Genomic DNA, 56,906 nt, shown 5'->3' on the forward strand with positions numbered 1-56,906 from the left:
AGGGGCCATCGGGGAATCCGCCAGAAAAAAGACCCCAGGGAGAACAGAGCCCTTGGGAGAGAAAAAACCGCCCCCTTCTCCCCCGGGCCCGTGGGGGGAACCCCCCCACACAGGGCCCCGCGGCGTGCCACGGGGCTCTTAGGCTGGAGGGACAGGACGGCCCGGGTGATCAGGGGAGTGGACAGAGTGAGCGAGCAGGAACAGAGCCGGCAGGGGCGGGTCCGGCAGGAGCAGGGCGAGCAGCCGTCGGCGGACCAGCAGCCGGCGACCCGGCGGGCGGCCGCGGCCAAGGCCCGGCTGGTCTTCCGGGACCCGTTGGACCAGCAGTCCCGGGACGACACCGACTCCGGCTGGGGCGAGCGCCCCGGGGCGGGGGAGAGCGGTGGGCGGGGGCTGGACTGGTACCTGAGTCAGCGTCCGCCGCACCACGGGGACTGAGGCCTGTCTGACAATTCCCGCCGGGCGCTCATTGTCGGACACGGCCTAGCGCGCCGTGACCAGCGCGTCGCGGATCTCGGTCAGCAGTTGGACCTCCGTGGCCTCGGCCTCCGCCGCCACCTCGACGGCGGACTTGCGCCTGGCCGCCATCCTGTTCATCGGCGCGATCAGAACGAAGTAGACGACGGCCGCAGTGATCAGGAACTGCAGGGCGGCGCTGAGCACCGACCCCCACATGATGAGGATTCCGGACGTGACCTCACCGGTGGCGCTCACCTCGCAAGGACCCTTGAGGCAGGAGCTGTAGGACGTCAGGTCCTTCGTCCCGAACACGCCGACGATCGGATTGATCACGCCCTTGACGAAGGCGTTGACGATGTTGGTGAAAGCCGCGCCGATGACCACGGCGACGGCGAGTTCGACGACATTTCCACGCAGCAGGAATTCCTTGAAGCCTTTCATGCCGCCTCGAACGACGAAGTCGTTCCGGGGTTACGGGTGATCCTCCGCAGGCCCGGATTGACAACCCGGACGGCCCACCGCACCCCCTGAGGGCGGCGGTAGCCCCGCCCGCGCGGGCCCGAGCGCCAGCGCCGCCGCCACCGCGAGCAGCACCAGCGCGGGCACCCCCGCCCGCCGCCGGACGGCCCGGCGCCAGCGGTGCCACCCGCCGCAGCCGCGCCGGATCGGGGGGAAGCTCGGTACCTCCCGCCGGGGCGGCACGGTGGGCGCGGGCAGCGGGACGGACAGGCTCGTGGTCGTCATCGACGTGACCTCCGGACTCGATCGATCGGTCTCTGGTGACCCACACGATGCGCGCCCCGGGTGCTACCGGAAAGCCCTGTCCCCAAACCTGTGGATAAACCCGCCCCTGTGGACAACTTCGTACACTCGCGCGAGTGAGACCGACCTCCGCAAGCTGACGAAACCCCGCGCCGGACGGCGAACAGGGCAAGCGGAAAGGCCCGCCGCCCCCGCGTGAGCGGGGCCGACGGGCCTTTCGCGAAGCTTCCGAGCACTCGCCGGATGCCGATCCGGCGCCGAGCGCCCAGCGCCGGGCGCCGGGCGCCGAGGTCAGCTCGCGGCCGGAGCCGGGCTGCTGGACGAACTCGACGAGCTGGACGAGGACGACGAGCTCGAGCCCGTCGAGGACGTCGCGGACGACGACGTCGAGGAGCCGGAGGACGAACCCGCGCCCACCGAGCTGCTGGAGGACGAGCGGCTGTCGGTCCGGTAGAAGCCCGAGCCCTTGAACACGACGCCCACGGCCGAGAAGACCTTGCGGAGCCGTCCCTGGCAGTCGGGGCACGTGGTCAGCGCCTCGTCGGTGAACTTCTGCACCGCCTCCAGGCCGTTGCCGCACTCGGTGCACTGGTACTGGTACGTGGGCACTTGTCTTCCTCCTGGCACTCTCGCCTGATGAGTGCTAACGATGGTCAATGATGCGGTATTCCGTTGGATCAGTCCAGCGAATCCGGTGTGAGATGAGCCGGTACCGGGCCGCGTCCGACCGCCCGGTCAGCCCTTGACCGCACCGACCAGCTGCGCCGCACCGCCGCGCTCGGCGGATCCCGCCACCACGCGGCCCGCCCCGCTCGGCGCGACCAGCAGGTGCCGCAGCGACACCAGTGCGGCCAGCCCCAGCCCGGTACCGGCGAGCGGCACCAGGAACCCGGTGGACGGCCCGTGGCTGTCGATCAGTCGCCCGGCCACCATCGAGCCGACCGCCAGGCCCAGGCCGATGGCGCCGGTCAGCCAGGTGAACGCCTCGGTCTTGGCCCCGTCCTCGACCAGCGTCTCGACCAGGGTGTAGCCGCTGATCAGGGTCGGCGCGATGGCCAGGCCGCAGACCAGCCCGGCGATCGAGAGCGTGACCAGGTTGGGCATCGCCCACAGCGTCGAGCAGCCCACCACCAGCAGTGCGTAGCTGATGATCATCCGGTGCTGGACGGCCCGGCGCCAGGCGATGACGCCGTAGAGCACGCCCGCCACCATCGAGCCGCCGGCGAAGATCCCGTACACCGTGCCGGCGGCACCGTGCTGGCCGACCGAGTCGGCGAAGGCGTTCACCGAGACCTGCATGCCGCCGAACACGGCCCCCACCCCGAGGATCACGCCGGCCAGCAGTCGGACGCCGGGCGAGGCCAGCGCGGAGGCGCGCCGCGCGCCGGGCTGCGGCGTGATCCGAGCCGGGGCGGTGCGGCGCTGGGCGGCGAAGGCCAGGCCGCCGACGAAGGTCAGCGCGGCCTCCGTGATCAGGGCGGTGGCGGGGCTGACCGAGGTGGCGATCTTGGCGGCCAGGATCGGACCGACCACGAAGGTGAACTCGTCCGTCACGGACTCGAAGGCGAACGCGGTGCTCACCTTGGCCGCGGAGGAGGCGGAGGCGCCGTCGGCGCCGATCGTGGCCACCCAGCGGGCCCGGACCATCGCGCCGATCTGCGGAACGCTCGCGCCGGCCGGCACGGCGGCCAGGAACAGGCTCCAGGCGGGCGCGTGGCCGAGCGCGAGGGCGATCAGCAGAGCGACCGAGGCCGCGTGCACCACGACGGTCGGGACGAGGACGGCGGCCTGGCCGTACCGGTCGGCGAGCCGCCCGGTCTGCGGGCCGATCAGGGCCTGGGCGACGGCGGCGATCGCCGTGACGGTGCCGGCGGTGCCGTACGAGCCGTGGGTGTCCTTGACGAGCAGCAGGATGCCCATGCTGAGCATCGCGTAGGGCAGTCGCGCGATGAGGGCGGGGACCAGGAACGTCCACGCGCCGGGCGTGCGCAGCAGTGCGCCGTACCCGACCTTGGCGGGCGCCGCCGCGATGGGGTCGGCGGGGTGCGCGGTGGTGTCCGCGGTGGTCTCCGCGGCGATGTCGACCGTTCGGCGGGCCGTCACGGTCGGTCCTTCCTGCTGCCTGGTAGCGCGGCAGGGCATGGGGTGGCCCCGACGGCGCCGAGAGTCGTCCTCTCGCGCGTCGACCGGGGTAGATACCGGGTCGGCCGGGCCTGGTGGGCCGGGGCCTAACCGCGGCCGCCGAGCGGTCGCGCCAACTCTGCGTCAGGCAGATGCTGGGGGTGGTCTAGCGGTAGTTATACGGCGTAGTCGAACCAGCATACAGTTACGCGCGTAGATTCCGCCAGGCCACCCGATCCCGCCAGGCCACCCGATCCTGCCAGGTCACCCCCGGCGGCGGGGCTCAGCGCCCGTTCAGCCAGTCCGCCAGCTTTCCGCCCTTGTCCACGGCCCGCAGCCGCCGCTCCGCGGCCTCGCCGACCTCGTCCGTGGTGACCACCAGCAGCTCGTCCCCGCCGCGCAGCACCGTCGCCTTGTCCGGCACGAAGGAGCTGCCCTCGCGCACGACCAGGGTGACCGCTGCCCCCTTGGGCAGCCGCAGCTCACCGACCTCCACACCGGACATCCGCGAGGTCGGCGAGAGCGTGACCGACAGCAGGTGCCCGTGCAGCTTCTCCAGCGGCGCGGACTCGATGTCGAGGTCCTGGCCCATCGCGCCCTCGCCGATCCGCAGCCGCTTGGCCATCCAGGGCAGCGTCGGCCCCTGGAGCAGGGTGAAGACGACGACCAGGATGAAGACGATGTTGAACACGTCCGCGGCCTGGTGCGCGCCGGAGACCACCGGGATGGTGGCCAGCACGATGGGCACCGCCCCGCGCAGTCCGGCCCAGCTCAGCAGCGCCTGCTCGCGGCCGGGCACCTTGAACGGGGTCAGCGTGAGCACCACGGAGAGCGGCCGGGCCAGGAAGACCAGCACCCCGCCGATCACCAGTGCCGGCACCACCGCGTCGCCCATGCTCTCGGGCGCGGCGAGCAGTCCGAGCAGCACGAACATGCCGATCTGCCCGATCCATGCCAGCCCGTCGGCGAACCCGCGCACGGCCGGTCCGTGCGGCAGCTTGGAGTTCCCGAGGATCACCGCGCTGATGTAGACGGCGAGGAAGCCGGAGCCGTGCAGCAGCGCACCGCCGGCGTAGGCGAGCACGGTCAGCGCCACCACGGCGATCGGGTACAGGCCCGAGGAGGGCAGCGCGACGTGCTTGACCGCGAACGCGCCCAGCTTGCCGACGGCCAGGCCGACCGCCGCGCCGATCGCCAGCTCGGCGACGATCGTGCCGAGCAGGACGTACCAGGAGTCCGGCTCGCCGACGGAGGCGAAGGCGACGACCAGGATGACCACGGGCGCGTCGTTGAAGCCGGACTCGGCCTCCAGCAGGCCGGTGAGCCGGTGCGGAAGCGGGACCGTCCGCAGCACCGAGAAGACGGCGGCGGCGTCGGTGGAGGAGACGATCGCGCCGAGCAGCAGCGAGGTCCGCCAGTCCAGGCCGACCAGCCAGTGCGCGCCAGCCGCGGTGACGAAGACGCTGATCCCGACGCCGACGGTGGCCAGCACGGTGGCCGCCGGCATCGCCGGCTTGACCTCGCGCCAGCTGGTCTTGAGGCCGCCCTCGGCCAGGATCATCACGAGCGCCGCGTAGCCGAGCACCTGGGTCAGCTCGGCATCGTTGAAGGTGACGCCGATTCCGTTCTGGCCCAGTGCGACGCCGATCCCGAGGTAGATCAGCAGACTGGGCAGCCCTGATCGGGTCGAGAACCGCACGGCGACCACCGCGACAAGGAGGACTACGGAGGCTTCGAGCAGGAGCTGGTTCAGGTGGGCGACGTTCACGCAGTGGCACCTCGGGCAGGCATGGGCGGGCGGGGTGTCAGGTGGTGCTGGGTCGTGCTGGGGGGGGTCGGAGCCGCTGGGTGGCTCCGAGCATGAGCGGGCGCCGTGGGCGGCGCGCGCGGAGACCCGTTAAGAAAGCGTCAATGCTCCTCTTGCGGATCGTTACTCAGTCTAACATTTTGCCATATCTTTAGTTTGACTGCCTCCGTCGCTGCCCACCCGGCCCGTTCCAGGCCGCTCCTTGACCTCCCGAGATCCCGCCCGGAGCGTCCCCCGTGCACGCCGGTCCGCGGACTCGGCCTAATGTGGTGCCCTGTCACGGCCCCAGGCCCTGGACACGCCCGCCCGCCCCGAAGTCAGGACCGCAAGGACCCAGATGCCCCGCTCGAAGAAGTTCCGGCGCGCCCGTCTGATCGTGATCGTGCTGGTCGTGCTGCTGGTGGCCGGTGTCGGCTACGGCGGCTACCGCGGGGTCACCGCGGTCCGCGCGTCCTTCCCGGAGGTGGACGGCAGCGTCAAGGTGGCGGGCCTGAGCGCGCCGGTCGACGTCAAGCGCGACGCCAACGGCATCCCGCAGCTGTACGCGGACACCCCCGAGGACCTGTTCCGCGCCCAGGGCTACGTCCAGGCGCAGGACCGCTTCTGGGAGATGGACGTCCGCCGCCACATCACGGCCGGCCGGCTGTCCGAGATGTTCGGCGACAGCCAGGTCGACACCGACACCTTCATCCGCACCATGGGTTGGCGGCAGGTGGCGCAGAAGGAGTTCGACACCAAGCTGTCGCCCGAGACCAAGAAGTACCTGCAGGCCTACGCGGACGGCGTGAACGCCTGGCTGGGCGAGCACCCCGGCGGCGAGAAGGCCTCGCTGGAGTACGCCCTGCTCGGCGCCGTCAACAGCGGCTACAAGCCCGAGCAGTGGACCCCGGTCGACTCGGTGGCCTGGCTCAAGGCAATGGCCTGGAACCTCTCCGGGAACCTCCAGGAGGAGATCGACCGCTCGCTGCTGGCACAGGACTTCGGACCGGACAAGATCGCCGAGCTGTACCCGGAGTACCCGTACTCCCGCAACGGCACCATCGTGAAGACCGGCACCGTGAGCGGCGACACCTACAAGCCCGCCGACGGCTCCGCGCAGTCCGGCGCGGCCCCCGGCGCCGCCACCGCCCAGGGCGCGGCCACCACCAAGGCGCTGATGCAGGGCCTCACCGACCGGATCGACGCGATGCCGCAGCTGCTCGGCCGCCCCGGCCAGGGCATCGGTTCCAACTCCTGGGTGGTCGCCGGCTCGCACACCACCACCGGCAAGCCGCTGCTGGCCAACGACCCGCACCTCGGCCCCGGCCTGCCCTCGGTCTGGTACCAGATGGGCCTGCACTGCCGGACGGCCTCGCCGGCCTGCCAGTTCGACGTCTCCGGCTTCACCTTCGCCGGCATGCCCGGCGTGGTGATCGGCCACAACAAGGACATCGCCTGGGGCTTCACCAACCTCGGCGCCGACGTCACCGACCTCTACCTGGAGAAGGTCACCGGCCCGGACACCTACCAGGTGGACGGCAAGGACGTGAAGTTCGACCTCCGCAAGGAGACCATCAAGGTCGCCGGCGGCGAGGACCGCACCATCACCGTCCGCACCACCCAGACCGGCGCCCCGCTCATCTCCGACCAGAGCACCGAACAGCAGAACGTCGGCAAGTACGCCCCCAACGGCACCTCCGCCCCCGACCGCGGCACCGGCGGCTACGGCGTCGCCCTGCAGTGGACGGCGCTCAGCCCCGGCAAGACCTTGGACGCCGTCTTCGAGCTGGACAAGGCGAAGAACTGGGACGACTTCCGCAACGCCGCCAAGGACTTCGCCGTCCCCGCGCAGAACCTGATCTACGCCGACGCCAAGAACATCGGCTACCAGGCCCCGGGCGTCATCCCGGTCCGCGGCAAGGGCGACGGCTCCATGCCCGCCCCCGGCTGGGACGCCTCCTACCAGTGGAAGCCGGACCCGGTCCCCTTCACCGCGCTGCCCTGGAGCCTCAACCCGTCCGTGGGCTACATCGTCACCGCCAACCAGGCCGTGGTGGACCAGAGCTACAAGTACAACCTGACCAAGGACTGGGAGTACGGCACCCGGGCCAAGGAGATCACCGACCAGATCGAGGGCCTGCTCAAGAACAACGGCAAGATCTCACCGGACGACATGCAGAACCTGCAGCTGGACAACACCAGCATCATGGCCAAGACGCTGGTCCCGCTGCTGCTCAAGCAGCAGATCGACGACCCGTACGTGCGCGAGGCCCAGGACCTGCTGAAGGACTGGAACTTCCACCAGGACGCCGACTCGGCGGCCGCCGCCTACTACAACGGCGTCTGGCGCAACCTGCTCAGCCTCGCCTTCGGCCAGAAGTTCCCGGCCGACATCCGGGCCAAGGACAACTGCCTGCTGGTGCGCCAGCAGGACGATCCGACGAAGCCGGACAGCTCCAGCAAGATCGTCACCCAGTGCGGCACCCGCGACCCGGGCAAGGCCCAGCCGGACGGCGGCGACCGCTGGACCGAGGTGGTCCGCGCCCAGCTGGACAAGCCCGACAGCTCGTGGTGGACGTACATCGACTCCCAGCACAAGGAGCAGAAGGGCCTGGACAACCTGCTCAAGGAGGCGATGAAGAACGCCCGGCAGGACCTGACCTCGCTGCTCGGCAAGGACATCTCCACCTGGAGCTGGGGCCGCCTGCACAAGCTGGAGCTGCGCGAGCAGACCATGGGCACCGACAACTCCTCGATCGCCTCCGGCGTCGTCCACAAGCTGCTCAACCGCGGCCCCTACCGCCTCTCCGGCGGCTCGGCGGCGGTCGACGCGGCGGGCTGGAACGCGGCGGCCGGCTACCAGGTGGACTGGATCCCGTCGATGCGCATGGTGGTCGACCTGAACGACCTGGACTCCTCGCGCTGGATCAACGTCGGCGGCGAATCCGGCCACGCCTTCCACGCGAACTACAACGACCAGACCGACCTGTGGCTCAAGGGCAAGCTGCTGACCTGGGCCTTCACCCCGGACGCGGTGGAGAAGGCGACCAAGCACAAGCTGGTGCTCACCACCGGCTGACACCGGTACGACGCGCGGGAGGCCCCGCTCCCTTCCGGAGGGAGCGGGGCCTCCCGCGTCCCGGGGACCGCCCGCGGCTCACCCGAAGGTCCGCACCCCCGACGGCGTGACCGCCAGGTCCACCGGCCGGTCGTGCGACTCGGCCGGCACCCGCTCCAGCAGCTCGTGCTCGTACAGCAGCACCGCCAGCACCGGCCGCGCCCCGGCCCGCTCCAGCCGGGCCAGCACCCGGTCGTAGCTACCGCCGCCCCGGCCCAGCCGCAGCCCGTCGCGGTCCACCGCCAGGCCCGGCAGCAGCACCAGCGAGGCCCCCGTGACGGCCTCCGGCCCGAGCCGCGGCCCGACCGGCTCCAGCAGCCCGCGCCCGGCCGGGGCGAGCGCCCCGGGCCCCGCGTACTCGGCCCAGTCCAGGTCGTTGTCGGCAAGGAGCACCGGCAGCAGGACCCGCACGCCTTCCTCGCGCAGCGCGTCCAGCAGCGGCCTGGTCCCGGGCTCCGCGCCCACCGAGACGTACGCGGCCACCGTGGCGCCCGCCGCGGCCAGCTCCCAGGCGTGTCCGGCCAGCGCGAGCGCCGTCTCCGCGCGCGCCTCGGCCGAAAGTGCGCGGCGCCGCGTCAACAGCCGTGTCCTCAGGTCGCTCTTCTCGTTGTGCACCGGATCCTCCGCGTCCGCCAGACCATCGACGCGCAGAGCCTGACACGCGAAAGGGCGCCCCCGATTGTCCACCCCGCTGCTCGTCCAGGCCCTGGCCGCGCTGAGCGCCCCCGCGCTGGCCGGTGCCACCGTGCTCGGGCTGCGCACGCGCCGGGAGCGGGCCGAGGCCGCCGGGGAGCGGGAACGGCTGCGGGCGCGGGTCGCCGAACTGGAGGAGCGCTGCGCAGAGCTGCAGCGCACCGCCTCCTGCGACCCGCTCACCGGCGTGTGGAACTACCGCCACCTGCAGCTCACCCTGGACCGGGAGATCGAACGGGCCCGCCGCGCCGAGCACACCGACCAGGCCGACGGCCCGCGCCCGCTGGCCGTGCTGCTGCTGGAGATCACCGGGTTCGACGCGGTCATCGCCGAGCACGGCCGCGCCCGCGGCAACGCGATACTGCGCGACCTCGCCCAGCGGCTCGCGATGGAGATCCGCCGCGCCGACACCCTCGGCCGCTACAGCGGCCAGGAGTTCCTGGTGGTGCTGCCGGACACCGGCGCCGAGGGCGCCGCGCAGGTCGCCGAGCGCCTGGTCTGGTCGGTCCGCCGCCATCTGCTGCTCGACTGGTCCTCCGGCACCCGCGCGCCCCGGCCGGCCCACGGCAACGGCCTCACCGCCGCCGCCGGCGTCGCCGTGCTGCCCGAGGACGGCACCCACGCAGCCGTCCTGCTGCGGGCTGCCGACGCGGCGCTGGCCGAGGCCCGGGCGGCCGGCGGCGACTGCTGGCGGGCCGTCCCGCGGCCCGCGCAGCGTCCCACCGGGCGCCGTGAGCAGGCCGCTTCCGTTACGGAAGGGGCGGCGACTGCCGAGGGTGACCGTTCGGGAAAGGCGGGTAGTCTGTCCGCCTGTACCGGAGGGGACCCCCTCTCCCAGCCGGTCGCTTCCCATACGCCTGCCACCGTGGCCGTGCCCCGCGACGCGCTGTCCTAGCCGTCCGACGGCGCTCGGCCGGGCGAAAACGTGCCTGAGTAAGGTAAACGCATGACGACGACCACCTCCCGCATTCCGGTAACCAAGGCCGTGGTACCCGCAGCCGGACTGGGCACCCGCTTCCTCCCGGCGACCAAGGCCACCCCGAAGGAGATGCTGCCCGTCGTCGACAAGCCGGCGATCCAGTACGTCGTGGAGGAGGCCTCCGCGGCCGGCCTGTCCGACATACTGATGGTCACCGGCCGCAACAAGCGCGCGCTGGAGGACCACTTCGACCGCGCCTACGAGCTGGAGGAGCTCCTCGTCCGCAAGGGCGACGAGGACCGCCTGCGCCGGGTCCGTGAGTCCGTCGAGCTGGCCAACATGCACTACGTCCGCCAGGGCGACCCCAAGGGCCTCGGCCACGCCGTCTCGGTCGCCGAGCAGCACGTCGCCGGCCAGCCCTTCGCCGTCCTGCTCGGCGACGACCTGATCGACCCGCGCGACCCGCTGCTCGCCCGCATGATCGAGGTCCAGCAGGAGCTCGGTGGCTCGGTCGTCGCCCTCATGGAGGTCGACCCCTCCCAGATCCACCTGTACGGCTGCGCCGCCGTCAAGGCCAACGGCTTCGGCGAGGACGTCTTCCAGGTGACCGACCTGATCGAGAAGCCCGAGCCCGGCGAGGCCCCGTCCAACTACGCCGTCATCGGCCGCTACGTCCTCGACCCGCTGGTCTTCGACGTGCTGCGCGAGACCCCGCCCGGCCGCGGCGGCGAGATCCAGCTCACCGACGCCCTGCGCGAGCTGACCACCCGCGACGCCGCGGACGGCGGCCAGGTGCACGGCGTGCTCTTCAAGGGCCGCCGCTACGACACCGGCGACCGCGCCGACTACCTGCGCGCTATCGTCCGTCTGGCCGCCGAGCGCGAGGACCTGGGCCCGGAGTTCCGCTCCTGGCTCCGGGAGTTCGTCGGCTCCGAGCTGCAGGACTGACCCCACGACTAGAGAGCGAGCCGCCGATGACCGGGTCCACGGAGCACAGCACCACCCCCGCAGCCTGCTGCGACGGGTCCGCGGACCGGGCACCGGCGGCTCCTCGCTTCTGGACGGTGGACGAGCACCTCGCCGACGTGCTCGCCGCGGTCGGCCCGCTGCCCGCGATCGAGCTCCAGCTGCTCGACGCCCAGGGCTGCCGGCTCGACGAGGACGTGGTCGCCGACGGTGACCTGCCGCCCTTCGACAACAGCTCGATGGACGGCTACGCGGTCCGCACCGCCGACACCGAGGGCGCCACCGACACCTACCCGTCGGTGCTCCAGGTGGTCGGCGACATCGCCGCCGGCACGGGCGAACTGCCCAAGGTCGGCCCCGGCCAGGCCGCCCGGATCATGACCGGCGCCCCCGTGCCGCCCGGCGCCCAGGCCGTCGCCCCGGTCGAGTGGACCGACGGCGGCACCGGCACCGGGGTCGCCGCCGCCGCGATGACCGCGGCGGTCGCCGACGAGGAGGTCCGGGTGCTGCGCCCGGTCGCCGAGGGCGCGCACATCCGCCGCCGCGGCAGCGACGTCGCGGCCGGCGCCACCGTCCTGGAGGCCGGCACCCGGCTCGGCCCCACCCAGCTCGGCCTGCTCGCCGCGATCGGCCGGGCCACCGTGAAGGTCCGCCCGCGCCCCCGGGTGGTGGTGCTCTCCACCGGCAGCGAGCTCGTCCAGCCCGGCGAGCCGGTCGGGCCCGGGCAGATCGCCGACTCCAACAGCTTCACCCTCACCGCGGCCGCCCAGGAGGCCGGCGCCATCGCCTACCGGGTCGGCGCCGTCCCGGACGAGGCCGACCGGCTGCGCGTCGTCCTGGAGGACCAGCTCGGCCGGGCCGACCTGATCGTCACCAGCGGCGGGGTCAGCGTCGGCGCGTACGACGTGGTCAAGGAGGTCTTCGAGTCCTACGGCGGGGTCGACTTCCGGAAGCTGCGGATGCAGCCCGGCAAGCCGCAGGGCTTCGGCCGGATCGGCGGCGCGGCCGGGGTGCCGCTGCTCGCCCTGCCCGGCAACCCGGTGAGCGCCTACATCTCCTTCGAGCTCTTCGTCCGCCCGGTCATCCGCACCATGCTCGGCGCCGTCGACATCCACCGACCGGTGGTGCGCGCGCTCTGCCCGTCCGCGCTGCGCTCCCCGGCCGGCCGCCGGCAGTTCCTGCGCGGCCGCCACTCGGCGGCGGACGGCACCGTCGAGCCGGTGGGCGGCGCCGACTCGCACCTGGTCGGCGCGCTGGCCCGGGCGAACTGCCTGATCACCGTCCCCGAGGACGTCACCGAACTGCCGGCCGGCAGCGAGGTCGACGTGGTGTTGCTGGACTCCTGAGGCCGCCCCGAGCCGAAGGGGCGCGCCGGTGCCGAAAGGGGGAAGCGACCAGCGAGGCACGAGCGCCGGAGCGCCGACCGTCGGCGCCGGGTCAAGAGCGCCCGGAGGCGAGCGGGCGGGCGACAGAGCGGTACGGTAGCGCGGTATTCGACCTGCGCGCCCCTGGAGTTACCCGTGACGACACCGAGCCCCGGCGACCGCCTCACCCATGTCGACGAGCAGGGCGCGGCCCGGATGGTCGACGTCTCCGAGAAGGCCGCCACCGCGCGCACCGCCGTGGCGGCCGGGCGGGTCAGGGTCTCCCCGAAGGTGGTCGAGCTGTTGCGCGGCGAGGGCGTGCCCAAGGGCGACGCCCTCGCGGTGGCCCGGATCGCCGGGATCATGGGCGCCAAGAAGACCCCCGACCTGATCCCGCTCTGCCACCCGATCGCGGTCTCCGGGGTCAAGGTCGACCTCGCCGTCGCGGACGACGCGGTCGAGATCACCGCCACCGTGAAGACCGCCGACCGCACCGGCGTCGAGATGGAGGCGCTGACCTCGGTGACGGTGGCCGCGCTGACCGTGATCGACATGGTCAAGGCGGTGGACAAGGGCGCCAGCATCGAGTCCGTCCGGGTGCTCAGCAAGACCGGCGGCAAGAGCGGCGACTGGTTCGCGCCGGAGGTGTCGGCATGAGCGGGTCGGCCGGGAGGGCTTTGGCCGTCACCGTCTCCAACCGCGCCTCGGCCGGGGTCTACGAGGACAAGGGCGGCCCGCTGCTGGTGGCCGGCCTGACCGCGATGGGCTTCACCGTGGACGGCCCCCGGGTCGTCCCGGACGGCGAGCCGGTGGAGACCGTCCTGCGCGAGGCCGTCGCCGCCGGCTACGACGTGGTGCTGACCACCGGCGGCACCGGCATCTCGCCGATGGACCTCACCCCCGAGATGACCGCCCGGGTGATCGACCGGCAGATCCCCGGGATCGCCGAGGCCGTCCGCGCGTACGGCCGCGACAAGGTGCCGACCGCGGCACTCTCCCGCGGCCTCGCCGGGCTCGCCGGACGTACCCTGATCGTCAACCTGCCGGGCTCGACCGGCGGCGTCAAGGACGGCCTGGCCGTCCTGGAGCCGCTGCTCGCGCACGCAGTCGACCAGCTCGGCGGCGGGGACCACCCCCGGCCCGAGGCCCCGGCTTCCGGGAGAGCGCACTGAACGCCGGCTGGCCGGTGGAGCTCCACGAGGGGGAGGTCACGCTGCGTCCGATCCGGGCGCGTGACCAGCGCGAGTGGCAGGAGGTGAGCCGCCGCAACCGCGACTGGCTGCGGCGCTGGGAGGCCACCGTGCCGCCCGGCCCGGCGGGCCAGGTGGCGGGCCCCCGCCCGACGTACCGGCAGATGGTCCGCTTCCTGCGGCACGAGGCCTCGGCCGGCCGGATGCTGCCCTTCGTGGTGCTCTACAAGGGCCAGCTGGTCGGGCAGTTGACCGTCGGCGGGATCACCTGGGGCTCGATGTGCTCGGCCAATGTCGGGTACTGGATCGACGAGGCGGTGGCCGGTCGGGGCATCATGCCGACCGCCGTGGCGCTTTCGGTGAACTACTGCTTCCGCACGCTCGGACTGCACCGGATGGAGGTCTGCATCCGCCCGGAGAACAGCCCGAGCCGACGGGTGGTGGAAAAACTCGGCTTCCGCTCGGAGGGAATCCGCCCGCGCTATCTCCACATCGACGGCGACTGGCGGGACCACATGGTCTACGCCCTGACCGCCGACGAGGTCCCGGAAGGGATGCTGGAGCGGTGGCGGGCGATCAGTTCCGGGCATGAGGCAGGTAATTGAATATATGTTCGAAAGAAATATCGATATGGCATCGGCACGGCGGCGGACCGCCACAAATACCGGCAAAATAGTCGGAGAATCAGCTTGATCACACGACACGCCGCGTCAAATTGCTGCCAGGCCTTCCCCGGCGCCCGTACGGTGTGAATCGTGAGCAGTAGCGGCCTTATCTACGCCGTCATCGTAGGGGCCTGGGCCGCCTATCTGGTGCCGATGTGGCTCCGCAGGCAGGACGAACTCAACGAGGCGCGCCCGACGGAACGCTTCAGCACCGCCATCCGCCTGCTGGCCGGGCGTTCGGCGCTGGAGCGGCGGGCAGCCCGGGCCCTGGGCGACGAACCGCGTGACGACGAGCAAAGCAACGACGGCCCTCCCGAACGGGACGAGGCCGCCTCCGACGACCCCGCCGGGCGGGAGTCCGAGCCCCCGTCCGAACCCTGTGTCGAGCACCCGGTCGAGCGTCCGGGGCCGGCGGGGGCCGAGCGGCGGGCGCGGCTGCTGGCCCGCCGTCGCCGTATGGTCACCGCCCTCTTCCTCGCCTTCGCGCTCGGCGCCGTGGTCGCGGCGGTGGCCGGACTGGCCTTCCTCTGGGTCCCGGCGATCCCGGCGGCCCTCCTCACCCTCTACATCGGCCACCTGCGCAAGCTGGAGCGCCAGCGGTACGAGGTGAAGCTGGACCGCGCCCGGGCCGCCCAGGCGGCCGAGCGGCTGCGCCGGCGCGAGCAGCAGCGGGCCGAGGCCCCGGCGACCGAGCAGGCCATCGTCGAGGCCCCCGTCGACGCGGAGCCGGCCCCGGCCGCGCCCGCCGAGCACCGGCCCGGCCGCCGTCCGCACCTGCGGCTGGCCGCCGACCCCGAGGAGGCCACCGTCTCGGTGTCCGCCTCTGCGGTGGCCGAGGCGACCGAGCACGAGGAGTGGGTCGACGGCATGCGCGAGCGCGGGGCGGCCGGCCCGGACTCCTGGGAGCCGGTGCCCGTCCCGCTGCCGACCTACGTCACCGCGCCGGTCGCCCCCCGGGTCTCCCGCGGCCTCGACCTGTCGGCCCCCGGCACCTGGACCGCCGGGCGCCCGACCGAGTCCCGCAGCACCCCGCTGTTCGACCAGTACGCCGAGGCCCCCGCTCCGGAGGTCCGCCCGCGCGCCGCCAACGAATGACCGTGGCCACCCTCCGACCAGGGGGGTGGTCACAGACCCCCTCCGAAAGGTGCTAGAGTTTCTTCTCGTTGGGGCTGTGGCGCAGTCCGGTAGCGCACCTCGTTCGCATCGAGGGGGTCAGGGGTTCGAATCCCCTCAGCTCCACCCAACGGATCGACTCCGGTCGGTCCAGCAAATCCCGCCGGGAGTCAACTCCCGGCGGGATTTCGCGTTTTGTGGCTCCGGAGCCGACCGGGGCGCCCGCTGTGGTGGAGGTCACAACCCTCTCGCAGGGCGGATTCTGACGCCGTTTGGGTCTCAGAAGGGTCGGTTATGGTGGGTGGGCCCAGACGCTGACGAGGGAACGATCTGGTCTATCTCAACGGGGTGCCATCGCGGTGCGCGAGTTCGGTCTGAAACGGTGGACGCGACAAGCGGAGCCGGAGGGGCCCGAAGGCGGCCCGGCAACCGGAAGACCGAATTCCTGGACCATCGCGGCGGCCTGCGCGGCGGCGGTGTCGTTGACGGCCTTCGTCCTGGCGCGGCACCTGCACGGGGCGACCATGGTCGACATGCTGGTCTACCGGGCCGAGGGCCAGGCCGTGGTGAACGGCCAGGACCTCTACGCGATGCGGCTGCCCGGCTGGGACCTCCCGGCCACCTACCCGCCGTTCGCCGCGATGCTGTTCGTCCCTAGCACCTGGTTCGACGTGAGCACCCTGCGCGTCCTGGTGATGCTCCTCAACTACGCGCTGCTCGCCGCGGCCGTCCACCTCTCCCTCCGGCTGGCCGGCTGGCCCGAGCGCACCCGCCACGCCGCCGTGATCCTCGCGACCGGCCTCGGCGTCTGGCTGGAGCCGGTGTACACCACCTTCCAGTACGGCCAGGTCAACCTCGGCATCCTCTGCCTGGTGCTGTGGGACCTGACCCGCCCGGACCACAGCCGGTTCAAGGGCGTGGGCATCGGCCTGGCCACCGCCATCAAGATCACCCCGGGCCTGTTCGCCGTCTACCTGTTCCTGACCGGCCGGGTCCGGGCCGGCCTGGTCTCGATCGCCACCTTCCTGGGCGCCGGCCTGATCGGCTGGCTCGCGCTGCCGAACGCCTCGTACGGGTTCTGGAGCACCTACCTCTGGGACCCGAGCCGGGTCGGCGTCACGGTGCTCGTGGACAACCAGTCGCTGCGCGGGGCCGTCTGCCGGCTCCTCGACGTCAACGACCCCGGCCTGGTCGGGCTGATCGCCTCCGCGCTGGTCGGCGCGCTCGGGCTCGGGGTGGCGGTGCTCGCCGGGCGCTCCGCCCGGGTGCTGCGCCGGGCCGACGCCTGGGGCGCCGTCTGCGCCGCCTTCACGGCGCTGCTGGTCTCGCCGATCAGCTGGACCCACCACTGGGTCTGGTGCGTGCCGCTGATCGCCCTGCTGGTGGTGGAGGCGAGGACCAGGGCGCGGCAGGCGCTGCTCGCCGTGACGCTGGTGGTGTTCCTCTCCCACGTGATGTGGACGGTGCCGCACCGTTGGGGCCGCGGCGTCGCCTGGTACTGGCAGCTGCCCGGCTCGATCTACCCGCCGCTCGGCATCGCCGTGCTGGCCGTCGTCGGCCTGCGGCTGTACCGCGCCCGGCGCCAGGCCGTCGACGCCTCGGCCGGCGCCTGGGCGCTGCTGGGCACCAAGCTCGACCATGAGCCCGGCCACGACCCTGAGCACGACCCCGACCGTGACCCCGCCCTGACCAACCGGACCTGACGGATCAGAGTCGACGTGACCACCCAGACCACCACCCCGTCGCCGCCCGGGGCCGCCGTACCGGCACCCCGGCGGGCCGCCGTACCGGCCGCTCGTCGGGCGGCAGCCGCCCTGGGCTCGCCGGCCCGCCGTACCGTGCTGCTCGGTGTGCTGTGCTTCGCGGTGACGTGCGCCGTCGGCCTGCAGGGCTGGACCTCCGTCTCGCTCGGCGGTTTCGACCTCGGCATCTTCGACCAGGGCGTGCGCGGCTACGCCCATTTCGGGCTGCCGGTCTCGACGCTGAAGAGCTACCACCACGAGTTCCCGCCGGGGTTCTCGCTGCTGGGCGACCACTTCTCCCCGGTGCTGGCGCTGCTCGCGCCGCTGTACTGGATCTGGGACGACCCGCGCTCGCTGATCATCGGGCAGGCGCTGCTGTTCGCGCTCGGGGTGCCGCTGATCCGACGGATCGCCGCGCACTGCTTCGCCGCTGCCGAACCGCGCACCGCCCGCCGGGCCGCCGACCTGGCCGGGCTGGTCTACGCGCTCGGCTGGCCGCTGCTGGTCGCCGCCCGGGTCGGCTTCCACGAGGTGGCGTTCGCCGTCCCGCTGACCCTGCTGATGCTGGAGCGCGGCCTGGCCCGCCGGTACACGGCGGTGGTGCTCGCCGCGGTGCTGCTGTGCTGCACCAAGGAGGACCTCGGCCTGATGGTCGGCGCGTACGGCCTGGTGCTGCTGCTGCGCACCCGCCGTACCGGGGACCGCACCGGGCGCTTCACCGGGATCGGGCTGCTGCTGGGCGGGCCGGTCGCCTCGGCGGTGGCGATCAAGTGGCTGATCCCGGCGATGGGCGGGGAGCCGGGCTACTACTGGAACTACACGACGCTCGGCGCCGACGGCGGCGACGCCGTGAAGCACCTGCTGCACAACCCGTTCCTGCTGGTGCAGACCGCCTTCGACCAGCCGCTCAAGCCGCTGCTGCTGCTCTGGCTGTTCGGCACGATGTTCCTGCTGCCGCTGCGCTCGGCCACCGCGCTGTGCGCCCTGCCGCTGCTGGCCGAGCGGATCCTCTCCAGCAACCCCAACCACTGGTCGATCGCCCGGCACTACGACTCGATGCTCTGGCCGATCCTGCTGACCGCCGCGATCGAAGTGCTGGGCCGGCTGAGCGCCGCCGAGCGGCCCGGGCGGACCCGCCGACGGGCCCGGCTGCTGGGCCTGGGCACGGCCGGGGTGGCACTGGTGGCGGCCGTACCGATCGGACTGCTGCAGCTGGCGGTGCCGTCCTCCTGGGAGCCCAAGGCGAGCGAGGCCGCGCTGGTCCGGGCGGCCGCGCTGATCCCGGACGGGGCCTCGGTGGAGGCGGACAACCAGATCGCGCCGAGGCTGACCGCGCGGACGGACGTGGTGCTGGTGGACGGGACGCCGCGCGGGCGCGAGTACGTGCTGACCCGCTCCGACAAGCGGTCGTTCCCGTTCAAGACCGACAAGGAGCAGGCCGACCGGATCCAACTGCTGCTGGCGCACGGCTACCGGCAGCTCTGGGCCGAGGACGGGGTGGTGCTGCTGCACCGGGAGGGCAGTGAGCCGGTGCCCGGCGAGCACGTGCCCGGGCCGGGCAGCAAGCCGGTCCAGGACGAGGTGCCGTCCGACGTGGGGCACAACCTGTTCAAGGGCTGACGGCCGCGCTCAGGGCGCCCGGACGATGACCACCGGGCAGGGCGCGTGGTGCAGGCAGTACTGGGCGACGGTACCGAGCGGGGCGTCCGGCGGTGTGGAGTGGCCGCGGTTGCCGAGGACGAGCAGGGCGGCGCCGGTCGCGGCGGCGACCAGGGCGGGGCCGGGCGGCCCGGCCTTGAGGTGGCGGCGCAGCGGGACGGCGAGGTCGGCGGCCGCAGCGGCGAGGTCGGCCGTCTCGGCGAGGATGGCGGCCGCCCGCCGCTCCGGGTCGAAGCCGTCCAGGACGGGCGGGACGAGGCCGTGCTCGCCGTAGAGGCAGGGGAAGTCCCAGACGGCCACCGCCTCCAGCGGGCCGCCGGTGAGGCCGGCCAGGCGGGCCGCCCAGCGGACGGCCGCACGGGCGGGTGCGGAGCCGTCCACGCCGACCACGATCCGGCCGTGGGGCTGCATGCCTTCATCGTTGCAGACCTGCCGCCCGAGCGGGGGAGCCACCGAGGGCCGGCCGGAACGGTGTCCGGCCGGCCCTCCCGTACCCGGGGTTGCGGCGCTACGGGCGGTCGGCGTAGGAGCCGTGCTGGTGCGAGCCCTGGGGCGGGACGGCGCCGTAGTGGCCGGGGCGCCGGCCGCGCGGGTGCCGGGTCAGCTTGTAGCCGAGGACACCGGCGAGGGCGGCCAGGAAGCCGCCGCCGATGGTCCAGTACCAGCGGCTGTTCCAGCCGGAGAACCAGCCGGTGTACCAGTGCTCCTTCTGGGCCACCGGGGCCGCCGCCTTGGCCGTGCTCGCGCCGCCGCCGACCGGCGGGACCAGCGGGGCCTTGAGCTCGCCGCCCTCCGGCTGGGCGTTGTCGGCGTTGCCCTTGGCGCTGACGTGCAGCTGGGCGCCGGCGGGCAGGCCGAGGTCGGGCTGCGGGGCGTCGGTGACCGAGAGCCGGACGTAGTAGGTGCCGGGCAGCGGGTCGCCGGACCACGGCTCGGCCCAGGTGCGGACCTCGCGCAGGGTGCAGCTGAGCGCCAGGGAGCCGGCACTCTGGTCGCCGGTGGCGTTCTGGGTGCCGGCGGTGCAGGCCTGGCGGCGGCGCAGCCCGTCGAAGACCTCGACGGTCCAGGTCTGCGGGCCGTGCCGGTCGGTCGAGGGGGCCAGGTTGACGGTCAGGTTGACCGTCGGGGTCTGGCCCTCGGAGGCGCCGAACGCCCAGTACAGGTAGTCGCCGGTGGAGGCGGCGACGTTGGCGTCCTGGCCGGGGGAGAGGTTGACCGCGGTCAGGAATGAGGTGCCGGCCTTGGTGGCCGGGGCCGGGGTGCCGCCGGCGCTCGCCGTGGGCGAGGGCGCGGCGGAGGCGGCCGGGGCGCCCAGCGCGAGGGCGGGCAGCAGGGCGAGGGCGGCGAGGGCGCCGCGGATCGTCGTACGCATGGTCAGTTCTCCCGCCAGACGGCGATGCGCCAACGTGCGATCCAGCCGGAGACCAGGCCGAAGACCAGGCCGGACAGGGTGAGGGTGAGCAGCAGGATCCAGCCGCGGCCGAGGCCCATCGCGGCGCCCTCGGGGGCGGGCGAGGAGGAGGCCAGGTCGACGGTCAGCTCCAGCGGCATGCCGGGGTCGGTGTGCACGCCGGCCTGCGGGGCCAGCGAGTTGCTGACGACCAGGCAGACGGTGGTGTCCGGCTTGTCCTTGGCCGAGGAGGTCGGGCTCGCGGTGACGTAGCCCTTGGAGTCGTCGGTGGACCAGCGCAGACCGGTGGAGATCACGTCGGTGCGGGTGCTGCTGGCGTCGGTGCCGCGGACGAGTTCCTGGCCGGTGGCGCTGGTGGCCTGGAGCAGGACGCCGTAGTCGCGGTTCACCGCGCGGTCGAGCCCCACGCTGACCGAGGCGCGCAGCTCCTGGCCGGCCTTGACCGGGACCTTGTAGACGCGGTGCTCGGAGAACTTCTCGCGGTCGCTGTAGACGCCGGGGGTGAGCACCGGGGCGCTCTCGCACTTGTCGGTGCCGGTGGTCTGGACCGGGTTGACGGTGTAGGTGTCGTCGTTGCGGTCGATCAGCTGCTTCACCTTGTCGGTGAGCTGCTGCGGGCTGCGGACGTCGGTGTAGGTGCCGCCGGTCGCGTTGGCGATGCAGAGCAGCTGCTGGCGGGTCTTGTCGTCGTGTGCCAGGCCGAGGGTGTCGACCACCAGGTGGATGCCCTGGGCGGCGAGTTCGCGGGCCACGTCGCACGGGTCCGGCGGGGCGCAGTCGTCCTCGCCGTCGGTGATCAGGACGATCCGGCGGGTGGCCTCGCCCTTGCCGAGGTCCTGGGCCGCGCCGCGCAGGGCCAGGCCGATCGGGGTCCAGCCGGTGGGGCGCAGGGTGGCGACCGCGGTCTTGGCCTCGACCTTGTTGGTCTTGCCGACCGGGAAGAGCTGCTTGGTGTCCTGGCAGCCGATGGTCTTGTCGTTGCCGGGGTAGCTGGCACCGAGGGTGCGGATGCCGAACTCGGCCTCCGGGGGCAGGGCGTCGATCACCTCGTTGAGCGAGTTCTGGGCCACCGAGATGCGACTCTTGCCCTGGATGTCGGCGGTGTTCATGGAACCGCTGACATCCAGGATCAGGTCGACCTTGGGGTTCTCCTTGGGCGCGGATGGGGCGCCGGCTGATGGTTCGTCGGCATGGGCGGGCAGGCCGAGGAGCAGCGAGGCGCCCGTTATCGCCAGGGCGGCCAGCAGGCTGCCGAGCCTGGTCTTCGGTCGTCGTCCGGTAGTCACGCGCCAGATCCTAGGGATCATCAGTTCGTCAAGGCCAAACGGGACCGGACGGTGCACCTGCCCGCCCTGGCGTGAACTCCGGCGCGTGGAGAGCGGATTACCGGGCGCCGCGCTCACGCCGGTCTCATCCGGGACGGGTCGCCCTGCGACAATGGCGGACACACCGCAATGAATAACCAATACATATGGATAGCGCTCGTTAGGGTGACGAATCCGGCCACGGGCGCCGCCGCACCGGCACCCGGACCCGGTCGGCTTGTTCGACTCCCCGCCTCCCCTCAGGACGGTCCGTGGCGACACCCTCCGCCGTGACGAGATCCGCCGCCCGGCCCGCCCGGCCGGTGCCGACCAGGCGCGCCACCGAGCTGTTGCTGGTGCTGACCGCCGTCCTGGCCGCCGTGTTCGGCTACATCGAGGTCGGCGTCAACCTGGACGGCACGGTGCCGGCCGACGCGGCCCAGTACGGCGCCGCGCTGGGCGTGCTGGCGCTGGCGGCGCACGCCGTCGTCCGGTGGCGGGCCCGGTACGCGGACCCGCTGCTGCTGCCGATCGCCGTGCTGCTCAACGGGATCGGGCTGGTGGTGATCTACCGCCTCGACCGGGTCACCCCGGGCCGGGCCGCCGCCTCCACCCAGCTGCTCTGGTCCGGCCTGGGGGTGGCGCTGTTCACCGGCGTGGTGCTGCTGGTGCGCGACCACCGGCGGCTGCAGCGCTACGCCTACCTCGGGGCGCTGGTGGCGCTGGTCCTGATGGTGCTGCCGATCTTCTTCCCGCCGGTGTACGGCTCGCGGATCTGGATCGTGATCGGGCCGCTCTCCTTCCAGCCGGGGGAGTTCGCCAAGATCCTGCTGGCCGTCTTCTTCGCCGCCTACCTGGCGGTGCACCGGGACGCGCTGGCGCTGACCGGCCGCCGGGTCTGGCGCTGGCAGCTGCCGCTCGGGCGGGTGCTCGGGCCGGTGCTGATGATCTGGGCGGTCTTCGTCGGCGTGCTGGTGCTGGAGACCGACCTCGGCACCTCGCTGCTCTTCTTCGGCCTGTTCGTGGTGATGCTCTACGTGGCCACCGCGCGCACCGGCTGGATCGCGATCGGGCTGGGCCTGGCGGCGGTCGGCGCGGTGACGGTGGGCTGGCTCTCGCCGCACGTGCACAGCCGGGTGACGGACTGGCTGGACCCGCTGGGCTCGATCGCGGCGGGCAAGGGCGCCAACCAGATCGCCCAGTCGCTGTTCGCCTTCGCCTGGGGCGGCCAGCTGGGCACCGGGCTGGGCAGAGGGCACTCGGTGCTGATCGGCTTCGCCGCCAAGTCGGACTTCATCCTCGCCACCATCGGCGAGGAGCTCGGCCTGACCGGGCTGATCGCGGTGTTCCTGTTGTACGCGGTGCTGATCTCGCGCGGGTTCCGCACCGGCATCGCGCTGCGCGACCCGTTCGGGCGGCTGCTGGCGATCGGGCTGGCGGCGATCGTCGGGCTGCAGGTGTTCGTGGTGGCGGGCGGGGTGCTGGCGCTGATCCCGCTGACCGGGATGACCATGCCGTTCATCGCCCAGGGCGGCTCCTCGGTGGTGACCAACTGGATCATCGTCGCGCTGCTCGTCCGGATGAGTGACGACGCCCGGCGGCCCGGGCCGGAGGTGGGCCGATGACGCGGATCCGGTTGAAGGGGAACGGTCCGCAGGGGCTGCCCGGGATCTCGGTCACCGGGCGCCGGGCGGCCACCTTCTGCCTGCTGCTGGTCGCGGCGCTGTGCGTGCAGGCCACCCGGGTGCAGGTGTTCGAGGCCAAGGAACTCGACCACAACAGCGCCAACCAGCGCCTCACCATCGAGCGCTACGCCCAGCCGCGCGGGAACATCCTGGTCGGCGCCGAGACCGTCACCGGATCCCGGGCCACCGGCGGCCGCTACGCGTACAAGCGCACCTACACCGACGGCCCGACCTACGCCGCCGTCACCGGCTTCGCCTCCCAGGCGTACGGCACCACCCAGCTGGAGGGCACCGAGGACGACCTGCTGGCCGGCACCGACGGCCGGCTGACCGGCTGGTCGCTCTGGGACGCGATCGCCCGTCGGCAGAACCCCGGCGGGGACGTCTACACCACCATCGACCGGGCCGCCCAGCAGGCCGCGATGCGCGGGCTCGGCCGGCAGAAGGGCGCGGTGGCCGCGATCGAGCCGGCCACCGGGCGGATCCTGGCGCTGGCCAGCACCCCCTCCTACGACCCGGGCGACTTCGCCGGCTCCTCCGGCTCCGACCAGACGGCCTGGAACCGGCTGCAGGCCGACTCCGACCAGCCGATGCTCAACCGGGCGCTGCGCCAGACCTACCCGCCGGGCTCGACCTTCAAGGTGGTCACCGCCGCGGCCGCGCTCGCGAGCGGGGTGGTCACCGACCCGGACACGCCGACCGGGGCGCCGTTCCCGTACGTGCTGCCCGGGACGACCACGCCGCTGGTCAACGACAGCGCGGTCTGCGACCGGCCCGGCCTGTCGCTGGACGCCGCGATGACGGCCAGCTGCAACAGCGTGCTGGGCTACCTCGGGGTGCGGACCGGGTTGGAGACGATGACGGCCACGGCCGAGGGCTTCGGCTTCAACGACCCGAAGCTGGACCTGCCGGTCCGTCCGGCCCGGTCCAACTTCGACACCGCGATGGACCAGTCGCAGCTGGCGCTCTCCTCGATCGGGCAGTTCGACACCGCGGCCACCCCGTTGGTGATGGCGATGGTCGCGGCCGGGGTCGCCAACAACGGGACGGTGATGCGTCCACAGCTTGTGGACAAGCTGACCAGGACCGACGGCACCGTGGTGCAGCTGATGAAGCCGCAGGTGTACAAGCGGGCGCTGACCCCGGGGGTGGCCGGGCAGGTGCAGCGGCTGATGACCGACGTGGTCGAGAACGGCACCGGCGGCAACGCCCGGATCGCCGGGGCGGTGGTCGGCGGCAAGACCGGCACCGCCCAGCACGGCGTGGACAACAGCGGGACGCCGTACGCCTGGTTCATCTCCTGGGCCAAGCCGGCCGGCTCGGACGCGGTGCCGCCGGTCGCGGTGGCCGTGGTCGTCGCGGACAGTGACGCCACGGACGTCACCGGTGGCGCGCTGGCCGCGCCGATCGCCCGGTCGGTGATGCGGGCGGTGCTCGGCCGCTGACCTGGACAGGGCCACTGACCTGCTCTTTTATCTGATGTCCAATAAATCCGCCGCGTGCGAAGTGTCCGGTTTGTGATGTCTGGTGCGCCGATTCGTACAATGCGCTGATCGGTATTGTTTGTTTGCGACACTGGTGCCTTCGCGGGGTACTGTCCGATGTTTGTTCGGTTGGTCCCCGATGGCACCGCCCGGTACCGCGGGTGACCGGCCACTAGGACACCCTCCCCCGCCTAGAAGGACCGCAGTTTTGGCCAGCAACACCCTTGGTGCGCGTCTGCTGCGACGCAAGCCCGTCTCGACCCTGATCGCGGAGAGCGAGGGCCACGGCCTTCCGGCCGGCGCACCCGAGGAGGGCGGACGCTCCGGCATCCACCTGCGCCGCTCCATCGGACTCTGGCAGCTGTCCGCGATCGGCATCGGCGCCACCATCGGCACCGGCATCTTCTTCGTGCTCAACAGCGCGGTGCCGGACGCCGGGCCGGCCGTCATCCTGTCCTTCGTGATCGCCGCGGTCACCGCCGGACTCACCGCGCTCTGCTACGCCGAGATGGCCTCCGCGATCCCGGTCTCCGGCTCCTCGTACTCCTACGCCTACGCCACCCTCGGCGAGGGCGTCGCCTTCGGCGTCGGCATCTGCCTGCTCATGGAGTACGGCGTCTCCGCCTCCGCGATCGCGGTCAGCTGGGCCGAGTACCTGAACAAGTTCCTGGACCTGGCCTTCGGGTTCAAGATCCCCGAGCAGATCTCCGGCGCGCCGGACAGCACCCACTGGTTCAACCTGCCGGCGCTGCTGCTGGTCGCGATGGTCTGCTTCCTGCTGATCCGCGGCGTCAGCGAGTCGGTGAAGGTCAACGCGGCCATGGTCGGGATCAAGATCCTCATCCTGCTGCTCTTCATCGGCGTCGCGCTCACCGGCTTCCACTCCGGCAACCTGACCCCGTTCATGCCGCTCGGCATCGGCGGCGTGCAGGTCGCCGCGTCCAGCATCTTCTTCTCCTTCATCGGCCTGGACGCCGTGTCCACCGCCGGTGAGGAGGTCAAGAACCCGCGCCGCACCATGCCGATGGCGATCATCATCTCGCTGGTCGTGGTGACCCTGCTCTACATCCTGGTAGCGCTGGCCGGCATCGGGGCCCAGCCGTGGCAGCAGTTCAAGGGGCAGGAGGCCGGGCTCGCCCAGATCCTCCAGGACATCACCGGCCAGAGCTGGCCCGCGATGGTCTTCGCGATCGGCGCGATCATCTCGATCTTCAGCATCACCCTCGTGGTGATCTACGGCCAGACCCGCATCCTGTACTCGATGGGCCGCGACGGCATGCTGCCCAAGCGCTTCGCCGAGCTCTCCCCGCGCACCGGCACCCCGGTCTGGAACACCCTCGTGGTCGGCGTCGGCGTCGGCGCGCTGGCGGCCTTCATCCCGCTGAACATCCTGGCCGACATCACCAGCCTCGGGACCCTCATCGCCTTCTCGGTGGTCTCCATCGGCGTGATCGTCCTGCGCCGCACCCAGCCCGACCTGCCGCGCGGCTTCAAGGTGCCCGGCTACCCGGTCGTCCCGCTGCTCAGCGTCGGCTTCTGCATCTACCTGATCACCGGCCTGCACGCCGACACCTTCCGGGCCGGCGCGATCGCCCTCGCCGTCGCCGTGGCGGTCTACTTCGGCTACAGCATCAAGCACTCCAAGCTGGAGCGGACCGGGCAGCAGCCCCTTCCGGTCGACAGCTCGACCGGCTGACCAAGCCGTTATCCAATCGTGAAGGGCCGCCGCTCGGTACGACACCCGGCGGCCCTACGCGCGTAGCGTCCCGACCGGTGCCGACCGCCATGGCGACAGGGCCCGGCTGGCACCCATAACCTTCCACCATGGTGAGCACCCGCACGCCCGGCTTCTCCCGCCCGCGCGGCCGCTTCACCGGCCGCGCCAGAACGCCGGCCCAGACCGTCAGCGCCGAAGGGCCGTCCAGACCCGGACGGCCCCCCAGAGGCTCCTCCGCCCGGCCGGTCCCCCGCCAGCGCGGCGAGAGCACCTTTCCGCCCACGCTGGACCGGTGGAATCCCGCCCGGCTCGCCTCGGTGCCCTCCGTCCAGCTGCTCGGCTGTCTGATCGCGGCCGGCTGGGCCGCCGCCTTCCCGCTCGTCTCCGACCTGCCCAACCAGCGGCTGTGGGGCCTCGTCGCGGCCCCCGCCTACCTCCTGGCCGGGCTGCTCTGCCTCACGCTGCCGCGCCGCTACGCCCCCCAGATGGCCGCCGCGATCGCCCTCGTCGGCGCCGTGTTCGCACCGCTCGGACTGCTCGCCGTCACCGGCCGCCACCAGTCCGAGGTCATGGTGGTCGAACGCTCGGCCCACCTGCTGCTCACCACCGGCGACGCGTACCTGCCGCACCCGGTGATCGTCACCGACTACAACCCGTACCTGCCGGCGATGGCCCTGTTCGGGCTGCCGCGCCAGCTGCTCGGCAACTCCACCGCCTTCGCCCGGGTCGCCGGGGACGCCCGGATCTGGTTCGCCCTCACCTTCGTCGTCTGCCTGCTGGCGGTCTGGCGGTTGCTGCGGCCCTCCCGCCCCTCCGGCGGCGAGCCGCGCGTGCCGCTGCTGCCGCTGGCCGTCCTCACCGCCTCGCCGCTGATAGCGCTCGCCCTGGCCGTCGGCGGGGTCGACCTGCCGCTGATCGGGGTCTGCTGCCTGGCCATGGCTCTCGCCGAGCGCGACCGCACGGTCGGCGCCGGACTGGTGCTCGCCCTCGCCTGCAGCCTCAAATGGACCGCCTGGCCGGCCCTGCCGGTGGCCGTGCTGCTGCTCTGGCGGCTGTACGGGCGCCGGCCCGCCGCCCGCACCGCGCTGATCGGGGTCGGGGTGAGCGCGGCGGTGATCCTGCCGTCCGTCCTGACCCAGCCGGACCAGATGCGCGACCAGGTGGTGCGCTTCCCGCTCGGGATGACCGCGATCCGCACCCCGGCCGGCAGCCCGCTGCCCGGCAAGGTGCTGGCCGGCTTCGGGCCGACCGGGCACTCCATCTCGCTGGCGCTGATGACGATCGCCCTGATCGGGGTGGCGATCTGGCTGCTGGCCCGGCCGCCGGTCTCCGCGATCGCCGCCGCCGACCTGCTGGCCGCAGGGCTCGCGATCGCCTTCGCGCTCGCCCCGGCCGGGCGGTTCGGGTACCTGGCGCTGCCGGTCGTCCTGGTGATCTGGCCCCGGCTGGCGGCCCGGCGCTGGACCAGCCGCCGCCCGGTCCCGCCCCGCCCGCTGGCGGAGCCCGCGCTGCCGCGCCGCTGAGCGCCGGACGCACCGGGCCCGCTCGGCCGTGACGGCCGAGCGGGAGGGTGATTCGCCCGCTCGCCTCCGGGCGCTCGGACCCGGTGGTGGCTACGACGGGATCAGTGGCTGCCCGCCGCCTTGAGCAGCGAGGCGACCGCCGGGCCGGCCGCGTCGACGCCGTGGCCGCCGCCCTGGACCTCGGCGGCGACCGCGAGGTTGCCGCGGAAGGCGGTGAACCAGCTGTTGGTGGTGGAGGCGCCCTGGACCTCGGCGGATCCGGTCTTGGCGCCCGCGTTGTCGGTGATCCCGGCCATCACCTGGCTGGCCGTCCCGCCGACGGCGGTGGCGTTCATCATCGCGCGCAGCTTGGCGGCGACGTCCGGAGAGATCTGGCGGGCCGCGGGCTGCTGCGGCAGACCGGCGACCAGGATGGGCTGCTTGAAGGCGCCGCTCTGGACGGTCGCGGTGATCGAGGCGATGGCCAGCGGGTTCATCTGGACCTTGCCCTGGCCGATGTAGTTCATGGCCTGCTCGTCCTTGCTGCCCGGGGTCGCCGGGATCTTGCCGTCGGCGTTCGGCAGGCCGGTCTTCCACTCCATGCCGATGCCGTACACGTCCTTGGCGGTGCTGGACAGCGTCTCGGGCTTGAGGCTGGTCAGGCCCTGGTTGATGAAGGCCGTGTTGCAGGACACCATGAAGTCCTGCTGGAGGGTGTTGTTCGGGAAGGCGCCCGGGAAGTCGTTCGGGATCGCCACCGGGTTGCTGCTCTTCTCCGGGCAGGCCACCACGGTGTCCGGGTTGACCCCGGCCTCCAGCAGGGCCGTCGAGGTGACGATCTTCATCGTCGAACCGGGTGCGAGCAGGCCGGCGAAGGCCCGGTTCTGGCCGGTGGCCGGCGCGTTGGCGAAGGCCAGCACCTGGCCGGTGCTCGGCTCGATCGCGACGATGGAGCCGGACTTGCCGCCCAGGTCGGTCATCGCCTTCTCGGCGGCGGCCTGGACGGTGTTGTCGATGGTCACCTTGAACGGCTTGCCGGGCTTCGGCTCGACGATGGTGAACAGCTTGTCCGGGGTGGTCTTGCCGGACGGGTCGGTGATCACCACCGCGCTGCCCGCGTCCTGGTCCTTGTTCGGGTCCGGCGGCAGCAGCTTGCGGGCGTTGTCCTGCAGGGTGCTCATCAGCGCCGGGGTGAGCGAGGCGCCCTGCAGCGGCTTGCCGTTGCGGTCCACCACGGTGGACGGCGGGGAGAAGACCTGCTGGGTGGCGATCGTCTCGTTGCCGGACAGGTGCGGGTGGATCACCGAGGGCGCCCAGTGCACGGCCGGGGTGTTGTCGCTCATCTTCACGACACCGAGGAAGCCGTTGTAGTCCCACACCCGGCTGGTGCCTTCGAACTCGGCGCGGGCCTTGAAGCCCATCAGCACGCCGGTGGGCCCGGGGGTGGCGGTGGCGGACGGCGAGTCGGTGGCACCGGGGGTGCCGGTCGCGGACGGGGTCGCCGAGGCCGCGCCGGTGGGCTTGGCCGGGGTGGGGGTGCCGGTGGCCGAGGCGAAGGCCTGCGGGGTGGCCGGACCGGCCGGGGTCAGGGTCAGCGCGCTCGGCTTCACCTGGTCCTTGAAGGCCGTCAGCGCCGTGGTGGCCGCGGCCGGGTCGTCCGTCAGCGAGGCCGCCTTGGCGATGTCGCCGGACGCCCAGGCGGCCAGGAAGTCCTTCGCGCCGTTCGCCGCCTGATCGGCCGAGGGGGGGTCGGCCACCACCGTACGGGGCTTCTTGCCGTCGGAGGACCCGGAGTCCGAGCCGCCCATCAGGCTGTACGCGCCGTAACCGCCGCCCGCGAGGACGACGATGGACACGCCGGTGATGATGCCGATCTTCGCGCCACTGCGCATGGTGCAGTTCCCCCAGGGGTCTCGCGGGCGGGCGCAACCGGCCGGGCCGGAAACGCGGTACCTCCCCACCCTAGGCAGGGCGGAACAGTACGCCGACGAAACGCCCGGGACTTGTGACGGATCTGGTACGTGTCGTGCACCGCGTACGGACGATTCGGGGGTGTCGTGTGGACGCGCCCGGCCGTCCCGGAACAGGCCGCGGGCTCAGATCCAGCTGTTGAACCACATCCGGGCACGCCAGTCGTCCAACGGGATGGTCTGCCCGGTGAACAGCGGGAAGAAGTAGAGGAAGTTCCAGACGATCAGCAGCACCAGCAGGCCGGCCGTCGTCGAGCCGATGATCCGGCGGTCCCGGGAGGCTCCGGGCGGCCCGATCAGGGCGCCGACCAGCATCGTCACCGCGAGCACCAGGAACGGGACGAAGACCACCGCGTAGAAGAGGAAGATCGTCCGCTGCTGGTAGAGGAACCACGGCAGGTAGCCGGCCGCCAGGCCGCACAGCAGCGCGCCGGCCCGCCAGTCCCGCCGGAACGCCCAGCGCCACAGGCAGTAGACCAGCGCCACCACGGCCGTCCACCACAGCAGCGGGGTGCCGATGCCCAGCACCTCGCGGGCGCAGTCGGCGGCGGTGCAGCCGTTCTGGCCGAACTTCGGGGACTCGTAGTAGAAGGAGACCGGGCGGCCCAGCACCAGCCAGGACCAGGGGTTGGACTGGTAGGTGTGCGGGTCGGTCAGGTGGGTGTGGAACTCGTAGACCGTCGAGTGGTAGTGCCACAGGGCGCGCAGGCCCTCGGGTATCCACGGGTAGTCGGTGGAGCGGCCGACCGCCCAGTCCCGACCCCAGCCGCCCTGGCCGGGCGCGTTGCTGCTGGCGAACCAGCCCCACCAGGAGGCGATGTAGACGGCCAGCGAGACCACGACGACCGACACGAAGGCCGGCACCACGTCCCGGGCCAGCACCGCCAGGTACGGGCGCGGGGCGCCGGCCAGCCGGCGGGCGCCGACGTCCCACAGCACGGTCATCACGCCGAAGGCCGCCGCCACGTACAGGCCGCTCCACTTGGTGGCGCAGGTCAGGCCGACGCAGACACCGGCCGCGATCCGGTACGGGCGCCAGCCCAGGTTGAGCCGCTGGGCGAGCGCCGGGTTCTCCAGGCCGTCGAGCCTCGCCGCCAGCCGGGCCCGGGTGTGGTCGCGGTCCAGCAGGAGGAAGCCGAAGGCGGCGACGATCCAGAACATCACCACCAGGTCGAGCAGGGCGGTCCGGCTGAGCACCAGGTGCAGGCCGTCCACGGAGAGCAGCAGGCCGGCCACGCAGCCCAGCAGGGTCGAACGGAACATCCGGCGGGCGATCCGGGCCAGCATCAGCACCGACAGGGTGCCGAGCAGCGCCACCGCGAACCGCCAGCCGAAGGGGTTCATGCCGAACAGCTGCTCGCCCGCGCCGATGATCCACTTGCCGACCGGCGGGTGCACCACGTACGAGGGCGTCGGGCGGTACGGGACGGCCGCGCCCGGGGTCATGATCGTCGTGTTGGCGTCCTCCGGCCAGCTGATCTCGTAGCCGCCGTGCCAGAGCGCGTAGGCGTCCTTGGCGTAGTACGTCTCGTCGAAGATGATCGCGTGCGGCTGGCCGAGGTTGGTGAACCGCAGCAGCCCGGCGAACACCGCCACGGCGATCGGGCCCAGCCAGCCGGACCAGCGGCACAGGAAGTACCAGAGGCCCTGCGGCAGCGAGATCCCCAGCCGCAGCAGCAGCGGCGACTGCGGCACGTCGCGGCCGGTCACCCCGGGGCCGTCCGGCATCGGCGGGACCAGACGCTCGGTGAGCGTCGCGGTCGGGCGGGTGCGGTAGCCGTGGCGGGCCAGGCGCTCCCGCCAGCTCAGGGGTGACTCGGGTGAGCGGGGGGACGGCAGGTCGACACCGCCCTGCGCGGAGTGGTCCGTACCAGTGGGCGTCTGCGCCGCCGTGTCGCCGTTCATCCGCCACATCGTAGGGGCGCTCCTCGTACGTGTGACCGGTCCCTCGGAAGCTGCCCGAATCATCACCAAACGCCCCGGCCGCCCGGAGCTGGAAGGATGGGACCCGTGACAGGAGTACTCGTTCTCGCAGGCACCCCCATCGGCGACGTCTCGGACGCCCCGCCCCGGCTGCTCACCGAGCTGGCCACGGCCGACGTCATCGCGGCCGAGGACACCCGGCGGCTGCGCCGGCTCACCCAGGCGCTCGGGGTGACCCCGGCCGGGCGGGTCGTCTCCTACTTCGAGGGCAACGAGGTCGCCCGCACCCCCGAGCTGGTCGAGGCGCTGCTCGGCGGCGCCCGGGTGCTGCTGGTCACCGACGCCGGGATGCCCTCCGTCTCGGACCCCGGCTACCGGCTGGTCGCGGCGGCCGTCGAGGCCGACGTCAAGGTCACCGCGGTGCCCGGTCCGTCGGCCGTACTCACCGCGCTCGCGCTGTCCGGCCTGCCGGTCGACCGCTTCACCTTCGAGGGCTTCCTGCCGCGCAAGACCGGCGACCGGGCCCGGCAGCTGGCCTCGGTCGCCGCCGAGCCGCGCACCATGGTCTTCTTCGAGGCGCCGCACCGGATCGCCGAGGCGCTGGCCGCGATGGCCGAGGCGTTCGGGCCCGAGCGGCCGGCCGCCGTGTGCCGCGAGCTCACCAAGACCTACGAGGAGGTCAAGCGCGGGCCGATCGGCGAGTTGGCGGCCTGGGCGGCCGAGGGCGTCAAGGGCGAGATCACCGTCGTGGTCGCGGGCGCCCCGCCGGCCGCACCGCAGGAGCTGACCCCGGCCGAGCTGGCCCGGCTGGTGGCCGTCCGGGAGGAGGCCGGGGAGCGGCGCAAGGAGGCCATCGCGGCGGTCGCGGTCGAACTCTCCGTGCCCAAGCGGGACGTCTTCGACGCCGTCGTGGCGGCCAAGAAGGACGGCTTGAACGAGGCTTTGAAAAAGGGGTGAATTCCGGGGGTTGCGTGGCGGGCGGGGAGTCGTACCTTGGAGGGAAGGCCCCGGTAAACGCCCGCTGAGCTGAAGCTTCGGCCGTGGTTTCCGGGTTGCGGAAGGCCTTTCGTATAGGACTTCCCAACCCGCATCCAAGTCTTCACAAGAAGGGCGTCGGCCGGGGCGGTCCGGGCATTTCCTGGAATGGAAAGACCCAGCCGGGCGAGCGCCCGACGGGCACTGGGAGACGGCTATGAGCGAGACGATCGGTAGCCCCCGCAGTGGCAACGCACTGAGCGCACCCGGCCTGGCCGGGCGGCCGCACACTCCCGTCGAGACCGTACGGGAGGCCTACTCCTTCGCGTGCCTGCGCTGCGGGTACGGCTGGGAGCAGGCGTACGACATCGAGCACCACGTCGCCAAGGACGGCCACATCGTGTTCGAGTACCACGCCAACGGTGTCCGGGTACCGTCCCCGCTGCTCAAGCCGACCTGCCCGGGATGCGGTGGACACACCGTCCGGATCATGCGCGAGGGCCGGGTGGCCGTCGCCGACCAGCCCCGGCAGCACGCTCCCGGCTACCCGGCGCACGCCGAGCCGGCCGGGGCGCCCCCGGTGCCCGGGCCCGAGAAGCCGCGCGGACGCTGGGCCCGGTTCTGGTCGCGGCTGTTGGGCTGAGGCCCGAGTGCGGGCACGGGGAGCGCGACCGGGGCCGCCCGCCGCGAGCAGTGCGGTGGGCGGCCCGTCCGGGCGCGCGGGGTGATCGGGAGGTTCGGTCCGGTCCGGTCGGGTGCGCGGGGTGATCGGTCGGGTGCGCGGGTAATGCGGTCGAGGCGGGCGTTCGGGCCCGACTAAGCTTTCCGACCATGGCGGCCACTGCAGAACACAGCACCACCGGGACGAGCGCCCCGGCGTACTACGTCTCCACCCCGATCTACTACGTCAACGACCGACCCCACCTGGGCCACGCGTACACCACGGTGGCGGGCGACGTCCTCACCCGCTGGCACCGCCAGCGCGGCGAGAAGGTGTGGTACCTGACCGGCACCGACGAGCACGGTCAGAAGATCATGCGGACCGCCGAGGCCAACGGCGTCAGCCCGCAGGAGTGGTGCGACAAGCTGGTCGAGGAGGCCTGGAAGCCGCTCTGGGAGCACCTGGAGATCGCCAACGACGACTTCATCCGCACCACCCAGGAGCGGCACACCGCCCGGGTGCAGGAGTTCGTCCAGGACCTGCACGACAAGGGCGAGATCTACAAGGGCGGCTACTCCGGCCCGTACTGCGTCGGCTGCGAGGAGTACAAGCTCCCCAACGAGCTGCTGGACGGTGCCACCGAGGGCGAGAAGCTCTGCCCGATCCACAAGAAGCCGGTCGAGTGGCTGGAGGAGGAGAACTACTTCTTCCGCCTCTCCGCGTACGGCGAGAAGCTGCTGGAGTTCTACGCCGAGAACCCCGGCTTCATCGCTCCCGAGTCCGCCCGCAACGAGGTGCTGCGCTTCGTCGAGCAGGGCCTGCAGGACCTCTCGATCTCCCGCTCCACCTTCAACTGGGGCGTGCCGCTGCCCTGGGACGAGAAGCACGTCCTCTACGTGTGGGTGGACGCGCTGCAGAACTACATCACCGCGGCCGGTTACGGCAGCGACCCGGAGCGCTTCGCCGAGCTGTGGCCCGCCTCCGTCCACCTGGTCGGCAAGGACATCCTCCGCTTCCACGCGGTCATCTGGCCCGCCATGCTGATGGCCGCCGGCCTGCCGCTGCCCAAGCGGGTCGTCGCCAACGGCTGGCTGATGGTCGGCGGCGAGAAGATGTCCAAGTCCAACCTGACCGGCATCGCGCCCACCGACCTCACCTCGCACTTCGGCGTGGACGCGTACCGCTACTACTTCCTGCGGGCGATCCCGTTCGGCACCGACGGCTCGTTCTCCTGGGAGGACTTCACCGCCCGGTACACCTCCGAGCTGGCCAACGACTTCGGCAACCTGGCCTCCCGGGTCGCCGCGATGGTCGGCAAGTACTTCGGCGGGGAGCTGCCGGCCTCGGCCGCGCACGGTGACGCCGAGCAGGCGATCGCGGACGGGCTCCGCGCGGCCGTCGAGACGGCCGACCGGAAGATCGGCGAGGAGCTGGACTTCGCCGGCGGCCTGGCGGCGATCTTCGAGTTCGTCAAGCAGGTCAACGGCTACCTCACCGAGCAGGAGCCCTGGAAGGTCGCCAAGGACGAGTCGGCGGAGGGGCAGGCCCGCCTGGCCACCATCCTCTACACAGCCGCCGAGGCGCTGCGCGGCACCGCCGTCCTGCTCAACCCGGTGATGCCGTCCACGGCCGAGAAGCTGTGGGACTCGCTGGGCGCCGCCGAGGGCCTCGGCGCGCTCGCCGCGCAGACCGTCGCCACCGCCGGTGACTGGGGCCGGCTGCCCGCCGGTGCCACCGTCACCAAGGGCGAGATCCTGTTCCCGCGCCTGGAAGAGAAGCCGGCCTCCTGATGCCCGCCAAGGACGACGACCGGTCGACCCCGCCGCCGCTGCCGGAACCCCTGGCCGTGGCGGTGGCCGACTCGCACACCCACCTCGACATGCAGGCCGGCACCCCGGCCGAGGGACTGGCCCGGGCCGCCTCGGTCGGGGTCACCACGGTGGTCCAGGTGGGCTGCGACGTGCCCGGCTCGCGCTGGGCCGCCGAGCTGGCGGCCCGGTACGAACAGGTGCACGCGGCCGTCGCCCTGCACCCCAACGAGGCGCCGCGGATCTTCCTCGGCGACCCGGACGGCTGGTCCGGGCAGCAGCGCCCCGCGGGCGGCCAGGCGGCGCTGGACGAGGCGCTCGCCGAGATAGACGCCCTGGCGGCGCTGCCGCAGGTGCTCGCCGTGGGCGAGACCGGCCTGGACTACTTCCGCACCGGGCCGGAGGGCGTGGAGATCCAGAAGGAGTCGTTCCGCCGCCACATCGAGATGGCCAAGCGGCACGGCAAGGCCCTGGTCATCCACGACCGGGACGCCCACGAGGACGTCATCGCCGTCCTGCTGGCCGAGGTCGCCCCCGAACGGACGATCTTCCACTGCTACTCCGGCGACGCCGAGATGGCCAAGGTCTGCGCCGAGCACGGCTGGTACCTCTCCTTCGCCGGCCCGGTCACCTTCAAGGCCAACCAGCCGCTGCGCGACGCCCTGCTCGCCACCCCGCTGGACCGGGTCCTGGTCGAGACCGACGCCCCCTTCCTCACCCCGCACCCGTACCGGGGACGGCCGAACGCCCCGTACCTCATCCCGGTCACGGTGCGGTCGATGGCCGCCACTTTGGGGCTGCACGAGGACGAGCTGTCGGCGGCGATCGCGGAGAACACCGCGCGGGCCTTCGGGTACTGAGCGGGTCGAAGAAACGATTCGCCCCTCGGGTCCTCCGGATCGACCCGGCCAAGGGGCGTCGAACTCCGACCGCCTCCCGCGCCCGTATCCTTGGCCCGTGAGCACCACCGACCCCACCCCTGACAGCCACCTGCTGGGCGCCGCCGACATCCGGGAGCTGGCGGCCGCGTTCGGCGTGAAGCCGACCAAGCAGCGCGGGCAGAACTTCGTCATCGACGGCAACACCGTGCGGCGGATCGTCCGGGCCGCCGACGTGACGGAGCAGGACGCGGTGGTGGAGGTCGGGCCGGGGCTCGGATCGCTGACGCTGGCGCTGCTGGAGGTCGCGCGGCACGTCACGGCGGTCGAGATCGACCCGGTGCTCGCGCAGCACCTGCCGGACACCGTCGCCGCCCGGATGCCCGGCCGGGTGGACTCCTTCGACCTGGTGTTCAGCGACGCCATGGAGGTCACCGAGCTGCCCGGGCCGGCGCCCACCGCGCTGGTCGCCAACCTGCCGTACAACGTCGCCGTGCCCGTCCTGCTGCACATGCTGGCGACCTTCCCCAGCATCGAGCGGACCCTGGTGATGGTGCAGAGCGAGGTCGCCGACCGGCTCGCCGCCAAGCCCGGCAACAAGGTCTACGGCGTCCCGTCGGTCAAGGCCAACTGGTACGCCGACGTGAAGCGGGCCGGCGCCATCGGGCGCAACGTGTTCTGGCCCGCCCCCAACGTCGACTCCGGCCTCGTCTCGCTGATCCGCCGCGAGCCGCCCAGGACCAGCGCCAGCCGCGAGGAGGTGTTCGCGGTGGTCGACGCCGCGTTCGCCCAGCGGCGCAAGACCCTGCGTGCCGCGCTGGCCGGCTGGGCCGGCTCCGCCGCCGGGGCCGAGCAGGCGCTCGCGGCCGCCGGGATCGACCACAAGCTGCGCGGCGAGATGCTGACGGTGGAACAGTTCGCCGCGATCGCCGAGCACAAGCCCGCCAAGTCCGCCGAGACTGCCGAGACTGCCAAGTCCGCCGAGACTGCTGAGGACAGCGTGTGATCACCGTACGGGTGCCGGCCAAGGTCAACGTCCAGCTCGGGGTCGGCGGACTGCGCGCCGACGGCTTCCACGACCTGGCCAACGTCTTCTTCGCCGTCGCGCTCGGCGACGAGGTCACCGCCTCCGAGTCGTCCGAGGGCGTCACGCTGTCCTGCTCCGGGCCGGACGCCGCGTCCGTCCCGCTGGACGACAGCAACCTCGCCGCCCGCGCCGCCCGGCTGCTCGCCGCCCACCACGGGATCGCCGACCCCGGAGTCCACCTGCACATCGCCAAGGCCATCCCGGTCGCCGGCGGCATGGCCGGCGGGAGCGCCGACTGCGCCGCCGCGCTGGTCGCCTGCGACGCGCTGTGGAAGCTGGACACCCCCGTCGAGACGCTGCTGGAACTGGCCGCCGAACTGGGCTCCGACGTGCCCTTCGCCCTGGTCGGCGGCGTCGCGCTGGGCCGCGGCCGGGGCGAGATCCTGGAACCGCTCGCCGTCTCCGGCACCTTCCACTGGGTCTTCGCGGTCGCCGAGGGCGGCCTGTCCACCCCCGCCGTCTTCCGCGAGTGCGACCGGCTGCGCGAGGAGGCCGGCACCGGCTCCAGCGACACCGACGTCCCCACCCCCGACGCCGACCCGGCCCTGGTCACCGCCCTCGCCGAAGGCGACGCCGTCGCCCTGGCCGCCGCGCTCGCCAACGACCTCCAGCCCGCCGCGCTCTCGCTGCGCCCCGCGCTGGCCGCCACCCTGCGGGCCGGCACCGAGGCCGGCGCGCTCGGTGCCCTGGTCTCCGGCTCCGGGCCGACCTGCGCCTTCCTGGTCAAGGACGCCGACGCGGCCACCGCCGTCGCCGAGGCGCTGCGGGCCTCCGGCACCTGCCGGACCGCGCACGCCACGTACGGGCCGGTGCCGGGGGCCTCGGCGGCGTCGTAACGCCGTAGTCGCCGGGGCCTCGGCCCGTCAGTGGGGTGTCGGCCCGCCCATTAGGCTGGGGTGATCGGGGAGTCCCCGAGAGGAGCGCCCCCGCCACTGACGGCGGGCCGCCCCGCGACCGCCGAACCCAGGAGCGCAGCACACGTGGCCGTCAACCTCGCCACCATCGAGTCCGTCACGAAGGTCTACGGCACCCGCACCCTGCTGGACGCGGTGAGCCTGGGCGTGAGCGAGGGCGACCGGATCGGCGTCGTCGGCCGCAACGGCGACGGCAAGACCACCCTGATCCGGATGCTCGCCAAGCTGGAGGAGCCCGACGGCGGCCGGATCACCTGGAACGGCGGCCTCGAACCGGCCGTCCTCACCCAGCACGACTCGCTCGACCCGAAGGCCACCATCCGGCACGAGGTCATCGCCGACCGCGCCGACCACGAGTGGCTCGGCGACGCCCGCATCCGCGACATCATCGAGGGCCTCTTCGGCGGCCTCGACCTGCCCGGCTTCGCCGACGGCCTGGACACCGTCATCGGCCCGCTCTCCGGCGGCGAGCGCCGCCGGATCGCCCTCGCCAAGCTGCTGCTCGGCTCGCCCGAGCTGATCATCCTGGACGAGCCCACCAACCACCTCGACGTCGAGGGCATCAACTGGCTCGCCCAGCACCTGCAGAAGCGCCGCTCCGCGCTGGTCTGCGTCACCCACGACCGCTGGTTCCTCGACCAGGTCTGCACCCGGATGTGGGACGTCCAGCACGGCGACGTGCACGAGTACGAGGGCGGCTACTCCGACTACGTCTTCGCCCGCGCCGAGCGCTCCCGGATCGAGGCCGTCGAGGAGCAGAAGCGCCAGAACCTGGCCCGCAAGGAGCTGGCCTGGCTGCGCCGCGGCGCCCCCGCCCGCACCTCCAAGCCGCGCTACCGGATCGAGGCGGCCAACGCCCTGATCGCGGACGTGCCGGAGCCGCGGGACAGGAGCGAGCTGATGAAGTTCGCCAACGCCCGGCTCGGGAAGACGGTCTTCGACCTGGAGAACGTCACCGTGACGGCCGGCCCCAAGCTGCTGCTGGAGAACCTCACCTGGCAGCTCGGCCCCGGCGACCGGATCGGCCTGCTCGGCGTCAACGGCGCCGGCAAGACCTCGCTGCTGCGTGCCATGCGGGACGCGTACGCCTCCGAGGGCGACGTGCAGCCGACCTCCGGTGTGGTCAAGGTCGGCAAGACCGTGCGACTGGCCTACCTCTCCCAGGAGGTCGCCGAGCTCGAGCCGGAGACCCGGGTGCTGCAGGCCGTCGAGCAGATCCGCTCCCGGGTCGACCTCGGCAAGGGCCGGGAGATGAGCGCCGGGCAGCTGTGCGAGCAGTTCGGCTTCGGCAAGGACAAGCAGTGGACGCCGGTCGGCGACCTCTCCGGCGGCGAGCGGCGGCGGCTGCAGCTGCTGCGGCTGCTGATGGACGAGCCCAACGTGCTGTTCCTGGACGAGCCGACCAACGACCTGGACATCGAGACGCTCAACCAGCTGGAGGACCTGCTCGACGGCTGGCCCGGCTCGATGATCGTCATCAGCCACGACCGCTTCTTCATCGAGCGCACCACGGACGTCGTGTACTCGCTGCTCGGCGACAAGAAGATGCGGATGCTGCCGGGGGGCGTCGACGAGTACCTGGAGCGGCGGGCCCGGATGGCGGCTCTTGCGGCTGCTGCCGCTCCCGCTGCGCCGGCTGTTGAGGCCGCCGCCGCTGCCGGGCTGTCCGGCGGGGACCTGCGGGCGGCGAAGAAGGAGATGCAGAAGCTGGAGCGGCAGATCGCCAAGCTGGACGAGAAGGAGTCCAAGCTGCACGCCCAACTCGCCGAGCACGCCGCTGACTTCTCCAAGGTCGCGGAGCTGGACGGGCAGCTGCGCGCCGTCCGGGAGGAGAAGGAGGAGCTGGAGATGAGCTGGCTGGAGCTGGCCGAGCAGGTCTGAACTACCCCTTCTTCAGGAGCGTTTCGAGCTCGTCCGCCGCACGGCCCAGCGCGCTGAGCGCGGGGTCGTGCGGCGCCGTCGGACGCACCGCCGGCCGCGTCGGCGGGCGGTGCTCCCGGGCGGCGGCGGTCAGTTCGTCCAACGCCCGGCGGACCCGCTCGGTCTCCGCGGGATCGGGCACCCGGCCGCCGTACCGGATCTGCGCGGCGAAGGCCGCCACCGCGCCGCCCAGCCGCTCCAACGCGGCGGTGGCCGGCAGCCACTGCTCGGCCAGCCGGCCCGTGGGCGGCGGTTCGGCCAGGCCCTGCCGCACCTCCTGGCGGGCGTCCGCCAGCGAACGGTAGGCGGTGCGACGCAGCCAGACCTGGGCCCGGCCGTCCTGGGTGGTGGCGTCGAGGTAGGCGCGCAGGGCCGTGGTCGCGGCCACCAGCCGGGGCTCGATGCGGTGGCGCGGGCGCTCGGGCCACAACAGGTAGCCGAAGAGCAGCACGACCGCGCTGGCGAGCACGGTGTCCAGCACCCGCGGCCAGAACTCCGCAGCGCTGCTCTGGCCGCCGAGTTGCAGCAGGACCAGCGCCATCGGGGTCATCACCACCGTGTTCAGCCCGTAGTGCGCGGCGGTGGCGTACGGCAGCAGCGCGACGCACAGCGCGGCCATCGCGGTCAGCGCCCACCTCTCGGTGGTCAGCGACAGCAGCGCCGCCGTGACCACCACACCCAGCACCGTGCCGATCGCACGGCTCACCGCGCGCAGGAACACCGAACCCAGGTCCGGCTTCAGCACGAAGGCGATCGTCATCGGCACCCAGTAGCTCTTGCTGAGCGGATAGTTGGCGGTCACCACCGCGCCGACGGCGATGCACAGCGCGACGCGCAGCCCGTACCGGACGGAGGGACGCGACAACAGCCGTGCGCGCAGCCGCCACGGGTCGGGCGGGGGCGCGGGGGCGGTGCCGATCCGCGTCGTGCGGCCGGCGACGGTGTCGGCGGCGGCACGCAGCGCCACGTCCAGCGCCTGCCGCGCGGGGGTGTCGGGCCGCCAGTCGGGCACCGCGACCTCGCCGCCGCCCTGCCGTACGGCGGCCGCCAGGCGCCCAGGGACCTCGGCCACCTCCGGCGGGACGGGGCGCCAGGCCCACAGCAGGCCGGTCGCGGCCTCGGTGGCGGCGAGGGCGGCCTCGTACATGCGGTACAGGGCTTGCTGGTTGGTTCGGTGGGCCGGGTCCGGGAGTAGATCCTGGAGCTGGTTCAGGCGGGCGGTCAGTACCTGGCGCGAGGCGGCGCCCTGCGGGGTGCCCAGATCCGCGAGGGTGCGACCGAGCGCCTCGTAGACGGCGGCCAGCGCGCGGTTGCGGGGGTCGGAGCCGGACCGGTGATCGGCTCTCACTGGTAGGCCCAGCAGGACGACCAGCGCCGCGCCCGCCGACATCATCGGCGCCGCCGCCCACCACGGATGCGGCGGCGGCATCCCACTGCCCAACGCGGCCGACACCAACAGCAGCATCCCGGCCGCCGAACCACGCGGGCCGGTCGCACTCAACACCCCGGAGGCGAAGGCGGTGAGCGTCAGCGCGCCGCCGAGGACGGTGGCGCTCGCGTGGGCGTGCTGCAAGGCCGTACCGATCAGCATGCCGAGAGCGGAGGCGAACACGGCGGTGGCGATGCGGGTGGCGCGCTGGTACGCCGGCTCCGCACGGTCGTTCATCGTCGCGTGCATCGCGCCCAGCCCGGCGAACACCCCGAGATCCAGCCGGTGCGTCAACAGGCCGGCCGTCAGCGGTACCGCCATGCCGAGCGCGGCGCGGGCCATCGGCGCCAACGGCAGCGGAGGGCGGGCAGGTCGCACGGCGCGGGCCCACCAGGGTGTCGGCTTGCTCGGAGGCATACGGGGTCACGTCCGTTCTGCGGCCTCGGGTCGCTGCTGTGCGACATTGCGCGGCAGATGGGGCGTACCGGGTCAGTCTACCCAGCGGCCTGGTGGTCGGCTGTACGTGTCAAGTTCGTACCGATCGTGCACGGGCGGGCCATGGGCCCTGCCAGCCCGACAGAGGTGGTGGCTACGATGACAGAGGCGGATACCGCCCACAGGGCGGGCGGTTGAACCCGTCCAGGGCGGCAAGGCCGAGAAGTTGACGGTGTGTTGCGGCGGAGCGCACGGGGTTGCCCGGGGTGCCCGGCCGTACGGGGGAGAGGTGGACTGCTGTGTCAGACGATGGTGACCCGCGCTCGGGGAAGACGCCGGCGCCTGCGGACCCTGGGACGGCGAATCCGGGGGGCTCTACTGATTCGACGCCGTTCATGCTGGATGGGCCGACGATTCCCTTGCCCTGGGGCGGGATCAATCTCGCTCCCGTCGTCAGCACGGCGCAGACGGACGGCAGCGCCGGTGCCCTGGTTGCGGCTTTCGGCAAGCACGACGTCAAGGTCGAGCTGGACACGCTGACGACGTTCGCGAAGAAGGTCGAGGCGCTGCTCCAGGCCATGGAGGGATCGGAGGCGGCGCCGTACAAGCTTGAGGCACAGAAACTGACTCAGCAGAGCTTCGTCAGCGGCGGTACGACGTTCGCGGAAGCGACGGATCTGAACTCCGCCTATGAGAAGGTCCACGCCCAGCTCGTCAAGCTGCATAAGGACTTCGCGTCGCAGATCCAGTCGATGCAGACGGCGATCTCGCATACGGCGAGCACATACACGACCAACGAGGATCACACGACGGCTGCGCAGAAAGCCGTCGCGCAGAGCGCGGGCGCCGCCTCGCCGACGTCGGGGTCGGACGACCTCAAGTACTGATGGCGGTCTGGGGAGAGTCCTACGGGGAGACGGGGAGCAAATAGTGTCAGCTGAGACGAACTTCGAGGGCATCGACCACGCCCAGCTGCGGAAGATGGTCGCCAGCACGGACCCCACTACGGTCCTCAGCCGCGGTACCCAACTTCAGTCGGCTGGCCGGGTCCTTAAAGAGCTGAGTTCGGCGCTCAAGTCGCATGTCGGCAACGTCACATGGGAAGGCCCGGCTGCCGAGAACTTTAAGACCTGGGTGGGTGACCTGCAGAAGTCAGCGCAGATCATCAGCGACCATGCCACGTCCGCTGGCGATGCGATGCACCAGGCTGGTGAAGCGCTCAGCACCGCCAAGGTTGCCGTGCCGGAGCCGCCGAAGACGGAGATCGAAGCGGTCAACAGATACAACAGCCAGTCGCCCATGGTCAAGGTTCCCCAGCTTGCGGTGGGCCAGAGTGCCGACGACTACATGAAGTCGATCAACCCCAAGTGGGTGACGGCGACGGAGTTTCTGCAGGCTGATGCGAAGGTCAAGGCGGAGCACCAGCAAGCCGTTCTCCAGATGGAGAAACTGGCGCAGGCGTACTCCGCGGCGACAAAGACGCTGAATCAGATTCCCTCTGATGTGGTGCTGCCGGGTACGCCTGGTACCGGCAGCAATCAGGAGTACGACTCAACTACTGCGTCGGGCGGTAGCGGTGGCTACGCCGGCTCTGGAGGCTCCCTCCGTAGCCCTCGGACGGGTAGCGGCAGCACTGGCGGTAGCTACAGCCCGTCCGGTGGCCGCTACGGTGGTGGCTCTGTGACGCCCCGCGACCCGGGAACGAGTTGGCAGGACCCGTCCAACCCGAGCCGCACCGGAACGACCCCGCCGCACGGCGGCGTACAACTACCGCCCGCGCCGCAGGATCCGGGCTCCTCGAACTCGCCGTCCCACCCGCCGTCCCACCCGTCGGACCCGGTCAACCGCCCGGGCACCGGCCTCGACAGCTTGCCGACTCTGCCGACTGTGCCTGGCCAGACCGGCCCCGGCAGTGGCCCCCTGCCGGACGGCCCGGGCACCACTCCCATCTACCCGAGCGGGCCTGGTAACCCTGGCGGTACGCCCACGGGCTATCCGGGTGGCGGGCCGATCACCGGCTTCCCGGTCGGAGGAGGTGGCGGGTCGATCCCGACGAAGAGCAGCGGTTCGCTGCCCGGCAGGGGCGGCGGCTCGATTCCGGCCCGCACGATCCCGTTCGGCGGTGGCCAGGTTCCGGGCAAGTCCGGTACCCCTGGCCTGCCCAGCGGAACGGTCTTCGGTCGCGAGGGAGGGCCGGTCGGTGGCGGCCGGGCCGGATCGTCCATGGGCGGCGGAATGGGCATGCACCCCGGCATGGGGGGTGGCCACGGTGTCGTCGGCGGGGGTGGCGGCTCGCGTGGCCGGGGCCTGGCCTCGACCGTCGGCGGTACGGTCGGCGGTCGCAAGGGACCGGCCGCCGGCGGGGAGTTCACGCCGGGCGGTACGGGTCTGCGCAACCGTGCGGCTGCAGCGGAAGCTGCCGAAGGCGGCTCCCGGTCCGGGCAGAACGGCATGATGGCTCCGGGCGCGGGGGGCCACGGTGGTCGGAACGAGCGGGACCGCCGCAAGCGTGCCGACTACCTGCACGAGGACGAGGAGACCTGGACCAGCGGTACGCCGCACAGCAACCCGGACGTGGTTGAGTAGGACGGCAACGACTGCCCGGCCGCTGGGCTCGCCCAGTGGCCGGGCAGACCTGTTCGGCGCGGGCTTTCCCGGCCAGCGGAGAGATCGACGAGGAGTTGTGATGGGGCGGACGAACGCGCGAGCGCGTTGGCGGGCTGCTGCGGCGGGGCTTCTGGCGGCAGGAGTCGTAGTCGGCCCGGTCGCAGCGCCCGCCGTTGCCGAGGACACGATCCGACAGCAGCAGTGGCATCTGGACGCGATGCATGCCCCGGAGATGTGGAAGGTGTCCCGGGGGCAAGGCATCACTGTCGCGGTGATTGACAGTGGATTCAAGCTGGACCACCCGGACCTGGAAGGGCAGTTCCTGCCGGGTAAGGATTTCAGCGGGAGTGCCGGTGGGGTGGGCTCCTTCGCGGACGGCCACGGTACTGGCATCGCCAGCCTCATCGCTGGGACCGGCAAGGGAATGGGAGGGACTGGCGCACAGGGTCTGGCGCCGGGTGTCAAGATCCTTCCACTGAAGATCAACACTGGATCGGTTGGGGCGCTCGTTTCGACTGATTTCCTTGACCAGATCGGGCAGGCCATTGCCTACGCGACTGGCCAAGGGGCGAAGGTTGTCAACATTTCCCAGGGGGTTGGTGCCGTAACGACCTTTCCGGCGGACGTGGAGAAACTGAATCGGATTATTTCGGCAGCCAGGGCCAAGGGTGTTCTGGTTGTTGCCAGTGTCGGGAACGAAGCAGAGAAGGGAAATCCCGTCGACTACCCCGGAGCTCTCCCCGGTGTGGTCGGCGTCGGAGCCTCGGATCGGAGCGGCACTGTCACGGCGGAGTCTGAACGCGGTCCGCAAGTAGATCTTGTCGCGCCTGGTATGGATATGATCGCCGCTTGCATCTCCTCCACGGGTTACTGCAAGAGCCGCGGCACTTCGGATGCGGCTGCGTTGGTGTCGGCCTCGGCTGCTCTGGTGTGGTCGGCGCATCCCGACTGGACGGGAAATCAGATCCTGCGCGTCCTTATCAATACGGCTGGTAAGCCGGCCAGTGGGGATCGAACCGACACCGCTGGATACGGTGCGGTCCGGCCGCGGATTGCGTTGACTGACCCGGGTGACCCCGGTCCGGCGGATGTATCGCCGCTCGCGGCTGATGCGTCTGTGCCGTCGGCTGCTTCGTCGCCGTCTGAGTCTGCGAGTTCGTCGGCTTCCGCGTCGTCGGCGCCGAGTGCTCCTGCGAGCCCGAGCGACGTTGCAGTGGGCGCACCCACAGCGCAGCCGAAGGCTGATGCGTCGTCCGGGTCGGGTGGCAGCGTGCTGCCGATCGTCGCCGCCGTGGTGGCCGGCCTGGCGCTGGTCGCCGGTGTGGTGTTCGTCGCGCTGCGGCGGAGGTCTGCCGCGCGGCCGGAGGCTCATGTGTCGCCGGTGCCTGCGCAGCAGCCAGCGACTCCGCCGTCTCCGCCGTCGTACGAGCCGCCGGTGGCGCCGCAGGACAACCCGTACGCGAAGTAGTTCAAGCTGTTTGGTGTCGTGGGGGAACCGGGTGGGGAACCGCTGGACGTGGGCTCGGCGGTTTGCCGCTGTTGGGGTCGCGAGCATGTGCGCGGTGGGGACAGCGGCGACGCCTGCCCTCGCGGGTGGGCCGATTCGGGCTGATCAGTGGCATCTGGATGCCATGCACGCCCCGGAGATGTGGAAGACCTCGAAGGGGGAGGGGATCACCGTTGCGGTGATCGACGGCGGGTTCAAGCTCGATCATCCGGATCTGGTGGGACAGTTCCTTCCGGGCAAGGACTTCAGTGGCAGTCCCGGCGGCGTGGGGTCCTACGCGGACGGGCATGGCACGGAGATGGCCAGTCTGATCGCCGGAACCGGCAAGAGCAGCGGCGGGACGGGTGCCTACGGATTGGCGCCGGGAGTCAAGATTCTTCCCCTGAAGATGAATGACGGATCGGACCGGTCCCTGGGGGCTTCCATCTCGTCCGACTTCCTCGATGAGGTCGGTCAGGCCGTGAACTATGCGGTTGAGCAGGGCGCGAAGGTCATCAGCATTTCGGAGGAGAGCGCGGCGGTCAACGCCACTCCGGAGAACGTTGCCAAGTTGGATCGCATTCTTGCGGCCGCGAGGGCGAAGGGGGTGCTCGTGGTCGCAAGTGTCGGGAACTCCGCGAAGGACGGCAATCTCGTCATGTATCCGGCTGCGCTGCCCAACGTCGTCGGCGTCGGGGCTGTTGATCGGAACGGCACGGTGACGGATGAGTCGCAGACGGGGCCGCACGTTGCGTTCGTGGCCCCCGGCGTGGATGTGATCGACGCCTGCACGGGCTCCACCGGCTACTGCAAGCGTCATGGAACGTCTGCTGCTGCGGCTCTGGTGTCCGCTTCGGCGGCGCTGGTCTGGGCGGTTCACAAGGACTGGACCGCGAATCAGGTCCTTCGGGTGCTCATCAACACGGCCGGCAGGCCGAATGGCGGTAACAGCCGTACGGACAGCGCGGGGTGGGGCGCCGTTCGGCCGAGGATCGCATTGACGAGTCCGGGCGATCCCGGTCCGGCTGATGTGTCGCCGCTCCCGGCGGACGTGCCTGTGCCGACTCCGTCGTCCGCACTCCTGGCCTCGCCGCTGCCGACCGCCACCCCTGTCGGTCCGTCGCCGACGGCCGTGCCCTCGCCGGCCGCGACGGCCACCGTGGCCGCAGTGGACACCGGGAGCGGGAGTGCCGGTCTCAGCTGGCCGGTGGCCATCGCGGTGATCGTGGTGGTGGTTCTGGTGGCGGGTGTGATCGTTGCCCTGCTGGTGCGGCGGCTGATCGTGGTGTTGCGGGGCGCGCGGGAGGCGTAGGACGCCGGCGTGAGGTTGTGGGTGTGCGCTGGGGTCACCCGGGTGGCGGCTGGTGGGGTGGTCGGGGGGTGGTGAGGGTGGTGGTATGGATGCGGAGGGTGCTTGGCGGGTAGGGCAGTTGCGGCGGGCGGCGGCTGCGGCGTTGATCGGGACGGCGATCGAGTTCTACGACTTCTTCCTGTACGGGACGGCGGCCGCGTTGGTGTTCGGGCCGGTGTTCTTTCCCGAACTGGGCAGAGTGGGGGCGCTGTTGGCGGCGTTCTCGGTGTATGCGGTGGCGTTCCTGGCCCGGCCGTTGGGGGCGGTGGTGTTCGGGCATTTCGGGGACCGGGTGGGGCGGAAGGCGACGCTGGTGGTGTCGCTGCTGTTGATGGGGTTGGCGACGGCGGCGGTGGGGGTGTTGCCGGGGTTCGCGGTGTGGGGGTGGTGGTCGCCGGTGCTGCTCGTGGTGCTGCGGGTGTGCCAGGGCGTCGGGTTGGGCGGGGAGTGGGGCGGGGCGGCGCTGCTGATCGCGGAGAACGCGCCGGCCGGGCGGCGGGGGCGGTACGGGGGTTTCCTGCAGTTGGGGCCGACGGGTGGGTTCGTGCTGGCCAACGGGGTGTTCCTGGCGCTCCAACTCGGTATGGACGAGGGGTCGTTCCGGGAGTGGGGCTGGCGGGTGCCGTTCCTGGCCTCGACGTTGTTGGTGGCGGTGGGGCTGTTCGTGCGGTTGCGGATCGAGGAGTCCCCGCTGTTCCGGACGGACGAGTGCAGGGAGCGGCCGCCGGTGGTGGAGGTGTTGCGCGAGCACTGGCGTCCGGTGCTGGCGGGCGGCGGGGCGATCACCGTGGGGTACGCGCTGTTCTACCTGACCACGACGTACGCGCTGGCGTACGCGACGTCCGGCCTCGGGGTGGCGAGCACGCTGGTGCTGTCGATGCTGCTGGTCGGGGCGGCGGGGATGGCCGTGATGGTGTGGCTGAGTGCCTCGCGCAGTGACCGGTGGGGGCGGCGGCGGACGCTGCAGTGGGCGACGGGGCTCGCCGCGGGCTGGGCGCTGGTGGTGTTCCCGCTGTTGGAGACGGTGCGGCGGCCGCTGATGTTCGTCGGGCTGGCGGGGGCGATGGTGGTGCTGGGCTGCATGTTCGGGCCGGTGGCGGCGTTCCTGCCGGAGCTGTTCCCGACCCGGGTGCGCTACACCGGGGCCGCGCTGACGTACAACCTGGGCGGGGTGATCGGCGGTGCGACGACGCCGCTGGTGGCGACCAGGCTGACCGCGGCGTACGGGACGGCGCAGCCGGTGGGTTGGTACGTGGCGGGGCTGGGCGTACTGGCCCTGGGGTGCCTGCGGCTGTTGCCGGAGACCACGGGCGCGGAGTTGGCGGCGGTGGACGGCGGACGCCGCCGGGCGCCCGTCCTGGGGACGGACCCGGCGGCGTAGGCGCAGGCGCGGGGTGGGGTCAGCCGGCCAGGGCGGCCCGGCCGGCCAGCACGATCGCGGTGTGCCGGGCGACGCGCTCGCCGAGGTGCTCGGCGGTCGCGATGTCGGCCTTGTGGACGGCCTCGACGCCGGCGTCGGAGGGCGAGGAGGCGGCGGCGCCGCTGAAGAAGCCGAGGCGGTTGAGGTCGTTCTCGGTGGCGGTGGTGGCGTTCCAGCCGGGCTTGAGGCCGAGGTTGACCCAGTTCATGCCGTGCTGGGCGGCGAGGGTCTGGAAGAAGCCGAGGGTGCTGGCCTTGTCGCCGCTCTTGGAGGCGGAGTTGGTGAAGCCGGCCGCGACCTTGTCCTTCCAGGCGTCGGTGAACCAGCGCTTGCTGGTGGCCTCGGCGAAGACGTGGAAGGCGCCGGAGGCGGTGCCCATGTAGGTGGGGGAGCCGAAGACGATCGCGTCGGCGGCGTCCAGCTGGGCCCACTGCTCGTCAGTGATGGTGTCGACGGCGATCGAGACGACCTCGGCACCTGCGGTGGCGGCGCCGCGGGCGACGGCCTCGGCTATCACGGCGGTGTGGCCGTAGCCGGAGTGGTAGGCGATCGCGACGGTGGGGCGGATGGCGGTCATGCGGGGCGCTCCTGTACGGGACGGCGGTGGGCCGGTGGGCCGGTGGGCCGGTGGGCCGGTGGGTAAGTGGCGGGGACGGCCGGGGCAGGGCGAATCTTGCGGACGCCCGGCCCGTCGAACGGTCTCCAATATAGACCAAGTCTCTATTGGGTACCAGGGGCGGATTGGAGACCGCGGGGCTACCCTGGTCGGTATGACGACGGAGGAAACGGCCCGGGAGCAGGGTCAGCCGCACGGGCAGGTGCTGGAGCTCAACGTCTTCGCGCAGCTCTGCCCCAGTCGCGAGATGTTCGCCGAGCTGGCCGACAAGTGGTCGCTGCTGATCCTGATGAGCCTCGCCGCCTGCGGGCCGCAGCGCTTCTCCGAACTCCAGCGCGGGATCGGCGGGGTCAGCCGCAAGATGCTCACCCAGTCGCTGCGCACCCTGGAGCGCGACGGCCTGGTGCTCCGCACGGTCTTCCCGGAGACGCCGCCGCGGGTGGTCTACGACCTGCTGCCGCTCGGCCGGGAACTGGCGGAGCTGGTCTCCCCGCTCGGTCGCTGGACGGAGCGGCGCGCCCCGCAGATGCTCGCGGCCCGCGAGGAGTTCGACGCCGCGCACTCCGGGGCCTGAGGGGTCGCAGGCGGGCCGGGGAGGCCCGAGGTGGGCCCGAGGTGGGCCCGGACGGGGCCGATTTCCCTTTCGGGTCGACGGCCGTGTAATGTCTTCCTTGTTCGACCGGCCCGGGAAAACAAGCCCGGCAAGCCCCTATAGCTCAGTCGGTAGAGCGTCTCCATGGTAAGGAGAAGGTCTGCGGTTCGATTCCGCATGGGGGCTCCACTGAAAGACCCTCGCCTCGTGGCGGGGGTCTTTCGCGTTTCCCGAGCCCGTTGACCCGGCCAGGCCCGAGCCCGGCCGGACCGCCGACACGCGGTGGCCTAGCGGGTCGGGTGCGGAATGCGCTGTGATGGTGCGTCATCGGCCGCCCGCCCGAGGGGTGCGGGCGCGAGCCGGACCCCGACCGGGAGGGCGTCATGGGTGTTCGACTCGTGGTGGTCGACGACCACCGGCTGCTGGCCGAGGCGCTGGCCACCGCGCTCCAACTGCGCGGCCACCGGGTGCTCGCGGTCGGCTCCCCGGCCGGTGTCGCCGCCGACCTGGTGGCCGGGCGGCGGCCGGAGGTGTGTCTGCTGGGCGTGGCCGCGCCGGGGGAGCCCGGCGCCTTCGACGGGCTGCGCCGGATCCACCGGGAGCGCCCCGAGGTGGCCGTGATCGTGCTCGGTCCGGTCGGTGAACTGAGGGGCGTGGCAGGGGCGTTCGCGGCCGGCGCGGCCGGGTACGTGCCCAGCGACGAGCGGATCGAGGTGGTCGAGCGGGCGATCGGACGGGCCCGGGCGGGCGAGGCCGCGGTGGCGGTGGACGTCCTGCGCGGGGCCTTCGACCAGCTGCTGCGCCCGGTGGCCGAACCGGACGACGAGGCGGTCAGGCTGCTGCGACTGCTGACCCGCCGTGAGGTGCAGGTGCTGGCCCGGATCGCGGACGGCGAGGACACTGCGGCGATCGCCGCCGGGATGCGGATCGCCGCGAGCACCGCCCGTACCCACGTCCAGCGGGTGCTGATGAAGCTGGGCGCGCGCACCCGGCTGGAGGCGGCCGCGGTGGCCGCGCGCACCGGCCTGCTGGAGCGGATGTCCGGCGGCTGAGGACGGCGGCTGAGGAGAGCGGCTGTGGACGGCTCGTGGGCAGCGGCTGTGGAGAGCGGCTGTGGACTGGGTGAGAAAGCCCTGGAGCGACCACCCGGTGGTCGGGAGCACCCCGCCGGGCAGGGACAATTGGCGGCAGTCGTACGCATTCCGTCGATGGCCGCCGACCGGGCGGACCCATCGCCCGCTGGAGGTCTCATCATGAGTAAGTACCTGGTCACGGGTGGCGCCGGCTACGTCGGCAGCGTGGTGGCCGCCCACCTGCTGGAGGCCGGGCACCAGGTGACCGTCCTGGACGACCTGTCGACCGGCTTCCGTGAGGGCGTCCCGGCCGGTGCCGAGTTCGTCGAGGGGCGGATCCAGGAGGCCGGCAAGGTGCTGGACGGCTCCTTCGACGGCGTGCTGCACTTCGCCGCCTCCTCTCAGGTCGGCGAGTCGGTCGTGGACCCGGAGAAGTACTGGCGCAACAACGTGGCCGGCTCGCTGGAGCTGATCAGCGCGATGCGCGCGGCGGGCGTGCGCAAGCTGGTGTTCTCCTCCACCGCCGCCACCTACGGCGAGCCGGAGGCGGTGCCGATCGCCGAGACCGCCCGCACCGCGCCGACCAACACCTACGGCGCCACCAAGCTCGCGGTGGACCACCTGATCACCAGCGAGGCCGTCGCGCACGGCCTGGCCGCCGTCTCGCTGCGCTACTTCAACGTGGCCGGCGCGTACGGCGCCTACGGCGAGCGCCACGACCCCGAGTCGCACCTGATCCCGCTGGTCTTCCAGGCCGCGCTGGGCCAGCGCCCGCACATCGCGGTGTACGGCGACGACTACCCGACCCCGGACGGCACCTGCATCCGCGACTACATCCACGTCGCGGACCTGGCCGAGGCGCACCTGCTGGCGCTGGACGCCGCCAAGTCGGGCGAGCACCTGATCTGCAACCTGGGCAACGGCAGCGGCTTCTCGGTGCACGAGGTGATCGAGTCGGTCAAGCGCGTCACCGGCCGGGAGATCCCGGTGCAGGTGGCCGGTCGTCGGGCCGGCGACCCGGCGGTGCTGGTGGCCTCCGCCGAGCGCGCCCACCAGGCGCTGGGCTGGACGCCGCGGCGCCCGAACCTGGACGACATCGTGTCCGACGCCTGGAAGTTCACCCTGGAGAAGAACGCCGGCTGACCACGGGCGAGTCGGGACGGCCCCGGGGTCGCGGAAGGCGCCCCGGGGCCGTCCGGGCCGAACAAGTCCGGCCACTCGCATAGCGTCTGACGAAAGTTCACCAATCCACCACGGGGGAGTTTCCCGGCCCGTACGCTGAGTGCGGTACCGGTGGGGGCCGGCGCCGATTCGGCCTCGCCGGCCGACCGGTGGGCGGGCGGAGCGACGGGTTCGGAGCACGGTCGCCGGACCGATCCCCGCTCCCGGGCTCGGGCGCTCTGAGCAGGGGGGTACTGACGATGGGGCGGATCCGGGTCCTGGTGGTCGACGACCACCGGATCTTCGCCGAGGCACTGGCCGCGTCCCTCGCCGCCGAGCCCGACGTGGAGGTGGGCGCGGCGGGCAGCGCGGCCGCCGCCGAGCGGGCGCTGGAGCGCGCCGCCGCCGAGGGGCGGGCTTACGACGTGGCGCTGATCGACGCCGACCTGGGCACCGAGGCCGCGGGCGCCCGGGCCAGGTCGGGGGCCGAGCCGGGCGAGGAAGCCCGGCGCCGCCAGGCCCCGACCGCCCCGCCGCCCCGCCGGTCCGCGGCGCCGACGCCGACGACCGTCGCCCGTCCGGCGGACCAGCTGCGCCCGGAGCAGTTGCGTCCGGACCAGCTGCGAGCCGACCAGCTCAGGGCCGTCTCCCCGCCCCCCGACGGCATTACCCTGCTCGGCCGGTTGCGCCGCGCCCACCCCGGGCTGCGCGCCGTCGTCCTGGCCACCGCCGACGACCCGCACCGCGCCGCCCGGGCGCTGCACGCGGGCGCCACCGGCTGGGTGGCGAAGGAGAGTTCGCTGGCCCGGCTGCTGGCCGTGGTCCGGGGCGTGCTGCGGGACGAGACGCATCTGCCGCCCGCGCTGCTCACCGGGGTGATCCGCGAGCTCACCACCGCCCGGCGGGACCGCACCGAGAGCGAGCGGCTGGTCGACACCCTCACCCCGCGGGAGAAGCAGATCCTGCGCTGCATGGTCGCGGGCCTGGGCCGGCAGGCCGTCGCCGAGCGGCTCTACCTGTCGCCGCACACCGTCCGTACCCACATGCAGAACGTGCTCGGCAAGCTCGGGGTGCACTCCACCCTGGCCGCCGTCGCGGTCGCCCGCCGGGCCGGGGTCAGCCCCGCCGAGCCGGCGGTGCCGCCGTCCATCGCCTCCGCCCCCTGAACGGCGGCGGAACGGCTCAGCCGGGGATGTTGTCGAACGGCGCGACCAGCAGCCGCAGCAGCGCGGCGAGTTCGCCCTGCTGTCCGGAGCTGAGCTGGGCGAGGAGTTCGCGCTCGTGCGCGAGCAGTCCGGCCAGCGCCTGGTCGGCGCGGTCCCGGCCGTCGTCGGTCAGCCGGACCAGGACGCCGCGCCGGTCGTCCGGGTCGGGCAGGCGCTTGACCAGGCCCTTGCCGGTGAGCCGGTCGATCCGGTTGGTCATGGTGCCGGAGGTGACCAGGGTCTGGGTGAGCAGTTGGCCGGGGGACAGCTGGTACGGGGAGCCGGCCCGCCGCAGGGCGGTCAGGACGTCGAACTCCCAGGGCTCCAGGCCGTGCTCGGCGAAGGCGGTGCGGCGGGCGCGGTCCAGGTGCCGGGCGAGTCGGCTGACCCGGCTGAGCACCTCAAGCGGCTCCACGTCGAGGTCGGGGCGCTCTCGGCGCCATGCTGCGACCAGCCTGTCGACCTCGTCCTCCATGACGATCAGTGTATCGGTGGATGTGTCGATGTGAAGTCTCTTGACATCGAGAAATGTGCCAGCGAGGCTGCACCGAGATATCTTGATGTCGAGATACCTGTGAGGTGAGCCATGACCACCCCCGTCTGGGACCCGGCGCAGTACCTGCGCTTCGCCGACGAACGCACCCGCCCGCTGCGCGAACTGATCGCCCGTGTCCCCGCCCTCCCGGATCCGGATCCGCACGACGCCGTGATCCTCGACATCGGCTGCGGCCCGGGCAACTCCACCGCCGTCCTGCGCGAACGCTGGCCGCAGGCCCGGATCACCGGTATCGACAACTCCGCCCCGATGCTCGCCACCGCCCGCACCGAGGGCGAACCCACCGCCGACTACCTGCTCGCCGACGCCCGCGCGTACGACCCCGCCCCGGCCCGGCCCGACCTGATCGTCTCCAACGCGACCCTGCAGTGGATCGACGGCCACCTCGACCTGATCCCGCGCTGGGCCGCCGCGCTGCGCCCGGGCGGAACGGTCGCCATCCAGGTCCCCGGCAACTTCGACGCCCCCAGCCACACCCTGCTCGCCGACCTGCGCCGCAGCCCCCGCTGGCGCGACGCCCTCGGCGCCGACGCCGTCCGCTCCGGCGTCCACCCGCCCGAGCGCTACCTCGACGCCCTGGCCGGCGCCGACTGCCTCCCCGACGTCTGGGAGACCACCTACCGCACCCTGCTGCCGGGGCCGGACCCGGTGCTGGAGTGGGTCAAGGGCAGCGCCCTGCGGCCCGTCCTCACCAGGCTCGCCGACCCGGCCGACCGGGCCGCCTTCCTCGCCGAGTACCGGCGGCTGCTGCGCGAGGCCTACCCGGCCGGACGGTACGGGACGGTGTTCCCGTTCCGGCGGATCTTCGCGGTGGGGGTGAAGCGGTAGTGGGGAGTGAGGCGACAGCCCGGGTGGAACGGTCCGGGTGAAGCGGTGGCGACCGGGCCCGGTACGGGTTCAGCCCTGCCGGTCGCCGACCAGCTTCGGGTGCCGCTCCAGGCCCTCCAGCCCGTGCCAGGCCAGGTTCACCAGGTGCGCCGCCACCGTCGCCTTGTCCGGCTTGCGGACCTCCAGCCACCACTGGCCGGTCAGCGCGACCATCCCGACCAGCATCTGCGAGTACATCGGGGCCAGCCGGGCGTCGAAGCCGCGGGACTTGAACTCCAGGCCCAGGATGTCCTCGACCTGGGTCGCGATGTCGCTGATCAGCGAGGCGAAGGTGCCGGTCGACTGGGCCACCGGCGAGTCCCGGACCAGGATCCGGAAGCCGTCCGTCGAGGTGTCGATGTAGTCCATCAGCGCGAACGCGGCCTGCTCCAACAGCTCGCGCGAGTGCCCGCCGGTGAGCGCCCCCGTCACCATGTCCAGCAGCAGCTGCATCTCGCGGTCCACGACCACCGCGTACAGCCCCTCCTTGCCGCCGAAGTGCTCGTACACCACAGGCTTGGAGACCCCGGCGCGCTCGGCGATCTCCTCCACCGAGGTGCCGTCGTAGCCGCGCTCCGCGAAGACCGTCCGGCCGATCTCCAGCAGCTGCTCCCGGCGCTGCTTGCCGGTCATCCGGACCCGGCCGCCCCGGCGGCGCGGGGCCGAGGCTGCCGCGCCACCGTCCGTACCCCGTTCCGTGCCCCCGTCGGCGGGCGCGCCCGCCGGTGCAGCGGCCCGCGGACGGACCGGCGCCGTTCCGGGCGCCGCGTCCGTCCGCGTGCTGTGGTGACCGCCTGTGCTGTCTGCGCTGCTCCCGTTCACCCCTACATCATGCTGGAAGCGCCGCCTCATGCGGCGCGGCGGGCGGCGATCCGCTGCGCGTCCGGCCAGCGGACGTCCCGGACCCAGCCGGCCAGCTCGAACCAGCGGATCAGCCGGGCCGAGGAGTCGATCTGTCCGCGGAGCACCCCGTGCCGGGCCGCGGTCGGGTCCGCGTGGTGCAGGTTGTGCCAGGACTCGCCGCAGGAGAGCACCGCGAGCCACCAGACGTTGCCGGAGCGGTCCCGGGAGCGGAACGGGCGCCGGCCGACCGCGTGGCAGATCGAGTTGATCGACCAGGTGACGTGGTGCAGCAGCGCCACGCGGACCAGCGAGCCCCAGAAGAAGGCGGACAGCGCGCCCTCCCAGGACAGGCTCACCAGGCCGCCGACCAGTGCGGGCAGCAGCAGCGAGATCGTGGTCCAGAGCCAGAACAGCCGGGAGATCCGCCTCATGGCCGGGTCGCGGACCAGGTCCGGGGCGTACTTGAGCTGAGGGGTCTGCTCCTCGTCGAACATCCAGCCCATGTGCGCCCACCAGAGGCCCTTGATCAGCGCCGGGACGCTCTCCCCGTAGCGCCAGGGCGAGTGCGGGTCGCCGTCCTTGTCACTGAAGCGGTGGTGCTTGCGGTGGTCGGCCACCCAGCGCACCAGCGGGCCCTCGACGGCCAGGCTGCCGGCGATCGCCAGCACCAGGCGCAGCGGGCGGTTGGCCTTGAAGGCGCTGTGGGTGAAGTAACGGTGGTAGCCGACGGTGATGCCGTGACAGGTGAGGAAGTACATGGCGACGCCGACCGCCACGTCCGTCCACCCCAGGCCCCACCCCCAGGCCACCGGCACGGCGGCGACCAGCGCGGTGAACGGCACGAGGATGAACAGGGCGAGCGCGAGGCGCTCGGCGAAGCCCTGCTTCTCCCCGCCACGGGTGGCGGACAGCCGGGTCGCGGAGTCGGCGGAGGGATCGGGGGAGGGATCGGGGAGCGCGGCGCCCCCCGCATGCGCCTGGCCGGCCTGGATGGTCATGGGGCGTCCCTTCGCGGCGTCCCGGAACGGGACAGAGCGGAGCCTACGTTGGCGTAACCTACGGCATCGTAGGTTGCGCTCCGTGTCCAGGGGAACACGCTGCCGCGCGGCGCTTGAGTGAATTCACCCGACTGGATGGATGAACCCCGGGCCCGCGGTGTTCGAGCCGCTGCGGCGGATCCGCGCCTGCGGATCGGGCTGGTTGATACCCACGGGGGGGTCGACTCGGGTAGGGTCTGACACGACTGTCCGCCGTGGTGTAATGGCAGCACAGGGCCCTTTGGAGGCCTTTGTCTGGGTTCGAATCCTAGCGGCGGAGCCTCTGCACGCCTCAGGTTCGGGCGTTTCCCCCCTCGCCGGTATTGTCAGTGCTGCTCGGCGGACTGTGCGAATGGCGACCGGCCTGGGTCCGGGCCGGGCCTGCCTGCTCTGCCCTCGCTGTGAACCTACTGAGGAGCCTCCCCGCATGGG

At 72.3% G+C, this 56,906-nt stretch carries 49 protein-coding genes and 3 tRNA genes (1 of these 52 cut by a window edge); 36 read left to right on the top strand and 16 right to left on the bottom strand.

Going from position 1 to position 56,906, the window contains the following annotated elements; all coding sequences use genetic code 11:
- The first annotated feature begins 186 nt into the window (after positions 1-186).
- Positions 187-438: a hypothetical protein gene (locus ACFQ87_RS18665; protein ID WP_380611862.1), complete on the top strand. Its 252-nt coding sequence runs from the start codon at positions 187-189 to the stop codon at positions 436-438.
- Between the two features lie 45 nt (positions 439-483).
- Here ACFQ87_RS18665 and mscL read toward each other — a convergent pair whose 3' ends face one another.
- The 5 genes from mscL to ACFQ87_RS18690 all read right to left on the bottom strand — a co-directional run bounded on the left by mscL (position 484) and on the right by ACFQ87_RS18690 (position 5,110).
- On the bottom strand, positions 484-900 hold the full coding sequence (mscL, locus tag ACFQ87_RS18670) for a large conductance mechanosensitive channel protein MscL (RefSeq protein WP_380611863.1): 417 nt from the start codon (positions 898-900) through the stop codon (positions 484-486).
- A gap of 30 nt (positions 901-930) precedes the next feature.
- A complete protein-coding gene (locus tag ACFQ87_RS18675; protein WP_380611864.1) occupies positions 931-1,203 on the bottom strand; it encodes a hypothetical protein in 273 nt (90 codons plus the stop codon).
- A 309-nt stretch (positions 1,204-1,512) separates the two neighbouring features.
- On the bottom strand, positions 1,513-1,830 hold the full coding sequence (locus ACFQ87_RS18680) for an FmdB family zinc ribbon protein (protein WP_380611865.1): 318 nt from the start codon (positions 1,828-1,830) through the stop codon (positions 1,513-1,515).
- A 126-nt stretch (positions 1,831-1,956) separates the two neighbouring features.
- Positions 1,957-3,252: an MFS transporter gene (locus ACFQ87_RS18685; RefSeq protein ID WP_380611919.1), complete on the bottom strand. Its 1,296-nt coding sequence runs from the start codon at positions 3,250-3,252 to the stop codon at positions 1,957-1,959.
- Positions 3,253-3,625: 373 nt separating this feature from the next.
- On the bottom strand, positions 3,626-5,110 hold the full coding sequence (locus ACFQ87_RS18690; protein ID WP_380611866.1) for a potassium/proton antiporter: 1,485 nt from the start codon (positions 5,108-5,110) through the stop codon (positions 3,626-3,628).
- Positions 5,111-5,486: 376 nt separating this feature from the next.
- Between ACFQ87_RS18690 and ACFQ87_RS18695 the strand changes: the two genes are divergently transcribed.
- Positions 5,487-8,207: a penicillin acylase family protein gene (locus ACFQ87_RS18695; protein WP_380611867.1), complete on the top strand. Its 2,721-nt coding sequence runs from the start codon at positions 5,487-5,489 to the stop codon at positions 8,205-8,207.
- A 78-nt stretch (positions 8,208-8,285) separates the two neighbouring features.
- Here ACFQ87_RS18695 and ACFQ87_RS18700 read toward each other — a convergent pair whose 3' ends face one another.
- Positions 8,286-8,861, bottom strand: a complete 576-nt coding sequence (locus tag ACFQ87_RS18700; RefSeq protein ID WP_380611868.1) for a 5-formyltetrahydrofolate cyclo-ligase — start codon at positions 8,859-8,861, stop codon at positions 8,286-8,288.
- 64 nt (positions 8,862-8,925) lie between these two features.
- Here ACFQ87_RS18700 and ACFQ87_RS18705 point away from each other — a divergent pair, with 64 nt between their 5' ends.
- The 10 genes from ACFQ87_RS18705 to ACFQ87_RS18750 all read left to right on the top strand — a co-directional run bounded on the left by ACFQ87_RS18705 (position 8,926) and on the right by ACFQ87_RS18750 (position 18,518).
- The gene (locus ACFQ87_RS18705; protein ID WP_380611869.1) at positions 8,926-9,834 is read left to right on the top strand and encodes a GGDEF domain-containing protein; all 909 of its coding nucleotides are present in this window, start codon (positions 8,926-8,928) and stop codon (positions 9,832-9,834) included.
- 51 nt (positions 9,835-9,885) lie between these two features.
- Positions 9,886-10,806: a UTP--glucose-1-phosphate uridylyltransferase GalU gene (galU, locus tag ACFQ87_RS18710; RefSeq protein WP_380611870.1), complete on the top strand. Its 921-nt coding sequence runs from the start codon at positions 9,886-9,888 to the stop codon at positions 10,804-10,806.
- A 26-nt stretch (positions 10,807-10,832) separates the two neighbouring features.
- Positions 10,833-12,170 (top strand): gephyrin-like molybdotransferase Glp, encoded by a 1,338-nt coding sequence (glp, locus tag ACFQ87_RS18715; RefSeq protein WP_380611871.1) that lies wholly within the window; start codon positions 10,833-10,835, stop codon positions 12,168-12,170.
- A 234-nt stretch (positions 12,171-12,404) separates the two neighbouring features.
- On the top strand, positions 12,405-12,845 hold the full coding sequence (gene moaC, locus ACFQ87_RS18720) for a cyclic pyranopterin monophosphate synthase MoaC (protein ID WP_380611920.1): 441 nt from the start codon (positions 12,405-12,407) through the stop codon (positions 12,843-12,845).
- Positions 12,842-13,360 (top strand): molybdenum cofactor biosynthesis protein B, encoded by a 519-nt coding sequence (locus ACFQ87_RS18725; RefSeq protein WP_380611872.1) that lies wholly within the window; start codon positions 12,842-12,844, stop codon positions 13,358-13,360. Before moaC ends, ACFQ87_RS18725 begins: the two co-directional genes overlap by 4 nt.
- A 14-nt stretch (positions 13,361-13,374) precedes the next feature.
- A complete protein-coding gene (locus ACFQ87_RS18730) occupies positions 13,375-13,983 on the top strand; it encodes a GNAT family N-acetyltransferase (protein ID WP_380611873.1) in 609 nt (202 codons plus the stop codon).
- A 150-nt stretch (positions 13,984-14,133) separates the two neighbouring features.
- A complete protein-coding gene (locus ACFQ87_RS18735; protein ID WP_380611874.1) occupies positions 14,134-15,138 on the top strand; it encodes a hypothetical protein in 1,005 nt (334 codons plus the stop codon).
- A gap of 70 nt (positions 15,139-15,208) precedes the next feature.
- Positions 15,209-15,282, top strand: a tRNA-Ala gene (locus tag ACFQ87_RS18740).
- Between the two features lie 356 nt (positions 15,283-15,638).
- Positions 15,639-16,859, top strand: coding sequence for a glycosyltransferase 87 family protein (locus tag ACFQ87_RS18745; protein WP_380611875.1), 1,221 nt, complete (start codon positions 15,639-15,641; stop codon positions 16,857-16,859).
- Positions 16,860-16,874: 15 nt separating this feature from the next.
- Positions 16,875-18,518: a DUF2079 domain-containing protein gene (locus ACFQ87_RS18750; RefSeq protein ID WP_380611876.1), complete on the top strand. Its 1,644-nt coding sequence runs from the start codon at positions 16,875-16,877 to the stop codon at positions 18,516-18,518.
- Positions 18,519-18,527: 9 nt separating this feature from the next.
- Here ACFQ87_RS18750 and ACFQ87_RS18755 read toward each other — a convergent pair whose 3' ends face one another.
- From ACFQ87_RS18755 to ACFQ87_RS18765, 3 genes are all read right to left on the bottom strand, one after another.
- A complete protein-coding gene (locus ACFQ87_RS18755) occupies positions 18,528-18,968 on the bottom strand; it encodes a universal stress protein (protein ID WP_380611877.1) in 441 nt (146 codons plus the stop codon).
- A gap of 97 nt (positions 18,969-19,065) precedes the next feature.
- Complete coding sequence (locus ACFQ87_RS18760; RefSeq protein WP_380611878.1) at positions 19,066-19,929, bottom strand: peptidase; 864 nt, start codon at positions 19,927-19,929, stop codon at positions 19,066-19,068.
- 2 nt (positions 19,930-19,931) lie between these two features.
- Positions 19,932-21,254, bottom strand: a complete 1,323-nt coding sequence (locus ACFQ87_RS18765; protein ID WP_380611879.1) for a VWA domain-containing protein — start codon at positions 21,252-21,254, stop codon at positions 19,932-19,934.
- Between the two features lie 308 nt (positions 21,255-21,562).
- Between ACFQ87_RS18765 and ACFQ87_RS18770 the strand changes: the two genes are divergently transcribed.
- From ACFQ87_RS18770 to ACFQ87_RS18785, 4 genes are all read left to right on the top strand, one after another.
- Complete coding sequence (locus ACFQ87_RS18770) at positions 21,563-22,897, top strand: FtsW/RodA/SpoVE family cell cycle protein (RefSeq protein WP_380611880.1); 1,335 nt, start codon at positions 21,563-21,565, stop codon at positions 22,895-22,897.
- Positions 22,894-24,402 (top strand): penicillin-binding transpeptidase domain-containing protein, encoded by a 1,509-nt coding sequence (locus ACFQ87_RS18775; RefSeq protein WP_380611881.1) that lies wholly within the window; start codon positions 22,894-22,896, stop codon positions 24,400-24,402. The genes ACFQ87_RS18770 and ACFQ87_RS18775 overlap by 4 nt, the downstream gene beginning before the upstream one ends.
- Before the next feature lie 178 nt (positions 24,403-24,580).
- Positions 24,581-26,137: an amino acid permease gene (locus tag ACFQ87_RS18780; RefSeq protein WP_380611882.1), complete on the top strand. Its 1,557-nt coding sequence runs from the start codon at positions 24,581-24,583 to the stop codon at positions 26,135-26,137.
- 128 nt (positions 26,138-26,265) lie between these two features.
- Positions 26,266-27,681: a glycosyltransferase family 87 protein gene (locus ACFQ87_RS18785; RefSeq protein WP_380611883.1), complete on the top strand. Its 1,416-nt coding sequence runs from the start codon at positions 26,266-26,268 to the stop codon at positions 27,679-27,681.
- Between the two features lie 101 nt (positions 27,682-27,782).
- On the opposite strand, the gene ACFQ87_RS18790 is transcribed toward ACFQ87_RS18785, so the two are convergent.
- Positions 27,783-29,552, bottom strand: a complete 1,770-nt coding sequence (locus ACFQ87_RS18790; protein WP_380611884.1) for a penicillin-binding transpeptidase domain-containing protein — start codon at positions 29,550-29,552, stop codon at positions 27,783-27,785.
- A gap of 204 nt (positions 29,553-29,756) precedes the next feature.
- A complete protein-coding gene (locus ACFQ87_RS18795; RefSeq protein ID WP_380611885.1) occupies positions 29,757-31,535 on the bottom strand; it encodes a dolichyl-phosphate-mannose--protein mannosyltransferase in 1,779 nt (592 codons plus the stop codon).
- Positions 31,536-31,640: 105 nt separating this feature from the next.
- On the opposite strand from ACFQ87_RS18795, the gene rsmI reads away from it, so the two are divergent.
- The 7 genes from rsmI to ACFQ87_RS18830 all read left to right on the top strand — a co-directional run bounded on the left by rsmI (position 31,641) and on the right by ACFQ87_RS18830 (position 39,757).
- Positions 31,641-32,510, top strand: a complete 870-nt coding sequence (gene rsmI / locus ACFQ87_RS18800; RefSeq protein WP_380611886.1) for a 16S rRNA (cytidine(1402)-2'-O)-methyltransferase — start codon at positions 31,641-31,643, stop codon at positions 32,508-32,510.
- A gap of 235 nt (positions 32,511-32,745) precedes the next feature.
- Positions 32,746-33,171 carry a hypothetical protein gene (locus ACFQ87_RS18805; protein ID WP_380611887.1) on the top strand — a complete coding sequence of 142 codons (426 nt, stop codon included), beginning with the start codon at positions 32,746-32,748 and terminating at the stop codon, positions 33,169-33,171.
- A gap of 188 nt (positions 33,172-33,359) precedes the next feature.
- Complete coding sequence (gene metG / locus ACFQ87_RS18810; RefSeq protein WP_380611888.1) at positions 33,360-34,979, top strand: methionine--tRNA ligase; 1,620 nt, start codon at positions 33,360-33,362, stop codon at positions 34,977-34,979.
- The gene (locus ACFQ87_RS18815) at positions 34,979-35,857 is read left to right on the top strand and encodes a TatD family hydrolase (RefSeq protein ID WP_380611889.1); all 879 of its coding nucleotides are present in this window, start codon (positions 34,979-34,981) and stop codon (positions 35,855-35,857) included. Before metG ends, ACFQ87_RS18815 begins: the two co-directional genes overlap by 1 nt.
- Positions 35,858-35,954: 97 nt before the next feature.
- Positions 35,955-36,881: a 16S rRNA (adenine(1518)-N(6)/adenine(1519)-N(6))-dimethyltransferase RsmA gene (gene rsmA / locus ACFQ87_RS18820; protein WP_380611890.1), complete on the top strand. Its 927-nt coding sequence runs from the start codon at positions 35,955-35,957 to the stop codon at positions 36,879-36,881.
- A complete protein-coding gene (locus tag ACFQ87_RS18825) occupies positions 36,878-37,798 on the top strand; it encodes a 4-(cytidine 5'-diphospho)-2-C-methyl-D-erythritol kinase (protein WP_380611891.1) in 921 nt (306 codons plus the stop codon). The genes rsmA and ACFQ87_RS18825 overlap by 4 nt, the downstream gene beginning before the upstream one ends.
- A 144-nt stretch (positions 37,799-37,942) precedes the next feature.
- Complete coding sequence (locus ACFQ87_RS18830) at positions 37,943-39,757, top strand: ABC-F family ATP-binding cassette domain-containing protein (protein WP_380611892.1); 1,815 nt, start codon at positions 37,943-37,945, stop codon at positions 39,755-39,757.
- A 1-nt stretch (position 39,758) separates the two neighbouring features.
- Here the strand turns inward: ACFQ87_RS18830 and ACFQ87_RS18835 are convergent, their stop codons facing one another.
- Positions 39,759-41,642, bottom strand: a complete 1,884-nt coding sequence (locus ACFQ87_RS18835) for an FUSC family protein (protein ID WP_380611893.1) — start codon at positions 41,640-41,642, stop codon at positions 39,759-39,761.
- 413 nt (positions 41,643-42,055) lie between these two features.
- On the opposite strand from ACFQ87_RS18835, the gene ACFQ87_RS18840 reads away from it, so the two are divergent.
- The 5 genes from ACFQ87_RS18840 to ACFQ87_RS18860 all read left to right on the top strand — a co-directional run bounded on the left by ACFQ87_RS18840 (position 42,056) and on the right by ACFQ87_RS18860 (position 48,485).
- Positions 42,056-42,547 (top strand): hypothetical protein, encoded by a 492-nt coding sequence (locus ACFQ87_RS18840; RefSeq protein WP_380611894.1) that lies wholly within the window; start codon positions 42,056-42,058, stop codon positions 42,545-42,547.
- A 43-nt stretch (positions 42,548-42,590) separates the two neighbouring features.
- The gene (locus ACFQ87_RS18845; protein ID WP_380611895.1) at positions 42,591-44,246 is read left to right on the top strand and encodes a WXG100 family type VII secretion target; all 1,656 of its coding nucleotides are present in this window, start codon (positions 42,591-42,593) and stop codon (positions 44,244-44,246) included.
- Between the two features lie 100 nt (positions 44,247-44,346).
- Positions 44,347-45,735: a S8 family serine peptidase gene (locus ACFQ87_RS18850; protein ID WP_380611896.1), complete on the top strand. Its 1,389-nt coding sequence runs from the start codon at positions 44,347-44,349 to the stop codon at positions 45,733-45,735.
- Between the two features lie 163 nt (positions 45,736-45,898).
- Positions 45,899-47,065 carry a type VII secretion-associated serine protease mycosin gene (gene mycP / locus ACFQ87_RS18855; protein ID WP_380611897.1) on the top strand — a complete coding sequence of 389 codons (1,167 nt, stop codon included), beginning with the start codon at positions 45,899-45,901 and terminating at the stop codon, positions 47,063-47,065.
- Positions 47,066-47,150: 85 nt separating this feature from the next.
- Positions 47,151-48,485 carry an MFS transporter gene (locus ACFQ87_RS18860; RefSeq protein ID WP_380611898.1) on the top strand — a complete coding sequence of 445 codons (1,335 nt, stop codon included), beginning with the start codon at positions 47,151-47,153 and terminating at the stop codon, positions 48,483-48,485.
- A 19-nt stretch (positions 48,486-48,504) separates the two neighbouring features.
- Here ACFQ87_RS18860 and ACFQ87_RS18865 read toward each other — a convergent pair whose 3' ends face one another.
- The gene (locus tag ACFQ87_RS18865; RefSeq protein WP_380611899.1) at positions 48,505-49,101 is read right to left on the bottom strand and encodes a flavodoxin family protein; all 597 of its coding nucleotides are present in this window, start codon (positions 49,099-49,101) and stop codon (positions 48,505-48,507) included.
- Positions 49,102-49,294: 193 nt separating this feature from the next.
- Here ACFQ87_RS18865 and ACFQ87_RS18870 point away from each other — a divergent pair, with 193 nt between their 5' ends.
- The 5 genes from ACFQ87_RS18870 (at position 49,295) to ACFQ87_RS18890 (ending at position 53,132) form a co-directional block, all read left to right on the top strand.
- A complete protein-coding gene (locus ACFQ87_RS18870) occupies positions 49,295-49,714 on the top strand; it encodes a winged helix-turn-helix transcriptional regulator (protein ID WP_380611900.1) in 420 nt (139 codons plus the stop codon).
- Between the two features lie 131 nt (positions 49,715-49,845).
- Positions 49,846-49,921 (top strand) — tRNA-Thr (locus ACFQ87_RS18875).
- A 194-nt stretch (positions 49,922-50,115) separates the two neighbouring features.
- Complete coding sequence (locus ACFQ87_RS18880) at positions 50,116-50,784, top strand: LuxR C-terminal-related transcriptional regulator (RefSeq protein ID WP_380611901.1); 669 nt, start codon at positions 50,116-50,118, stop codon at positions 50,782-50,784.
- A 201-nt stretch (positions 50,785-50,985) separates the two neighbouring features.
- Positions 50,986-51,948, top strand: coding sequence for a UDP-glucose 4-epimerase GalE (gene galE / locus ACFQ87_RS18885; protein ID WP_380611902.1), 963 nt, complete (start codon positions 50,986-50,988; stop codon positions 51,946-51,948).
- A gap of 278 nt (positions 51,949-52,226) precedes the next feature.
- A complete protein-coding gene (locus tag ACFQ87_RS18890) occupies positions 52,227-53,132 on the top strand; it encodes a LuxR C-terminal-related transcriptional regulator (protein ID WP_380611903.1) in 906 nt (301 codons plus the stop codon).
- 16 nt (positions 53,133-53,148) lie between these two features.
- Here ACFQ87_RS18890 and ACFQ87_RS18895 read toward each other — a convergent pair whose 3' ends face one another.
- Positions 53,149-53,646 (bottom strand): MarR family winged helix-turn-helix transcriptional regulator, encoded by a 498-nt coding sequence (locus ACFQ87_RS18895; protein ID WP_380411794.1) that lies wholly within the window; start codon positions 53,644-53,646, stop codon positions 53,149-53,151.
- 111 nt (positions 53,647-53,757) lie between these two features.
- Between ACFQ87_RS18895 and ACFQ87_RS18900 the strand changes: the two genes are divergently transcribed.
- Complete coding sequence (locus tag ACFQ87_RS18900; RefSeq protein WP_380611904.1) at positions 53,758-54,555, top strand: methyltransferase domain-containing protein; 798 nt, start codon at positions 53,758-53,760, stop codon at positions 54,553-54,555.
- Between the two features lie 69 nt (positions 54,556-54,624).
- On the opposite strand, the gene ACFQ87_RS18905 is transcribed toward ACFQ87_RS18900, so the two are convergent.
- Positions 54,625-55,227: a TetR/AcrR family transcriptional regulator gene (locus tag ACFQ87_RS18905; RefSeq protein ID WP_363576138.1), complete on the bottom strand. Its 603-nt coding sequence runs from the start codon at positions 55,225-55,227 to the stop codon at positions 54,625-54,627.
- A 215-nt stretch (positions 55,228-55,442) separates the two neighbouring features.
- On the bottom strand, positions 55,443-56,435 hold the full coding sequence (locus ACFQ87_RS18910; protein ID WP_380611905.1) for an acyl-CoA desaturase: 993 nt from the start codon (positions 56,433-56,435) through the stop codon (positions 55,443-55,445).
- Positions 56,436-56,683: 248 nt separating this feature from the next.
- Here ACFQ87_RS18910 and ACFQ87_RS18915 point away from each other — a divergent pair.
- Positions 56,684-56,754, top strand: a tRNA-Gln gene (locus ACFQ87_RS18915).
- Positions 56,755-56,901: 147 nt separating this feature from the next.
- Positions 56,902-56,906 carry the 5' portion of a bifunctional UDP-N-acetylglucosamine diphosphorylase/glucosamine-1-phosphate N-acetyltransferase GlmU gene (gene glmU, locus ACFQ87_RS18920; RefSeq protein WP_380611906.1) on the top strand. It continues 1,450 nt past the right edge of the window, so only the first 5 of its 1,455 coding nucleotides appear in the window; the start codon lies at positions 56,902-56,904; its stop codon lies beyond the right edge, outside the window.

The organism is Kitasatospora sp. NPDC056531 (assembly GCF_042794375.1).
Lineage (GTDB): Bacteria > Actinomycetota > Actinomycetes > Streptomycetales > Streptomycetaceae > Kitasatospora.

Excerpts from the sequence above, each read along its gene's own strand:
- ACFQ87_RS18805 (WP_380611887.1), top strand. The coding sequence starts at position 32,746 with ATGAGCGAGACGATCGGTAGCCCCCGCAGTGGCAACGCACTGAGCGCA.
- ACFQ87_RS18755 (WP_380611877.1), bottom strand. The coding sequence starts at position 18,968 with ATGCAGCCCCACGGCCGGATCGTGGTCGGCGTGGACGGCTCCGCACCC.
- ACFQ87_RS18840 (WP_380611894.1), top strand. The coding sequence starts at position 42,056 with ATGCTGGATGGGCCGACGATTCCCTTGCCCTGGGGCGGGATCAATCTC.
- ACFQ87_RS18675 (WP_380611864.1), bottom strand. The coding sequence starts at position 1,203 with ATGACGACCACGAGCCTGTCCGTCCCGCTGCCCGCGCCCACCGTGCCG.
- ACFQ87_RS18775 (WP_380611881.1), top strand. The coding sequence starts at position 22,894 with ATGACGCGGATCCGGTTGAAGGGGAACGGTCCGCAGGGGCTGCCCGGG.
- metG (WP_380611888.1), top strand. The coding sequence starts at position 33,360 with ATGGCGGCCACTGCAGAACACAGCACCACCGGGACGAGCGCCCCGGCG.
- ACFQ87_RS18890 (WP_380611903.1), top strand. The coding sequence starts at position 52,227 with ATGGGGCGGATCCGGGTCCTGGTGGTCGACGACCACCGGATCTTCGCC.
- ACFQ87_RS18790 (WP_380611884.1), bottom strand. The coding sequence starts at position 29,552 with ATGCGCAGTGGCGCGAAGATCGGCATCATCACCGGCGTGTCCATCGTC.
- ACFQ87_RS18870 (WP_380611900.1), top strand. The coding sequence starts at position 49,295 with ATGACGACGGAGGAAACGGCCCGGGAGCAGGGTCAGCCGCACGGGCAG.
- ACFQ87_RS18835 (WP_380611893.1), bottom strand. The coding sequence starts at position 41,642 with ATGCCTCCGAGCAAGCCGACACCCTGGTGGGCCCGCGCCGTGCGACCT.
- galE (WP_380611902.1), top strand. The coding sequence starts at position 50,986 with ATGAGTAAGTACCTGGTCACGGGTGGCGCCGGCTACGTCGGCAGCGTG.
- ACFQ87_RS18850 (WP_380611896.1), top strand. The coding sequence starts at position 44,347 with ATGGGGCGGACGAACGCGCGAGCGCGTTGGCGGGCTGCTGCGGCGGGG.
- ACFQ87_RS18900 (WP_380611904.1), top strand. The coding sequence starts at position 53,758 with ATGACCACCCCCGTCTGGGACCCGGCGCAGTACCTGCGCTTCGCCGAC.
- ACFQ87_RS18905 (WP_363576138.1), bottom strand. The coding sequence starts at position 55,227 with ATGACCGGCAAGCAGCGCCGGGAGCAGCTGCTGGAGATCGGCCGGACG.
- galU (WP_380611870.1), top strand. The coding sequence starts at position 9,886 with ATGACGACGACCACCTCCCGCATTCCGGTAACCAAGGCCGTGGTACCC.
- ACFQ87_RS18860 (WP_380611898.1), top strand. The coding sequence starts at position 47,151 with ATGGATGCGGAGGGTGCTTGGCGGGTAGGGCAGTTGCGGCGGGCGGCG.
- ACFQ87_RS18760 (WP_380611878.1), bottom strand. The coding sequence starts at position 19,929 with ATGCGTACGACGATCCGCGGCGCCCTCGCCGCCCTCGCCCTGCTGCCC.
- ACFQ87_RS18865 (WP_380611899.1), bottom strand. The coding sequence starts at position 49,101 with ATGACCGCCATCCGCCCCACCGTCGCGATCGCCTACCACTCCGGCTAC.
- ACFQ87_RS18785 (WP_380611883.1), top strand. The coding sequence starts at position 26,266 with ATGGTGAGCACCCGCACGCCCGGCTTCTCCCGCCCGCGCGGCCGCTTC.
- mycP (WP_380611897.1), top strand. The coding sequence starts at position 45,899 with ATGCACGCCCCGGAGATGTGGAAGACCTCGAAGGGGGAGGGGATCACC.
- mscL (WP_380611863.1), bottom strand. The coding sequence starts at position 900 with ATGAAAGGCTTCAAGGAATTCCTGCTGCGTGGAAATGTCGTCGAACTC.
- ACFQ87_RS18795 (WP_380611885.1), bottom strand. The coding sequence starts at position 31,535 with ATGAACGGCGACACGGCGGCGCAGACGCCCACTGGTACGGACCACTCC.
- ACFQ87_RS18910 (WP_380611905.1), bottom strand. The coding sequence starts at position 56,435 with ATGACCATCCAGGCCGGCCAGGCGCATGCGGGGGGCGCCGCGCTCCCC.
- ACFQ87_RS18725 (WP_380611872.1), top strand. The coding sequence starts at position 12,842 with ATGAGCGGGTCGGCCGGGAGGGCTTTGGCCGTCACCGTCTCCAACCGC.
- glp (WP_380611871.1), top strand. The coding sequence starts at position 10,833 with ATGACCGGGTCCACGGAGCACAGCACCACCCCCGCAGCCTGCTGCGAC.
- moaC (WP_380611920.1), top strand. The coding sequence starts at position 12,405 with ATGGTCGACGTCTCCGAGAAGGCCGCCACCGCGCGCACCGCCGTGGCG.
- ACFQ87_RS18695 (WP_380611867.1), top strand. The coding sequence starts at position 5,487 with ATGCCCCGCTCGAAGAAGTTCCGGCGCGCCCGTCTGATCGTGATCGTG.
- ACFQ87_RS18815 (WP_380611889.1), top strand. The coding sequence starts at position 34,979 with ATGCCCGCCAAGGACGACGACCGGTCGACCCCGCCGCCGCTGCCGGAA.
- ACFQ87_RS18895 (WP_380411794.1), bottom strand. The coding sequence starts at position 53,646 with ATGGAGGACGAGGTCGACAGGCTGGTCGCAGCATGGCGCCGAGAGCGC.
- ACFQ87_RS18880 (WP_380611901.1), top strand. The coding sequence starts at position 50,116 with ATGGGTGTTCGACTCGTGGTGGTCGACGACCACCGGCTGCTGGCCGAG.
- ACFQ87_RS18780 (WP_380611882.1), top strand. The coding sequence starts at position 24,581 with ATGGCACCGCCCGGTACCGCGGGTGACCGGCCACTAGGACACCCTCCC.